Origin of the sequence: Psychrosphaera sp. 1_MG-2023 (assembly GCF_030548245.1) — a bacterium.
GTDB lineage: Bacteria > Pseudomonadota > Gammaproteobacteria > Enterobacterales > Alteromonadaceae > Psychrosphaera > Psychrosphaera algicola.
The window spans coordinates 115,343-173,013 of the sequence record NZ_JAUORW010000008.1; the positions used below are offsets into that span (position 1 = coordinate 115,343).

Here is a 57,671-nt window from a genome sequence, read left to right on the forward strand (position 1 = left end):
TGCGGTTCGCTAAGTTAAAAAACAATAAAAAAGCAAAAGATTACGAAGTTTATTTAAACTCGCCAATCGAAACAGCGCCAAAAGATTTAAAAACAATGATGGTAACGCCAATTAAGTAAAATGGACGCTTTGTTAATGATATTTAGTCGGTGATATATAGGATCATTTAAAGACCGACATATGGCAATGTCATTGCTTTTTTTTGTTAAAAACTTTGTTACAGTTTTGTACGTCAACCACCAGAGTAATAGAGTAAAGTTGCTATCTTTACTAATAACAATGGCAAGTAGTATTGAATTAGGGAGGAGCATGCTAAAACTTATCTTGATTATATTGACCAATACCTTGGTATTTAATGCGTATGCGTTCGAACACAAAAAACCTTTTGATCTATTTACTTACATAGATAAGCCCCCTTTTATTCTCGATCAAGAAAAAGAAATTGGTATGAGTTACGACTTAGCTCGTTCACTAGAAGCTTTTGCCCCAACGTATCATTTTCAGGTGGTTTATGTACCTAAAATTAGAGCACTCAAAATGCTCAACGAAAAAAGCGGTGCTTTGTTGTGGACCAACCCTCTTTGGGTAAACGATCGCAAAAAGTCAAAATATGATTGGATTAGCAATTTAATGCTTGATAGCGAACTCTACATAACCAATGATAAAGATTTAGTCTACAAAGATATTTCATCGCTCAATGGTAAAGTCATTGTTGGTGTCAGAGGGTATGTTTACGTAAATTTTGAAGACGGAGCTAGCCAACATAATTTCACTCGGTTTAATGTTAGACATGAATCCTTGGTCGCGGATATGTTATTAAAAAACCGAGCTGATGTTGGCATCATTGGGTTGCAATCATATTGGTTTATGAAACGAAACAACCCCGATATTTCAAAAAAGACTTTTATATTAAATGGCGACGGTACGCCTTTTTACAGAAGCATTCTTACCTCTAAAGCGAGCCCTGAGCTTAACAATATTATTGTCCGTTGGCTAAGATCTGACCTAGGTAAAAAACAGTGGCAGGCTATTAAAAATAAGTGGTTACATTAATTCAAACTAAGTCTGCCAAATCAGTAATAACTGCAAGCATATCTAATAAAATGCAGACAAGTTCATATTTAATTGTCTCGTCGTTTTAGACATTCCTTAGCTTGTAAATTTAGTTGAACTTAAGCGATATTCAGAGTGTCCTGCCGAGTGCGGAGGAATTACCCTCCACTAACTCCCTTACATTATCCAGATTTTTTACCTGACCTTGATAGTACCGTGGTGTGACTAGCCCCAGTAAAGGTAACAAACAAATCAGTTACATAGACATTATTAACATTGCTACCATCAATAAAACCACCCGATTTTACTTGCTTCAAAATATGGTGTTTCGCTGTCTCGACGCCATTGAGAGTTAACTCTTTTAACGTCAAATTACTCAAAGCCATCGCAATTATTTCTCTTGCGGCCAATGTATCTTCCGCCTGTCCAAATGGTGAATCTACGATAAGATGGATTGTCGCAGTAACCTTATGCGAGGAATCATTATGTGGGTTTATTTCTATATTATTGAAGCTTTCAATAGAGCTCGCATATGACACGCTAGAAACAAACATTAACACCACTAAAAACACTAAATTTTTCATACAAACCCTTGTAAATTAACACCCTATTTAAGTTAAACAAAACGCTGAACTAGTAGAAAAACTCTGTTGGCTAAGGAGTACAAATCGAGGAATGCTGATATTGGCGTATTAAGTTACCTTAAAAACATTCCTTGTTTGAACTCGCTACAACTGATATTCCCTATCGACAGTCACACCTCAATCAGAGGCACACATCTTGTTGTGTGATACTTTAGCGAGTTTGTCGCTATAGTCCAACGGCTTTTTGCAACAAGTTTTGCAAAGTCACGATTTTTAAAACATGGCTGCGCGGAATACCTGATTAAGGATAAAAATCAGCAAAAAAAAAGGTTTTCCAATTTGGAAAACCTTTGATTATCAAAACGAACGTTTTACTTAGTGCGTCTTCTAAACATAAGTAATGGTACTAATAACAAAGATAAAAATGCCATTGAGCCTCCTTTACTGTCTTTTTCTTGTTTAGCGACGGCATACTGGCAGCTATCGTTGCTTTCTGTTGCTTCAGCATCATAGTTAGTTGCTGTTGAGTCCATACAACCTAATACATGTGCCACACCATCAGAAACCACGGTTAACATAAAGGTCGAGTAACCCATGTCTGTAGGATTACTGCTGTCAGCAACTTTCACCATAACTTCAGTTTCACCATACCAGTTGGCTTCTGGGGTTATTGTAACCTTCGAACCAATTTGATGACCATGAACAACCGCGCTAATGTGTTCACCTTCAACTGATATCACGTTAGGGTTAATGTCAGAATCGACATAAGCGACAAGTAAATCAACTGAGCCGTTTTCATCAACTTCTAAGTCATTCATTTGAGGTACCGTTAAGTTACCAACAACTTCAACAGGTGAGATTATAGAAACATCACCCATTCCCGATACATGGCTTTGTAGTTCGATATCAAGCGCTTTGCCCGCTGCAAGTTCAGATACGCGTACTTGGAATGAAACATCAAACTGGCTCGCTTCAGGTCCTGTATAGTCGTAACAAACGGCCATGTTCTCTTGTAATTTAGAGCTCAAGTCGTTGTAAGCATAGTTAACCCCAATCTCTTCACCAAATGGAAAACCAAAGATATCAATTGGGCCGTAATTACCATGTAGACCAACCGAGCCGTAATCACCCACATCTGCGTAATCTAATCCACCGTATGCCATGATAATTTCAAACTGACCTGCACCAAAGCGATTACCATTATGTAGGATTAAATTAAATGTATAGCGGTCGTCACGTTCGCTGTCTGGCACGATATTTTCACCAAACCAACTTGCTTCAATACTTTCCGAGCGTGAATTTAACCACTCAATGATAATATCGTCTTGTTCACTCGCTTCGTCAATGGCATAGGCAACCATCATCCCAGACATTTTCGAAGGATCGCCATAGTCGATATTTAATGGCGTAGATAGTGCTTCAATGACTTGATTAAAGCCTGCGCCTGGTAACGTTTGACCTTTCCACAACACACCAATAAATGGCGCATAAGGGTTCATTAGATAAGGGAACGGTTGACTAACAGCGTGTTGACTTCCTGACCACGCATTATCAAATGAAACAAACCCTTGAGGTGACAAGTAAAGGTTTGAGTATTTACGGTATGACTCATTGTTAAACAAATTAATATGACCGTCTTCGCCCCAAAACTGACTTAACGGTAATTCAAATTGGTTACTAAACTCAGTCCAATCATCATTCCATGAACCAGCCCAATCGATAGAAGACCCACCAACTTCTGGTGTAAATCCATAATTTTCGTAAAGGCCAACAAAACCTCTGTCATTGCTACCATAGTTAGGTACCTGACAAAGTTCATCTTCAACACTTGTTGTAACCTTATAAGAACGAGCCCAATTGGACGAATCAGGTTGTGTCCCGGTTAGTCGAATAACATTGCCATCCATAACTAACCCAGGTGCTAACTCAGGATAATTTACGTTAAGTGAGCCTTCTACCAACGTCACACCTTCTGGTAAAGATAAACTTAGATCAATATCTCTATCCATCCCAGTATTATTCGGTACGACATGGACACTAACGTCTAGCGTTTCACCACCACGAGCGCGGTTTTTATTGGTGATAGTAACGTCATCTGGGCCTCGCTCTAAGCGAAGTGGTACAAAGCCGTATGCATTAGAAACATTATTCGAGCCAATTTCAAATGCGCCGTAAGCTACGTCACCTTCGACTAAATCATCCAAATCCCATGATAGATCTAGGCCAATTTTCGCTTCCGTATTTGCCGCAGGGCCCGTTACGCTCAAGTTATTTTGGTCCATCGGAACTACTGCCGTAGCTATGGAATAAGTATCTTTTAGTAAGTCTGGTGAAAATCCATACCACTCTTCAAAAAACTCAATGTCTTCAACAGCCCAGTCATACATATTGGCAGAGGTATTTGAGTAAACTACCCAATATTGACCGGCATTTGGTTTAGTTAAGCTACAGTAGTTTAATTCGATTTGAGTCGTTGACGAACAAACCCATTCGTTATCAAAATCTGGTAAACCATTACCGTCTGTATCGATACCAATATGAATTGCCAGTGAACCATTAACATTACCGACATTTTCCTGCACACCAGGTCCAGCTTCATGCCCCAACACTTCAACAACAAAACGCGCGGTGTTTTCAGGAATATCAATTAAATCAACTTTGTAATGCTCAGTACTTAGAACTTCATTGCCTTCCCAGTCGGTTGAAGGACCCGAATAGATAGGTTTGTGATTGTTGTCCTGCGGTAACGTAATTTCCGTAACATCCGCTTTCACCGGACCGTGACCAAGATAAGCAATATCACTTGTTACTGGCATTGGTAGGTTGGCAACATGGTATGCACCTTGGTCGCGGTTGACGGTAACATTTACGTTTTCAGGCATACCTTTGCGGTCAAAGTTAATTGATACTGGCCAGTGAGAATCTGGCGTAGTGGCGTTACTAGATGTTAGGTAAACGTTGTTCCATAACTCCAGACCTTCGTAATCACCCGAACCAGTAAGTCGCGTATCATACTGATATTGAACATCTTTAATATCAGCTTTAACAATAATACTTTGTGACTCACCCGCTTTTAAGGTGAATGTCGACGGGTAGAATTCCATTTTGGCGTTTTGTATATTTATTTCGCCTTCATAAAGTGACGTCCAACGGTCATAGACCCAATCGCCCTCGGTAATAGTCCATGTACCATCTTCGGTTGCCGTAACCGTTCTAAGCCACGAACAAACACCACCACGACAATTAGAATCCATTAATTGTGGTAAATTAAGTTGGCGTACATCACCACCTTCCACGGGATTAGCCAATTCAAAGTTTTCAACGGTTTCATCCATTATCAAACCGGCTTTGACTGCGGCCGCAACATCGATACGGCCCGAGCCTGCGCGATGTACGGTTGCCGGTAAACCTTCAGGTGCAATATCTGGTTCAACATTTCTACGAACCGTATTTTGCGACGTCATTTGCAATGCAGACTGCACTTCAGCTGCGGTCCAATCTGGGTTAGCTTGGCGTACTAATGCCATAGCACCAGCCACATGTGGGCTGGCCATCGACGTACCACTGATAACCGTCCAGTCTTGCGACAAAGCTGAGTCAGGGTTTAATGGATGTTCATCCGCGTATGGCGCTAAAATATTAACACCTGGTGCCGAAATATTCGGCGACATGTGATGCTTAAAGGTTGTTGACGGCCCTAAGGAAGAAAAGCCAGCTAGAATATCAGCTGCCGAATCATCTTGGAAAACGTCCACTGAACCTGCGCTAATTGACATTTTGTGGTCTTCACCACCATCATTAATCCAACTAATTATGCTTTCACCGGTTGATCGTCCAACATGCAAACCTGGTAGTGGGAATGTATCGTCGATTAAACCGAGTTCTTGTTCTGTGCCTTCCCAATTATATAAATCGTTATATAAGATAAAACCACCTGCGCCACCAGCCATAACATTGTAAGCTTTAGAAACGCGAGCATTTTCACCTCGTTTACAAATCACGATTTGGTCAGATGTAAATGTGCCTTCCGCAAATGGATTTAGACATAACTCGTCACCGTAATCCACAGCAACAACAGGGGTGCCATTTTCAATTCCAGTTGTGGAATATCCAGCAATACCATCTGGCCAATCAGCGTCTGGATTAACATCTATCCAAGGAACATTAAGACCACCACTTAAGGTCAAAATACTATTATTAACATCAATGACTCGGTCGTGGGTCGACGCCGCAACAACCATAGACCAAGGTGCTGAATGACTCAGGCTAGCAAAGTAAGTGTTGTTATCATCTCCACCGGCATTACCCGCAGAAACTGCGATGGATATACCCGCTTCGCGCGCCGCTAACATCGCAAGTTCAGTAGCGTCTTCCCACGGAAATGGTTCTCCCCCACCTATCGAGAAATTAATAACATCTACGCCATCTTCAATTGCCTGTTCGAGCGCTAATACTAATGCTTCTTCTGGACAGCCCGCTAATTCACATGCTTGGTACGAAATGATATTGGCATGGGGCGCAACACCTGATGTAGATGCAAAAGTATAACCTTTTTCCACCCCATCACCGTCGCCTAACGATGCTGACAATAACGGTACGTTTTCAACGTAATTACCAGCCGCAGTCCCCGCAGTATGAGAGCCATGGCCTTGATAATCTTCACCGGTAGCAGGCGCTAAATCACCATATGTATCGGTAATAACAGGCCACGAATAGACACCAATTAACTTGTCGTTACATTGCACGGTTCCGTCGGCACAATCACCCAAATAAACGCCAGTGCCCAAAGGATTTGTGTGGTCATAACCATCACCACCGATGTCGGCAAACGCCACATGGTCACTATTAATACCGGTATCGATAATACCAACGATGATGCCTTCACCTTTGTAACCAACATCTGTTGACGTTTGACCGGCCCACACTTTATCAGCACCAATAAATTGCGGCCCAGTGTCAGTATGTAACTGCAACATTCTTGAAGGTTGAACAAGTTTAACTTCCTTCATTTCCGCTAGATTTAACGCTTCGTTGTACGTTAGATTTAACGACATGCCGTTTAACGAACTAAAATAATCTGCACGGACTTTGTCGTCACCGCCTTTGGCTCTAACGTTATTAAGTACCAGTTGTTTTTTAGAAGTCAGATACGTTTTGTAGGCTTGTGTGCGGGTTTGCTGGATCTGATCTATTGTTTTAGCATTGGCTGCCGGACTGTTACTTCTTGCCCGTTTCACATTACCTTGCTTAGCCGTTAACTCATTTGCAATCGTACTACGCGCGGTTGCTGGCAAGCCTTTGATATTGCCGGTATAGGTGGCAATTGGTTGATCTTTCAGTTGGATAATGTACGCTCGTTTGCCATCATGAGGTTCTACCTGGGCAAATTTACTTTTAGCAGAGGCATTATTTATTAATTGATTTCTAGCCCCTGGCATTGTTTTAATTCTGTTTAGAGAATTTGGAACTGTGTGATTCCGTTTCTTTATTGTTGTTAAATCGACTTGTTGTATTACCCCATTTGCCGATGTTTTGTTTGATGGCGCTGCATCAACTGATGCTGCTAACCCCAAACCATAAAGCACCGACAAAGCAGTTATTGCTATTTTGCTATTTTTCACATTAACTCCGAAATTTATATACTATTTCTATAATATTTATTGGAATGAGCACCTTGGAGTTGCTCATTCGTTAAGCGGTTATAACGTGAATTTATTTTTAAAAGAGTGCAAAAGTGTACAGATCAATAATTAGCGATACTTTTATAGGGTTGGATTTGATATAAAATTGATAGAACTTATTTAGGTACCATTTTTTTATGAAAACGTTGCTCCACTTTGCCATTAGCTTAACAATGGTTATTTCTCTTGGCTTTTGTGTAAAAGCGGATGAGGAACAACTAAGTGCCAGTATTGCGATTGGTTATGGTTCATATTCTTCGATTATGGCCCACGGAAGCGAGCAAAATTTTTACTTGCTGCCTCGTTGGTCTTATTACCACAACAACTTCTATATTGAGAACCTAGATTTAGGTTATAACTTTGCCGAATTAAATGATTGGTCATTCGATTTAACCAGCAAACAGAGTTTTGATTCACTCTTGTTTCGCGGCGATTCGGTATCAGATGCATTATTAAGAGGGATAATGGCAAACCCCGATCTGCCTCTAAACGCCCCCTTTAATACACCGTTACAAGATTTACTAACACCACAAACTCGTCGTTCAAGCTACCTCGCAGGTGCCAGTGTATTTTGGCATTCTGAGCATTTTCAATTCAAATCAGCGATGCATACTGACATCACTTCGGTTCATAACGGGTATGAGTTTTCCAATGAATTACGAGGGCTATTCCAAACAGAACAATTTTCCATCGCGACGACCGCGGGCATTCGTTATTTAGATAAGAAATACAGCGATTACTATTTTAGTGTAACCCATGCAGACACCACTGGTAGTTATCAATTTTTGCCCGGTGCGAGTTGGCTACCATCCTTTAAACTAGAAACGAGTTGGAAGCTCAATGAGGAACTCCGCATTTTGCTCCATGCGCGCCGAGAGTGGATGCCTTCAAATTTTGACGGCAGTATTCATATCGTTAAACAACATCACGATATTATGTTTATGGGATTAATATGGATGCCGTAGGCAAATTACTTTGTGTATTTATTACCCTCAATAGCCTTAAGTCTTTTAGTGCTGATGCGACTTTCGACGTACTGCCCAGAGTTTGCTTATATCAAACCGATCCCATCTGTAATGTCGATTTGACAATAAGTTGGCGACATAACAAAACCGCCTGCCTAAAAATATCCGGCCATGAACACCAAATCCAATGCGCTAAATCAGTAGAAAACATCCACCTCAGCATCCAACTTTACAGCGACACCACTATTCAATTAGTGGATGCCAAAACAAGCCAACAAGTCGACAGTCACACAATAAAACTACTAAGTGCAGAACGCCCAGCTTTAAAAAAACGTCGGCTAAGCTGGAGTTTGTTTTAATGAAACGTCATATTTTAATTTTAGAAGACGACCTTGAACTCGCTCGTTTGATAAAGGCCTATTTGCAAGACCAGGGGTTTATTGTGACTCACTTTAGTCAGGCCCATACGGCGCTAAAACAATTGCCCGAGCAACAATTTGACATGTTACTTTGCGACATTAATCTGCCGGGCAAAAATGGCTTCGAATTTGTACAAGAAGTCCGCGCAGAGTTTGCCGGCCCTATTTTATTTATGACAGCCCTGACTGACACAAAAAGCCAATTAAAAGGTTATGAGTTAGGGGCTGAGGACTATTTAGTTAAACCGATAAACCCCGAACTATTGCTGGCAAAAATAAATGTGTTTTTCAAATTGGATAGGCAAGTTAAACCCCAGCAAACTTTATTTCAAATGGGTAACCTGACGCTAGATACAAACTCTAAAACAAGTTACTTAAATGGCGAAAAGTTAAATCTAACCTCTGCTGAATTTAGGTTGTTAACCGCTTTACTGGCTCAGTTTGGACACGTAGTCAGTCGCGAATGGTTGTTTCAGCACCATCTTGGTCGTGAATACGACGGTATCGACCGCGCAATGGATGGCAGAGCATCTCGGCTTCGTAAAAAACTGCAATTAATTGACCCGAGCTGGAATGTGATTACCGCCTGGGGTGAAGGATATTACTTGTCAAAGGATGATCACATTGAAGGTCAATAACCCTTTATTACGATTCTATTTCGCTTTAGCTATCACTTTGTTGTTGCTGATATTTAGTGTCGACCAAATTTTTGAATCAGCCCAAAGTGATCAACCGCCAGTAATTGACGCCGCACTTGTGTTGCAAAACGTTCAACAGCTTACAGCTAAAAATCGGCCGATTCGATGCGATGCGCAGTCAAAATCGTCATGTGACGGTGCTTTATTCGTTGAATACCCTGCTGAATACTGGGCCGGCGCATTACCAACAAATGAGCAGCCGCTATTTGAATTGACCGACAGCCAAGGCAAAAGAATGTTATGTCTTACCGACAATAGCGATAAGTTACTTTGCATTAACCGGATAGATTGGCCGGCGTCTGCTGAGTTTACTCTAGACCTTGTTTACTTATTTTACTTTTTGCTGTTCCTTATTCTATTTCTATTCAGTCGGTCATTATTCAACGACATTGAAATTTTACGCAACAGTGCCCTTGATGAGATCAAGTTTGGGAAGTTCCCCAAGTTTAGCCTAAGTTCTCGTTCCTATTTACAACCTCTTGCGGAGTCACTGAGAAACTTAACCACACGGATTGAGCACCTAAATCGCTTTCAGGCGGAAATGGCGGAAACCGTTTGTCATGATATAAAAACGCCCCTTGCTCGGCTGAAATTTATCAACCATATGAGCAAACAAGAAACCCTTGCACAGTCGAAAGGTCAAATTGAAAATAATCTTAACGATATTGAAGCGAATATTTATGATTATCTGCGGCTTGCAAAAAATGAATACCGGGAGCAACCGCTTAATATAACGTCCACCGAATTACTTCGCGAAGTAAAAGCATTAACCGAAGTATTTATTGAAGACAAAGATCGCACTATTCATTTAAACATTGCAGAAGGAATAGTAATTAATGCGGATATAAAACTGCTTGCCCGGGCGATAACGAACTTAGTGAGCAATGCCCTTCGATTCTGCCAACATAATATATGGATAACTGCCAGCGTAGAGCATAAAACGTTATTGTTGGCTGTTGAAGACGATGGTTTAGGATGGGATCAGACATCTTCGAATGACGATATTATTCCGGAACATCACCAAATTGGCCTTGCAGTCGTTCGCCGTGTGACAGAGCAACATGACGGCCAAATGGCAATTTCTAAGTCTGTATACGGCGGTGCGAAAGTGGCACTGCATTTACCAATAGTTATGTCGCAGTAACGATGCTCAATTACTGCGACTATTAACGTCTAAAGAGATAATCAAAGGTAACACTAAGGTCTTTCCTAGTTAGATTGGTGTGACGATATCACCCTCTTCAACATCACCGGCTTCATCAACACATACAATTGGTCCTAACTCAGCTCGTATTTCGTCATAGTGCAATTTTTGTTTATCTTCGAGCTCGCCACTGTCAATCATTTGCAATGTACTTTTAGCAAGTTCTTTCTGGTCTAAATCCAACCCTTCAGAGCGATGTATTGCCTGGATAACCTTTAACAAGCTTAAAGCCACCTTGATATTCCTAGGCGTGAGCCTTAGTGCTTTATGCAATGAATCTAACGCTGGTGCCATTTTCTTGCGCTTGAAAAACTCTACGGCCATGCTATTTAACTGCTTAGGGGTAAAATGAATTTCCGCTTTTTCTTCCGCTTCTTGCTCAACAAATTTATTTGTAACTGCACCGGCTAATGAATCACAGGCAATTTGCTTTTTCACCGCCTCAAGTAACGCTAGGGCTTCTTCTCGCATACCTAGTTCGTGGAAAACTTTTACCTTGTCCAAATTGTCCTCTACTGACATATTTGGTCTAGGCGAAACTTGCATTTCAACTAACCTAAGCGCTTTTTGTTTTTCTTCTCTAGCATTAAATATTCGAGCTCTGGCAACAATCAGTTGCTCTTTAAAATGCCCCGCATCTTCGTAATCGACTTCGAGTTGATGAATGTATTTATCGGCTTTCCCCAATAAATCTAGCGACTCATGCACATCAACTGACGTTGCCAAGTCGATGGCTGAACGGATCACATTTAGAAGTAACTCAGGGGAGTCGTGAACTGACTTTTTAGCAAATTTAGCCATGTTAACCGTTGCGTGGTACTGCTCACGTTGATCATGATTCAGTCGTGCTAAATCCCAAACTTTTTTGTTTCTTGCGATATTTCTCGGCGCTAACTCAGCCGCTTTTTTAATTTCATCGTAGGCTTTTACATAGTCTTCATTGTCAACATAGTATTGCGCTAAAAGATCGTAGGTCGCAAATCGGGTGTCCACTCTGTGGGTCATTGAGTCAAGCAACTGATCAATTTCATCGATCTTATTTTGCTTTAACAACGCATTTACAAAACCGAGGTAGACCCAAGACATTTTATATTTTTGACGTAACTCACGGTAATATTCTTCCGCATCCACAAATTCCATCAACGACAACAAACATTCACCTTTTAGGCGTCTGAGGTTCATGTGGTATTTTTTTAGTTCAGGGTTTTTAATATGTCGTTCAGCGTAATAAATTGCCTTACTAAAATCGCCATTATCAATGCATTCAAAAACATTAAATAACTTACGCTTAACATCCAGAATATAACTCAAGCGAGTCGTTACATTTTTTGCGTTTAGAGGTTTAACCCAAAAATCATCAGGTTGCAATTCAGCGATACTATTAACTAAGGTTTCGTCTGTTTCAGAACTTAAAAATATCAGTACGGTTTGTTTAGTCACAAAGCCTTTAAATTTCATTTCTTCTAAAATATGAAATCCATCTTTATCACTTTTTACATTAAACGCACAGATCACGATATGAAATTGCATTTCGGTACACAGTCTTAAACCATAAAACGCATTTTCGGCACAACGCACATTAACAATACCCATATCATAGAAGGTATGTTTTATAAGGTCGTGAACCAATATATTGTCATCAATAACTAATACATTAAGCTCATTGAAGTTTGTTATTTTGTTTAACCCAATATGTTCCATTTGATCCTACATCTCTTAGTTCCGGACATATTATTGACAATTTCGGTAATCGCCAACGGTACATTAATACTAGTTAATCTACACTCTCATCCATTATTTATGGCCATCACTTGAGCACCTTACGAGGGTTGCTATTTCTAAATTATAGGCTGGTTAGTCAAATTTACAGCTTAGTTTTCTAATTTAGTTAGACTTTTTTGCTCTTGGATGTGCCTGATCATACACTTTGGCTAAATGTTGAAAGTCCAAATGTGTATAAATTTGTGTTGTACTTAAATTTGCGTGACCTAATAATTCTTGCACTGAACGCAGATCGGCACTTGATTCTAAAATATGCGTAGCAAAGGAATGACGTAATTTATGGGGGTGGACCGTATTGGCCATTCCAAGCTTTTGACCCCAATATTTTAATCGCTGTTGAATTTGTCTCGCGCTTAAACGGTTACCCAGCTTACTGATGAAAAGCGCATCGATATTGTGTTTATTTAAGCTTGGTCGTACTTTTATCCAGTCAACAATCGCGTTAATCGCTACGCTGCCAACAGGCACGATTCGTTGTTTGTTGCCTTTACCAGTGACTTTAACCATACATTCTTGCACATCAACATCGACAACGTCTAACCCGGTCAATTCAGCTAAACGTAACCCAGATGAATAAAATAGTTCCATATAAGCTTTGTCGCGAAATTCAATATCTGATTCCGGAATAAACGACAATAAGTGATGCACTTCATCGGTTTCTAAATTTTTAGGTAACGGTCTATCTTGTTTAGGAGAAACCAGCAAGTCGGCTGGATTTATTGCAATCTCGCGCTTTGACACCAAATATTTAAACAAGCCACGAACCGCAGACAAATGAAGTTGGATCGAACTAGCCTTTAATCCTTCTCGTTTAAACTGACCAATCCACTGCTTCAACAACGTATCGTCAATATCTTGCCAGCGAACAAGGTTTTTTTCCGCAGAAAACGTCATTAAACTTATTAATGTATGGCTATAATTGCTAACGGTATGGTCAGAATAAGCGCGTTCAAACTTGAGGTATTGTAAATATCGAGTGGTTAGGTCAACCAACTCTGTGGGGAGCGTGTCTGAGTTTAACTCAATCTTATTCACGTACTAAATGCACAAAGTGCTGACTGAGAAGCCGCGCGAGTTCACGGATAAAAAATGTATCCATGTGTGGTTGGAAATGGTCGTGTTGCTTTGCTGCAAACGCTCCGATACCAAAAATTTGCTCGTCATCTTCAGACTCGTGCACAACTTCTATTAATGCAACCGAGCCAGCGGGTTGATCAAAAACAACGTCCATTAGGTCGGCTTTAAGGCGACCTAAATACGTGCCTTTGGAATTTAATTTAGCTTGTAGGTGCAAGTAAGCTTCGTCTTCAGGTTGCAGCAACCTAAATTGCACTAAATACAAATGCTCTTGGCAGACTTTATTAACCGCCTGTTCTAAATCACTAATCGATTGGCAACCAACCAATGAAATATAGATTTGGCTAATCGCTTTAAAAATAATCTCATTGGCACGGGCATGGCCCATTAATGAGGTTAATTCTTCTTCCATCAGCGTAATTTTATCGCGTTGTACCTCTTGACGTTTTTCCAATAGAGAAATCGCCCCCTTTGCTACATGGGGGATTTTTAACTGAGTCACTAGCTCAGGATGCTGGAGAAAAAAGTCGGGATTTTGCTGTAGGTATTCTTTTACCAATTCAGCATCCAATTCCAACTCGTCAAAATTAGGTGTCAACGCTTTACTCATAAATGTAATTGTCCATCAAAAACATATTCTGCAGGTCCAGTCATCTTGACCGGTGAGTTTTCATCATGCCATCGAATATGTAATGTACCACCTGGTAAATCTACTTGAACTTTACTGTTTAGTAAATCTTGAATTCGCCCGACGACCACAGCGGCACATGCGCCACTGCCGCAAGCCAGTGTTTCACCGGCACCTCGTTCGTAAACACGCAATTTAACGTGGTCACGGGACAGGATCTGCATAAAACCAATATTGGCTTTTTCTGGGAACCGTTCATGGCATTCTAAACGAGCACCGAGATCTTCAACCGAAGCGGTGTCTACGTCATCGACAATTACCACGCAATGCGGGTTACCCATAGAGGCGACACCACACATTACCGTGTCGTTGTTACTGCGAAGCAAATAAGTATTTTCTTGTTGCTGTGCAGTAAATGGCACTTTTTTGGGTTCTAATATCGGACGGCCCATGTTTACAGTAACTTGGTTGTTGTTTTCGAGGTACAACACCATATTGCCAGATTTTGTACTGACCTTAATCGCCGTTTTATTGGTTAGGCCTTTTAAATGCACAAAGCGAGCAAAACAACGAGCGCCGTTTCCACACTGTGACACTTCCGTTCCGTCAGCGTTAAATATTCGATAATGAAAATCTAAGTCTGGGTCATAAGGCGGTTCGACCAACAACAATTGGTCGAAGCCAATACCAAAATTTCTATCGGCTAACTTTTTAATATGATCCGGTGACAAAAACACATTTTGTGTCACGCCATCAACAACCATAAAGTCATTACCTAAGCCGTGCATTTTGGTGAAATTTAACATCATGTTCGATATTCCAAATTACTTATCTAAGACTGATTCACCAGCCCACAATGAACTCAATGTTTCTCGTTGTCGAATAACATGTGTTTGATCACCATCAACCATTAGCTCAATCGCTCTAACTCGAGAGTTATAATTTGAACTCATGGTAAAACCGTAGGCACCAGAAGAACGAATAACAAGGTAATCACCTTCTGCAACCGCTAAATCACGATTTTTCCCCAAAAAGTCACCTGTTTCACAAATAGGGCCAACAATATCGTAATTATTTACTGGACGGTCTAATTGCGCAATAGGTTCGATTTTCTGCCACGCAGAATACAATGCTGGTCGAATAAGATCGTTCATCGCAGCATCTACAATACAAAAGTGTTTGCCTTCGTTTTCTTTCAAAAATTCTACTTTAGTCAATAAAATTCCAGCGTTGGCCATAATCGCACGACCTGGCTCAAACAAAATAGTTAAGTGCTTATGATTCTCTAAACGCGCCATCAATGCTGAAATATATTCACTTGGCTGCGGAGGTTGTTCATTGTCGTATGTCACGCCTAAACCGCCCCCTAAATCTAAGTGCTTAATATCAACACCAAGATCGGCTAGTTGGTCGATTAGTTTTAATAAAATATCAAGAGCATCTAAAAATGGTTCGATCTCAGTAAGTTGAGAACCAATGTGGCAATCGATGCCTTGAACATCTAGATGTTTGTTGTCATTTGCCCAAGGATATATCGATAAGGCTTTTTCTACGCTAATGCCAAACTTGTTTTCTTTTAATCCAGTTGAAATATACGGGTGAGTCCCTGCGTCGACATTTGGGTTAACGCGAATTGACACCGGGGCCACTTTATTTAGTGCCTTTGCAACTTTGGCAATACGATGCAATTCAGGTTCAGACTCAACATTAAAACATTTAATTTCAGCTTCTAAGGCGTACTCGATTTCGGCTTCTGTTTTACCAACACCAGAGAAAACAACCTTGTTCGGGTTGCCACCAGCTTCAATCACACGGGCGAGTTCACCACCAGATACAATGTCAAAACCAGAACCCAATCGTGCCATGACATTAAGTACGGCTAAGTTTGAGTTTGCTTTTACAGCATAACAAATGAGGTGTGGATGATCTTGAATGGCGTTATCAAATGCTTTCCAGTGGCGTTCAATTGTCGCACGTGAATAAACATAGGCAGGTGTGCCAAAATTAGCAACGAGGTGCTGACTAGCGACGTCTTCGGCAAATAATTGACCGTCGCGAAAATTAAAGTAATCCAAAGTTATGTTCCCAAAATAATTATCAAAATATGTGGTTTACACCAAAGTCTATTTATTATCTTTTTTTTGTTGTGTGGGTTCAGACTGTTTTGACGATTGTTCTTCTTTTTGTTTTTCTGTTTGTGTTACTTCAGCTTTTTCTGGTTGGTCAGGTAAATATAACGGCCCTTTAAGGCCACAACCAGACACAGCAACGAGTAAAGTCGTTGTAAACAACATCTTCATTATAAAATATGCAAAAATTTTACGGTAAAAATTAAACGGACGTTTCATGTTTTTACGGTATCTATTATAGTTGCCGCTATAATCTCACTATCAACAACAAATGCAAGTAGGATCTACTATGAATGACTCTGAATATCATCAACTCGCTGACGATTTTTTAATGAAATTACAAGACGCCGTTGATGAAGTCGACTTTGATCTCGATTACGAAAGCGCTGGCGGCATTGTTGAAATCATATTCCCTAACGGCACAAAGATTATCGTGAATAAACAAGCACCACTGCAACAACTATGGGTTGCCACTAAATTTAATGGCCATCACTTTGAATATAAAGATGGTCTGTGGATTGATAATCGAGGCGGGTCTGAACTTTGGGCGCTTATTAGTGATGCAGCAACAAAACAAGCTGGTGAGCCAATTTCGATTGCGCCTTAAGCTAACGGAAAATAAATAGTCACGAAGTAAACGTTATATCGAGTGCCAATATCAGGTTTTATTGGCACCTTTAAATTCCTGCAACATTTGTTTCTAAATATTTTGTTGTTAAACCCCACCTGTTTTCGACCCTTTCTTCACGCATATGGTTAAATATGCATAAAATTCAAAAATCTACTTATCGCTTACGGAATATTTCACTACACTATTAATTGTGCGATTTAATGTAATATTCAATACATTATTTTTTACGCCACTAAAGACATTCAGCATGTTAATTCTAAATCGATTAAAGGGTCAGCCTTATGAAATTTTTTATCCACACTTTAGTTAGCCTTGTTGTATTTTTATCGAGTTTTTCTGCATCTAGTGAAACAATCGCACCATCGGTTAACCGCGCGATTATTACAACCGCCATTGCCGATCGCGAGCCCGTTGATAATTACAACGAGCAAACTTTGCCCTCTGGCACAAACAAAGTATTTTTCTTTACTGAAGTCATGAATCAAGCAGATTCGAACGTCACGCATCGCTGGTTTTTAAATGGCAAATTGGAGGCCGAAGTTAAGCTTAATATTGGTTCTAATCGCTGGCGTACACGTTCAAGTAAAAACTTAGATGCTAATTTTCACTCTGGTAGTTGGGAAGTGATGGTTGTTGCGGCCGACGGAACCATATTAACGACTGAGACTTTTTTATTTGAGCCTTAAGTTTTCAACAAAATGAACAACGACATTTTATTGTCTTTATTTTCAGCGTAAAGTTGATGTATATCAGGCATAAACAATAAGAATACCAGTTAGTCTTTAGCAATAATGTCTTAACTGGTATTCTCTGACTATAACTTTAAGCGATGGTTTCTAAATTAATGACAGCTGTATCTCCTATTCTACGTATCGCTACGCGAGAAAGCGCGTTAGCTATGTGGCAAGCAAATTACGTAAAAGACAAACTTGAACAAGCCCACCCAAATTTGACGGTTAAGTTAGTGCCGATGACAACAAAAGGCGATCAAATTTTGGATACGCCGTTGGCTAAAATAGGTGGCAAAGCACTATTTGTTAAAGAACTCGAAGTGGCCATGTTAGAAGACCGAGCTGATATCGCGGTACATTCGATGAAAGATGTCCCTGTCGACTTCCCAGATGGTCTTATGTTGTACACCATTTGTGAGCGTGAAGACCCACGTGACGCCTTTGTTTCAAATACCGTGACTGACTTTGAAAGTTTGCCGACCGGCGCCGTTGTCGGAACATCGAGTCTGCGTCGTCAGTGCCAAATTAAAGCGCTGCGCCCAGATATTAAAATTAAAGACTTACGCGGCAATGTGAATACTCGTCTAAGAAAGTTAGATGAAGGCGAATACGATGCCATCATTCTTGCCTCAGCAGGCCTCATTCGCTTAGGCATGATTGAACGAATTAAGCAGTATTTACCTGTTGAGTTTATTCTACCGGCCAATGGTCAAGGTGCCGTTGGCATTGAGTGTCGAGTGGACGACACTCAAGTACAACAATGGCTATCTGTACTAGAACACTCTGAAACTCGATTTCGTGTGACCGCAGAACGCGCCATGAACCGAGCGTTGCAAGGTGGTTGCCAAGTACCGATTGGCGCTTATGCTGAAGTCATCGACAACGAACTATTACTTAAAGGTTTAGTGGGCAGCTTAGATGGCGATAGTATCATCGAAGGTGAGATTTCTGGTCCTTGTGCTGACGCAGAAAAACTAGGTGAAATTCTTGCCAATGAACTGTTGGAAAAAGGCGCTGACAAAATTTTAACAGAAGTGTATAAAACGGTTTAAAATGAGCAAATTAACTGACGCAGCTGCGTTACCCAATACACGGTTACTCAATACACGGTTACTCAATACACGTCCGTCGCCTATGGCTGAAGAGCTTTCAGCACTCTGCGAACAAGTGAATGTGGAAACACAAGTTGCGCCAATTATAACGACAGCCCCATTTGCGAAAGAAACACTTGATGTAAGTTTGACGGCGTTATTAAAAAATACCCCTTATCCAGATTTTATTTGGATTTTTGTCAGTCGTACCGCAGTCAGACATTTTGCGACGTATTTACTACAAAACAAAATTGCTTTTATGCCCAAAGGTAAAATAATTGCCGTCGGGCCAGGGAGCCGAGATGAACTGATTGCGGCATTTAGTCACCTTAATGACCAGATCATCTGCCCGGAAGAGTCGAATAGCGAATCGTTAATTTTATTGCCCGAATTAAACGACGATAAAAAAATTAACGCCGCCATACTAAAAGGCAAAGGCGGCCGCGACGTGATTAAACGTCATATAGAAAGTCAACTAGGGGTCGTTACTGAAGTTGATTTATATGAACGTCAAGTCACCAAGCACGCTACAAATGACATAAAAAACTGGCTTACTGCCGACTTTATATTGGCAACAAGTATCGATATCGCCGATGGCATTTTCGAGAACGTTGTGTCAGCTGTAGATAAGGCACAGATATCAACGCTTACCAATAAAAATTGGATTGTCATTAGTCACCGTATCCGTGACCATGTCATAGCGTTAGGTGTTGATAAGAACAAGGTAAAAGTCTCTGAACACACGACTAATCAGTCGATTATTCAGTTGTTAACCCAATGGCAAGGCGAAATTTCGATGAGTAATAAAGATAACAAAACCTCAACAACGCAATCTTCTAGTAAGGAAGCGCCTGCTTTGAATAAAGACAAACAGAAACAAGAAGCCGCGTTGAAAAAACCAGACACGTCGGAAAAATCCGTTGATGAAGCTCAAAATAAAAGCAATGAGGCGTTAAAGAAACTCGAGCAACAAGTACGTGCCGAAAACGAAGCTATCGCTAAAGAAAAAGAAAAAATAGCGGCGAAAGCAACGGCGACAACACCACCTGAAACAGCGACAACCCCTAAAGCAACAGAGTCTAAAACCCAAACCAAATCAAAACCTACCCCGAAAACCGAACATAAAACGGCGCAAACTGAGCCTACGCCAAAACAAACGACGAAACCTCACAATACGTCAAAAGAGTCCAATTCAAGATTAAGTAAAACAGCGGTTTTTGCCTTATTGCTCAGTTTTGTTGCAATCGGAGCCATTGGTTTTGTCTGGTGGCAGGGCCAAATGTGGCTTAAAACGCAAAGTCAGGTCGAAACGTTAAACCAACAAGCGGTTAATAATAATGTCGCAGAAATCAAAAACCTTAAATCGCAAATCAGTCAATTAAGTGGTCAACTTAATAGCCAACTGAAAGTCCAACAAAGTCAGGATAAATCGATTGCGAATAATGTTAAAACGTTAACCAATCGAGTAAAAGAATTAGGCCAAAGCCAACCGAACGAATGGTTAGCCTCTGAAGCCTTATACTTAGTTAACCTAGCTGAGCGAAAAATCATTATCGATCAGGATGTCGACACTGCCCTAATGTTGCTAGCAAATGCCAATAATCGACTGGCTGCAATGAATGACCCAAGTGTTTTTCCACTTCGTCAAAGCATCAGTGAAGATGTTGCAAAACTCCATGGCGCTAAACAACCAGACCGAGACAGTTTATATTTAAGCCTGTCTGGTATTCTCGACCAAGTGAATACCTTAAAGTTCTCACATATATATATCCCAACAGCAACGGCGATCGAACCAGACTCGGCTGTGTCTGATGAAATTCAAGATTGGCAGGCCAACTTAAAAACCAGTTTTAATCGATTTATGACAAACTTTGTCACGATTAAGCATCGAGAACTTGCCATAGAACCGCAAATTCCGGCTCAGCAACAATGGTTTATTAGAGCAAATATTACACGCCAGTTGTTAATAGCACAGCAAAATATTTTGTTGCAAAACAACGCACTATATAACGATGGTATTGTACGGAGTCTATCTTGGATGCAGCAATATTTTGACCTAAACGACCCACAGGTGGTTGCAACTATCAATACCTTAAGCGAATTGCAAAACCGCAACATCGAACTCAACTTGCCAACTAAATTGGGCAGTCAGTCTGAATTAACGAATTATGTCTCGCGCCAACAATCGCGCATGTCTGGGCAATAGGTTATAGCTATGATGAAATTTACTAAGCAAATCGTAGCGCTTTTAATTATTGGACTGTTTCTAATATTTGCGCCGAATATTAAAGGCGACCAAGGCTACGTGTTAATTGCGATAGGCAACTACACAATCGAAGGCAGTATTGTCGAATTTGGCGCTACTATTGTCATGTTTGTTGTTGCGTTATGGATGGTGGTTTGGCTATTAAAGCTGGTTTATACCACATTGATTTTGCCTACTTTGTGGTGGCAGTCACGTCAAAATAAAAATCAGGCAAATTACCTCCAAGCCGGAATTGACTACATGACGTTGGGCCAATGGCAGCAAGCAATTAATCAATTTGCCAAAGTAAAACGCACCGAACGATTGGAATCTGCAAATAAACTTACGGGCGTATGCCGTGCTCAATTAAATGAGTCAGATACTTTACTGCTGACCGACGACATAGCAAAAGATACTAAATTAACTACCCCATTTGCGACCTTAGCCGGACTTATGAAAGCGCACAAATATGAAGATGCGAATCTGCTAGTGCAAAGCCTAAAATTGCCTATTGCCAAACAACCACTGCCTTTTCAACAATTATGTTTAAGCGTGTATGCTCAAAACTTTAACTGGAATGAAGTGGCTAGCCATTTACCTCGTCTAAATAAACTGGCTAAAAAACACAGTGACGTTAACGCCTTTGATGAATTACAGCAGCTTAATCAAACCATGTTCTACAAAGCATTTACGCGCTATATCTCTGCGTTTTCCATTAATCAACTTCAGACGGTTTGGACCGGTTGGCACAAAGCGATTAGGTCAGATAGAGCATTACAAACGTCTTACATCTTAGCGTTGTCAGAACAACAACAGAGCCAACTTATTGAACCGATATTATTGGAAAACGATTTATTGAAGCAACAGGATTGGTTGCTAGAAGTGCTCCGACATATATTCAAAAATACGACGTTTGTGTCAATGGATCTGCTGTTTTCGCAAATACAGAAACACATCACCAAGCAACCGGATAATAAAACACTATTAACTATTTATGCTTATCTAGCTGCCGGACAAAAAGATTTTCAGCTGGCAAAACAAGCCCTCGAACAAGTTGTTTATTCCAATAACAACTTGGTAGACAAGCGTTTATACGCCATGGTTCTAGCTGAGTTAGGTGAATTACGCTACAGTGTAGATGTCTTTAAGTCTATTACGTGACTTTTTAAATACGTTTCCAGGAGACGCGATTGACAGCTGAATTAATAGGACAACTTACTTTTATCATCGTAATTTTATGCAGCAGTATCATATCCGCTGCATTTATGATGTTTAGTCCTGTTGCCGAATCGACTAATGCTAAAATAGTGACTCGCTATTTCTCGTTATTTTTTTTCCTTACTTGTTTTGCTTTTTGTTTTTATTTATTCCGGCCATTTATTCCTGAACTTTTATCAATTTTAATCGCTAATTTGTTCTTTCTAGGCAATTTATATGCTTTAAAATTTGGGTTACGTTGGCGAATTAGTCAGTATCATCATATCCACCAATGTCCCAAAGCAATAACACACATCTCTATTTTTGTAGTGTCTCAAGTCGGCTTATACCTTTTTTTAGACGACAGCCAGCTCGCACGTTCTACAAATCACGCTTTAAATTCTATCTACATTTTGGCAACATCGCTCACCATTATTTGGCACGATAAAACACGCCCACCCACTTTTGGTGAGAAGTCGTTAAAAATTGCCGTCTATTTTGCCATCATGTGTTTTGTTACGGTTCCAATCGCCTATGTTTATATTCCAAACAACTACCAGTACATGAGCGTATTGCTATTACTACAGGTGTTATCCGTATTAATGATGATGGGCGGATTACAATCTTTGCTTATGTCAGACACGATTAATCAGCACTATGAATTATCAATCCGCGACCCGCTTACGGGGATCTATAACCGCAGGTACTTTTTCGATAAAGTTAAAGACTGCCATATGGATTTTGACAAAGAACCGCATTCTATCATCATGTGCGACATCGACTTTTTTAAACGCATTAATGATAATTATGGTCATGATATTGGTGATTTGGTTATTGTCGAGATTGCGACCCTTATCACTCGACATACCGGAGAATTGGGTATTGCCGCCAGATTTGGCGGGGAAGAATTTACGATTTTATTGCACAACCATGGCCTAAAGAAAGGCCTCGATTTTGCAGAAGAATTGCGGCATTTAGTGCGCGCAATCCGCGTTAACACTCACAAGGGACAAATTAGGGTTACGGCAAGTTTTGGTGTCGCGGAAGTTTGGGATATTCCGGATATCGACTTAACCATTAAACTTGCCGATCAAGCTTTACTCGCTGCGAAGGCAAATGGCAGAAACCAAGTATGTGCTGGTTAAGCTTCTGGTTCTGCAACTGCCATTTTTATTGTTTGAGTTGGGAATGCAAACTCTGCCCCATGACTTTCAACAATGCCCGCAATATCTAGCAATAGTGTTTCTTTATGTTGATGAAACGTAACCCAGTCAATCGTTTTGGTCATACAGTAAACCAAAATATTAAGCGACGAAGTACCAAAGCCATTAAAATTAACAATGATCACTTGGTCCTGAGCAATTAAATCAGATCCGCTAATATAGTTCCGAATTGCATCCACAATATCATGCACTTGTTCGACATCATCATAGCGAACACCTATTGTTTCATTGATCCTACGGTGCGTCATTCTCGACGGATTTTGCACTGTAATGTTATTAAACATTGCATTTGGGACATATAAAGGCCGTCTATCAAATGTTTTAATCCGAGTGATCCGCCAGCCAATATACTCGACCGTGCCTTCAATTTCGCGGTCAGGGCTTCGGATCCAATCGCCCACTTTAAACGGTTTGTCTAAGTACAACATCACACCACCAAACCAATTTGATACCAAGTCCTTTGATGCAAAAGCTAAGGCTGCGCCTGAGACACTACCAACTGCAATTAAACCCCGAGGGTCGAGACCTAGCAGATCAAACGCGACAATCATGCAGATCACCGCAAGGAGCAAACGAAATATCTTCGCAATTCCAATTACTGCCGTTGCGTCAAGCATTGTCGGTTCTGTTTCGTTTAATGTTTCACTTTCAATAGTATTAACGACTCGGAAGCCATACCAACTTAAATGCAAGACCGCGAGTAATTGCACAATTGGGTATTTATCAAACTCAAAATAATCACCACCGAGCACGTTGAACAAATCAATTAAGTGCCAGGTCGACAGCAAAATAAGGAAAAACTTCGCGGGTAAATACAATGCATAAACACTGGCATTGAGGAGAGATTGTTTACTTCTATTAATTAATCGTCCTTTAAAAGTACGCAGAATAAGTAACGAAACAATGGACGTGAATAAGGCAAAAAACTGTTGGAAATAATAATTATTTGGATCAAGTAGTTCTCGCATCCATTCCATAAAAGAAAACCTTAATTTGAAATTACAACTGAATGGCAGTAGGTTAAACCAAATTTGATGAGAAACCAAAATCTGTATGACAAAAAACACCATTTCAGCCCAAACCGAAAACGAAGCGATGACAATTGCCAAAGCGACACAAAAACCAAATCAAACCAAAGAGCAAACTAAGTTGATTGCTAAAGGCATCGAAAAAGGCATCGCCGAGTACAAAAAGAGACATAAAGCCAAATCACGAGATTTAGACAAAAAGCGAAAGAAACTAGAAACCAAAATACAATCTGAACACCCTCAGCCTAATGACGACAATGTGGTCACCAATCGTCCAAACCACAATTATTTGATTATTAATCTAATATTAGCCGTCAGTCTAATTATAAATGTCCTACAATTTATAAACATCATCTAGTTCAATCAGTCATTGAATAAAGTCGATTTTTGAAAAATCGACATTTGTATTTTATAACTTGCGGAGACCCAATGAAATTATTTGCGGTTTTGTTGTTATTTATTGGGAATAGTTTTGCAGAAGGATTTCATTTTTCATCCATTAATTTTTTGACCGAGCAAGAAGTTGGTCGCATTGTTTTACCCCAAATATATTCAGAGCTTGGTATCGTCATTAGCATTACACCGCTGCCGGCTCAACGTGCCCAGCTCTCAGCAACTTCTGGCGTTAGTGATGGCGAAATAATGAGGATATTCAGTTATGGTATTGAAAACCCAACCACAATAAGAGTACCAACGCCTTATTACTACCTTGAGACCACAGCCTTTGTGCATAAAGACAAAGATATCGTAATTGAGAACAAAGACCATCTAGAAAAATACTTTGTCGCAAAAGTTCGTGGAGTAAAACATACAAACAGAATTACTGAGGGCCACTCTCAGGTGATAGACATGAACTCAACCATTGAGATAATGCGCATGGTTGATTCAGGCCGCGTTGACGTTGCATTAACCAATACCATTGATGGTTTAATGGCACTTAAAGAACTTGGTTTAAAAAACGTAATCGCTATTAAAAAACCGTTAGCGACTTTCGATTTGTATCATTACATCCATCTTGACCACAAACATCTTGTTCCAATTGTTGACGCAAAAATCATTGAAATGACAAAAGATGGAAAACTCGCAAAAATTGTTAATGCCGCTGAGCAAAAAACGTTATTGTCTAAATATCAAACCAATGAATAACTCGATCAAAAAACCAGTATTGGCCTCCCTTTAGGCCACCAAAGAGAGACACAATGCACCGACCTATTTTGCAACTCAGATTTATTTTTCTTTTTGCCGTTTTTAGTAGCTGCGTTGTCAAAGCAAGTGAACTAAACCATAACCTAGGAACAGGATTACAGTATTCCGGTTTAATTGGCTATCAAATCTCACTACAGAAAGAGCAGCATCTTTTGCGAGGTGCGGTTGGTTTAATAGGCGCTAGCGCAGGCTATGATTATTTGCTTAACAGTAATTGGTCAATCGGGGCGACATATACAGCTACCATACGATCGGTTTATTCTCTAAATATTAACTACTACCCACAAAGTTTAACTGATGGTTTCCGAGTTGGACTAGATTTGGGCCATATGCCGGATACTGATGGCGACGGTTTTTTTAGCACCGATGGCGCCAAAAATGTAATTTGGTTAAGTGCAGGATGCGCTTTTTAGACCAGTGTATATCCGTTAAGGTTGGCATCTAGTATTTACAAAATGCACAATTGGTAAAGTCTAGAACAACATCGATGTATTGAATTGGCGTATAAAAAAGGTCACAGTATCGGCTTAAAATCAATCTGCTCACTGGAGTGAACGTATGTTGGCCAAAACCTGTAAAGCCACATTTGGACTTTTGTTTTTTATTTTCTGCTCAGCGGCAATAAGCCAAGAAAACGAATATTCAGTTCCGCAGTCAGACTTAGTCTATTTAGAAACCACCGAAGGTTTAGTGATCATTCAACTATTGCCACAGGTATCACCAAAACATGTTGAACAGTTTAAGCAACTTGTCAGCAGCCAATGGTACAACGGCCTCCCTTTTTACCGAGTCATTGAAGGCTTTGTTGCTCAAGCCGGTGAAGGTGAAGGCGAATGGAATAATGTAAAAGGAAAACCCTCTAAATTTAAACTGCCATTAAAGGCCGAGTTTACCCAGCCAGTCTCAGATAGCTTTACCTTAATCCAAAGCCCCGATCTATTGGCTCCACAAACGGGCTTTATTAATTCAGTTCCCGCTGGCCGTGATCTTACAACTAATGAACAGTGGTTTTTGCACTGCTCCGGCACAGTGGCGATGGCAAGAGGCAACGGTGCTGATAGTGCCAGTTCTGAGTTTTATATCGTCATAGGGCACGCTCCGCGTCATCTCGACCGTAATATGTCGGTGTTTGGTCGAGTTGTTTTCGGTATGGACGTTGTACAACGACTGCCCCGAGGAGATAAGCTCAAGGGGGGCATAATTGATAGCGACCTACCAAAAGGAATGATTAACAGTGCGCACATTGGCGATACATTAACTACAAACAAGCAATATACCGTTAAAGTACAAATGGTCGAATCGGCTGCATTTCAACAACGAATCGACTCGTCTAAAAACCGGACCCATGAGTTTTATGTGTACCCTGGGAATGGAAATATCGATGTTTGTTATTACCAGCCAAGTGTTAACGCGACACCTACGGCGAATAACCTTATAAAATAGTGCCAAATTGGCACGGTTTTATGGGGTTATATTTGATTGAAGTGATACATTTACTTGTGGTCGCGTTCATTCACTCTTATCATGACCAGCATACCCTTATTTACCGTGTTGAGTTACGCGGTAATTTGAGTTCATTACAAATGAGATCACATGAAAATAATTGCTAGAAATTTATCCCGTTCAACAACCGAAGAGCAGCTTACTGAAGCTTTCACCCAGTTTGCTGAATTAGAATACTGTACATTGGTATTGGACAAAGTCACCGGTAAATCCAAGGGATTTGGGTTTGTTGAAATTAATGACGACAAAAAAGCCCTTTTAGCCATAGTTAAGTTAAACGGCACAAAGCTAGACGGCAAAGTAATCCGAGTAAAAAAAGCTGAAGATCAATAAACACTAAGGCTTAGTTAAACACCTCGCTGTTGTCTAAAGACGGCACCAAAAAACTGCTAGCCGCTTGTATTTATTGACGTGGCTATCAGTTTTAATTTTTCTATCGCGGGTAATTCAGAAACGTCCCTTAGTATCAAAGCCGAACACCAGTGACAAAACTACAATTTGGGAAAAATCGATATTGGTCGACTGGCTTTAACTCTACTATTTGGATTTTACTGACCTTATCAACTTCAATTTTTTGTTCAATTTCAAAATAGAACCACCATTGCTCATTCAGCGAAGTGAGCTCTAGATACGGGTAACTTCTTACCTTCCAGTAGCCATTTAGGTGATCTGTTTTACTCTCTTTGTTTTCAGCAAACATCATCGTATAACGGTTGTCACCTTTAAGACTAATTTTCACCGACTCATTACAGTTACGACTTTGGTAATCATCGGCTAAATCTTGAGTCGCGACTTTATTGGCCGTTTTAACGCCGTCTGGCAATAAGTACAAACCAACGCTATTTTTGGTATACCAATGATTTCCTGCAACAAGTGCCTGCGTTTGTTGGATAGGCCAGCCAATCTCAGTAAGTGTTTTAGTCAACAATGAGACACTTTTGTCATCTTGAATAAATAAAGAATATAACACTGCAGACTGTTCTATGTCCTCGGGAAAAGCATGTCTATTTTTAACGACAGTAAAGTTGGCGTCCTCTAATGCTTTGGTTATTTTTGAGACATCTGTGGTGGGTAAATATCGGGTGTAAAAATGAACTTTAGTGCTCGTACAACCAGTCAAATAGAGGCAAAATAAAATACTCATTATGAACCGCATTTTATACCTCCCTAATATACTTTCCCTCTTAAATATTCTGCTTAAGAGCTTGAGTTCGATAAGCCATTAACCACTGACAATAGCAAATTCAGGTAGCTAATATAAGATATAAAACAAATCCTATTGTCATAAACAATGGTTAGAGTAATCTTCTGTTTTCTTTAAATATAATATTTTCAGGGCAATGTAATGACTTGGGTTTTATTTACGTTACTAGCGGTTGTTATGCAAACATGGCGCAACGCCTTGCAAAGCAAACTGAGTGCACATGTACACACGTCTGGCGTGACTTTGTCGCGCTTTTTGTTTGCGCCACCTATCGTCGCGATTTACCTATACGGTTTGTATTTGTACCAGCCAATGGCGATACCTGAATTTAATACCCGCTTTATTATTTATGCCTGTATTGCGGCGGCCACCCAAATTGCAGCGACGGCTTTTATGGTTATCTTGTTTAAGCAAAAAAACTTTGCGGTTGGCGCCGGATTGGCAAAAAGTGAAGCGCTTGTGGCTGGCGTTTTAGGTGTGTTGTTTTTTGGTAGCAATTTGTCATTGTTAGGTTGGCTTGGGATTTTTATCGGGTCTATAGCCATTTTTGTTTTAAGTAGTGCCGGTAAAAAAGGGTCGTTAAGCCCTAAAACCTTGATGATTGGACTTGCCTGCGGCACTTGTTTCGCCCTTACCTCTTTGCTAGCAAGAGAAGCAAGCCATTTACTTGATGTGCCATTTCATGTCGGCGCGGCGTGGTCTTTATTGTGGGTTTTGTGTATTCAAACTTTAGCGCTAACATTTTATATTTTTAAACAACAACCACAGGTTTTAGCTGAATTAAGTCAACATAAAATCATGACAATCGCCACCAGTATAACAAGTTGTATTGGCTCTATCGGTTGGTTTACGGCAATGGCATTACAGCACGTGGCCTTAGTTAAAACATTGGGCCAAACCGAAGTGTTATTTACGATTATGATCTCGGTATGGTGGTTGAAAAAGCCAGTACAACGTTATGAAATTATTGGTTTATTGTTAATTGCAGTGGCGGCAATACTTGTGATGTGGAGTTAATTTTGAAGAACGAATAAAACAAAAAAGGCAACGTAATACCGATTAGTATAATACGTTGCCTTCGCTAAAGAACGGCGACTTAAAAATTACGCCTTAGCGTTTCTAGCTTGTTCTTTTTTTTGCAGTTTTAGCGCTTTTCTAGCTTCAATAACGTCTTTGGCTTCTGAGCCAATATGTTCTTCGCCACGTTGTTTCGCCAGTTCCATTTGCTTTTGACGCTCCGCAAATCGTTCACGCTGTTCATCTGTAACTTTGTCGATGCAATGTGGGCATGAAATACCGACAGTATAGTGCTCTGATTGTTTTTCTTCTTCGGTGATCGGCATACGACACGCATGACACTGGTCATATTCGCCTTTTTCTAAATCATGATTTACCGTTACACGATTGTCAAAAACAAAACACTCACCTTGCCATTTGGTCTCTTCTTTTGGCACGTCTTCAAGGTATTTTAAGATACCGCCTTCAAGATGGTAAACTTCTTCGAAGCCTTGCTCTTTTAGATAGGCTGTAGATTTTTCGCAGCGAATGCCACCAGTACAAAACATTGCAACTTTTTTATGTTGTTTCGGATCAAGATTTTTTTCGACATATTCAGGAAATTCGCGAAACGTTTCAGTGTTAGGATTTACCGCTCCTTCAAATGTACCAATTTGCACTTCATAGTCATTACGAGTGTCAACCAATACCACTTCTGGGTCACTTATTAACGCATTCCAATCTTTGGGTTTAACATAGGTGCCAACCACTTCTCTAGGGTCAATACCTTCAACCCCCATTGTCACGATTTCTTTTTTAAGCTTAACTTTGCAGCGATAAAATGGCATTTCATCGTCGAAGCTTTCTTTGGTCGAAATATCAACTAAACGAGGATCCTGACGAAGCCAAGTTAATAACGCGTCTATTCCTTCACGATGACCGGCTACCGTACCGTTAATCCCCTCTTCAGCTAACAACAAAGTACCTTTGATACCGTTAGCTTCCATTGTATTTTGTAATGGCTGACGGAGTTCTTGAAAATTTTCTAAGCGCACAAACTTATACATTGCGCACACTACTACTTGTGACATGTCGATTCCTCTTGCCCCCCGGAACGTAAAACCGGAGCATATGGATAATTTTGGAGCGCGATTATACCCAATAATTAACAAAAAAAAAGCCAAGCTGACTAAATTTCAATCAGATGCCTCGGTACGGCACCAAAACATTGATCTCGCTCAATATGATTTAGATCACTCCTCGCGATTAAGGGTTCATCCGTTTATCGTTGCCCAGTAGATTTAGCTTCGGTTTTAACGTCAGGTCCCGACATATGTTCCAAAACGTGATACAGATAAATGATAAACAAAGCCAACAAACCACACCCCAAAAAGAGTATCGGTCCGCCGAAATAATCTAAAATGATACCACCGCCTAACGGTGCAAAGGCAAAGCCAAAATCATAAAACGATGCTGCACCAAAGTACGCACCTCTTAAATGCGCGGGCGCAATCCGGTCGATATGAACGTTCATCGTTGGGAACAAAATCGCTTCCGCTAGACTCATAATAATCACCGCTGCAATCCAGCCCCAAAACATAGTGACCGGGTTTAACGCAAACCAAAGTTGCGATATGGCTAATAACAACAAGCCGATTTGTACTCGCCTTATGAGACTTTGTTTAGACATCATTTTAAGCAAAATAAATTGGCACGTTATGATCACCATCGCATTGGTAAATATCATTGACGATACCAACTCCAATAAATCGGTTACTTTTTCACGGGTTAAGTATTGTATTAATGAACTGTCCATTTGGCCGTAAATAAACATGCACAACACGTTCGCCAAGATTAAATATTGCAGCAGTTTGTCTTGTCCTAAGATCCGTAAAACATATTTTAATCCGCTTTTTGGTTTATCATTTTTAGACTCATTATTAGTTACTGTTTGTCGCGTATCGAACTGAACCTGAACCATATCTTCAATGGGATCTAACGTGTCGATTTTGGCTTGGCGGTCAAAATGACGGAAGCCCAAAAACAATAAAACGAGCAAAAATCCAAACGCATAAGTTGTGAAATAAAAGCTCGACTGTTGACCTGTTAACCCCAGCCAAACACCGACAATTGGACCAATAGCACAGCCAACATTTACGGCAAAATACAATGACTGCATGGCCAGCTCTCTGACGCCTGAATCACCAATAACATCGCCAATTAACGCCGAGGTAAGCGGACGCCAAAGTGCGGTGGCTATGGAACACAACGTAATAACAATTACAAAGCCATTTACTGTATTTGCTTCAGCTAAAAGACTAAAGGAAATGATATACAACACGCCCGTGGCATACATCATAGGCCGTCGACCTATTCGGTCTGATAAACTGCTGACTACAAAACTGACTAAGACCGAGACTACCGCTGCTGAGGACAAGATAAGCCCGATTCTAGTAGCCGAAAGCTGAAACTTTTCAAAAAGTATCACCGCCAAAAACGGCCAAACCATATAAAAGCTGCCACGGGTGATAAAAGACCCAAATAGTAATATCCACATTAACAACGGAAATCGTTTAACAGTTTTAAACGATACGGACTGAGTCATAAACATTCCTAATAAAAGTGGAGCTTATTACCGAGAAATAAAAGCATATAAATTTAAGAGAAGTAAGTCGAAGTATTAAACAGATAACGAGTTAAGTATCGACAGGACGTATTAATACTAAGTCGTAGAATTATTAACCGTCCTGTTTGAACAACGCGGATAAATTATTTAATTGGCTTTTCCCAGAACATCGCTTTGCCCATTTTGGGGTCAAGCTCATATCCAGTAAAACCGTATTTTAGATAAGCATTTTTGGCAACCTCATTGCCTTCCAATACTTCTAGGGTAATTTTGCATGCGCCACGCTCTTTCGCCACTTGTTCTATCATTGCGATCATTTTCTGACTTAGGCCTAATCCCCTATAGCCATCATTAACCCCCATATCATGGATATTGACAATAGGTTTGCATTTGAAAGTTGAAAACGTCTGGAAACAATTTCCCAACCCTGCAATTTTACCGTCAACAAAAGCCAAAACGGTAAACGCATTTGGCGTGGATTGTAGGCCAGCTATCAAATTTGCCTGAGCAAATTCTGATAATGCTTGGCCGCCACCCATAGGGTCTTTGGCGTACATATTTAAGGCCAAAACAACTGCAGAAGCGTCCTCAGCGTCGTCGTAATTTGCTAATCTAATATCAATATTCACATTTATTGCCTTTTATCCCACAGTGGAACATTTTGTTAATTAGTTGATGGTTTAGATATTAATGCTTTTACTTGCTCTAACAACTGTTCACCCGTTGGTCGGGTGGTATGGTCGGTTGAAACGTAATACCAGGCCACTTCCGACTCCGAAAGCGTCGGTGCCTGTTTAATCAAAAATACCGCAGGATGCGGCAACCCTTCTTCTGAATTAATGCCGTATTGTTTTGTGACCTGCAGGTCAGTGTCCATCAAAAAAGTATAATCTTGGCCAAATTTGCGTTGCGTATTTTGAGCAGCACTTTGTTGATCTGGCGAAACCGCGACTAACTTAACATTATATTGTTTCAGCTGTGGCAGTACTGGCTGAATCGTACTGAATTGATCAATACAATACGGGCACCAATCTCCACGGTAAAAAACCAAAAGCACATGTTGGTCGGTTAGTATATCAGCTAGACTTAATTTTCCCCCTGAAGCACTCGGTAAATTAAACCCAATTGGAGATTGACCTTTTTGAATATTAAAACCGGCAAGATCGGAGTAGTGCCCCGCCAAATTTTGATTGTTCGCAGGACTAATTGAGCATGCTACTGTGACAAATAACAAGGTTACGATTGAAAGTAGTTGAACAAGTTGCTGTTTCATTTCAGTTCCTAATTTATGCCACACTGTAATTTATGGCACACTTTAATTTATGGCACACCGTAATGATAATAAGAACCAACTTTTACTGATTTTATTGCAGATGAAAAGACTAAATCGCGTTATTGTTCTATTTTGCTTTAACGCGACTCACTTGCTTCTATTAACGTAATAATATTGTATTTTGCTTTAAGAATATGATCCCGCAAATATTCACAAGCCGCGTTAATTCGTTTTTCAGCACAAAGTACCAATAATTTTTTATGCTCAATTTGTGACGACTTGTCCCCGCCCGCTAACGTCAAGTGCATTCGAATATAGCGCAGCGAGTTTTTAATCAGGACGTCCGCAAGCTCAAATGTATGGGGCCGGTCTGCGCGGCTATATAGAATATTATGAAATCGATAGTTGAGTTCGCCTAGTGTTGTACCGTGATCTTGGCACTCGGCCATTTTATCCATGAGTTCTTGCGCATAGGCAATATCGTCATCTGTTAGATTGGGAATTGAATAAGACAATAATTCGGTTTCAAGTAAACAACGTAATTCAAATACTTCATCAACTTGTTTTGCAGACATATCGGCTGCCGTTGCTCCTTTATGCGGTTCGAAATTAACTAGGCCTTCCGCTTCTAGTTGCAACAACGCTTCTCTAACCGGGATCCGACTAACATTAAGTTCTTCAGCTAATGCCGCTTGACGTAAAGGTTCTCCGGCTTTAATTTCGCCCTGCAAAATTCGCTCTCTAATTGCCTCTGCAACAAGCTGGGTACGAGTTTTATGTACTATAGCCATATGTGTCCTTTTATATTGCGTGTTTAAATCCGCTTTCCAACTCACATGGTGTTACATGACCGATGAACACTAGAAAGCGAAATTAATTATACAAGCTAAAGGCTGACGGTCTAAGGATTCAATTGTTACAATTTGCTATAAATAAAAATAAAATGCTTTGCTCATTCTTTAGACTGAATCGGACTAGATTAACTCAATTGGCAATAACTTTGCTGGGTAAACGGTCTGACATTACTCAATTAAGTTTTCCACCAATTTGTCGGTAAGCGTTTTAAGTAATAAAACCTCTTCTCTCGACATATTGGAAACCTGACACATTAATTTTTCAGGAATACCACTCGCTTCTTGCTGCAATTGCCAGCCCTTGTCAGATAATTGAACATGTTTAATTCTTTTATCCAGTTCCGACGGCACAATATTGATAAGATTTTTGGCTGATAACTTTTTTAAAATCAGCGATAAAGCGCCGCCATCGATATGAGTCTTGGCCTTAACTTGTTTCACTTCAACATTGTCTTCTTCCCATAATGCCATTAATACAACATACTGAGGATAGGTGAGCCCAAGCTCATCTAAAAGTGGGCGATACGCCCTTGTTATCGCATTAGATGCGACGTAATAACGATGACAGATTTGGTTAGATAATTTTAGCTGTTCCATAATTCCAAATTTATTTTGTACACAAACAAATTGATTTTAGCAGATTACCCTAGTATTATAATTTGCATACAAACTAATAACTGAGGAAACAAAATGTTTGAACAATACACACAGGTTTTATTTGTCGTCACATCCTTACTTGCCATGATGGTTCTGCAAGCCTTAATTGCGACAGGAGCTCATAGAAAACAAACTGAATATGTGCCAGGAATTGTCAGCGCAGAACTTGATCATTTTTCCTTTGTATTCCGCAGTAATCGTACTTTTCTTAATTCACTGGAAAACGTGCCTTTGTTTGTACTTTCAGTTTTAGTTGCATGCTTAGTTGGTGTAAATGCTGAACACTTATTAACAGTAACCGTGATATTTTTTGTTGCTCGTTTGGTTCATATGGTGTTGTTTTATGCTATCGCGACCAATAAAAACCCAAGCCCTCGCAGTTACTTTTATATGATTGGTTTATTTGCCCAGTTGTACTTGATAGGCGTTATCTATGCGTCATTTTAACTGCTAAAAACCGTAATTTGATAAAACCAAGACATAAAAAAACCGTAATTAATATTACGGTTTTTTTGTAAATCGTGTATTAACCAATATGTTAAATAAAGGCAAAAGCGTCAGCGTATAAGTGCTCTAAAACAGCGCCATGTTTGACAAAATCTTCACGAGCAATTCCCGCCATTTTAAAAGGCCCGGCTAAATAAACATCAAATGCTTCTAGGCTCGCAAAGTCAGCCATAACCGCTTGGTGAACATAACCCGTTTTCCCCTGCCATTCCGCCGTAGCTTCTTCAATTACCGGGACATAAGTAAAATTAGGGTTTTGTTTTGCCCAAATCTTCATTTCGTCACTGGCATAAAGACTCTCTTCATCCTTTGCGCCCCAGTAAAAAGTGACATTACGCTCCGGATAATGATTTTTAATATGTTCTGCAATCGAACGGGCATACGAAAAACCAGTTCCACCCGCCATTAAAATAATTGGTCTAACGCTTTTCTCTTGATAAAACGCGTTACCGAGCCCAATTTCAAGCGTCACAACATCATTGTTCGCCATGTGATCCAAAGCACCGCGCGGATAAGCGTCATCAGGTCCCGCACCTATATGCAATTCGATATGTTGGTCATCTGGGCAACTGGCAATCGAAAAAATCCGCTTGTCTTCGTCCGACAAAACAATTTGCAGATATTGACCAGCAAGGTAACTTGGCTTTGTTAAAGGCTGTAGTTTCACTACATTTACAAAATCGGTCACGGCTGTTATTGAAATCACTTCTGCCTGAATCGTTTGAGCACTAACAACTTGCATTAAATCTTTACTCTTTTATTTAATAAATGGATGGTGCAATACCATGTCCGTTAATGGATACCCGATACAACTATAGGTATATTTTTGTGGGTTGTCTGGATCTGTGCCCATCGTTAACGATAAGGACTCTGGATCACGGTCGCCATAACTGACTTCCCCACTTAATGTTTTACAAACACATGCTGTACACACGCCTTGTCTGCAACGATATGGAAATTCGATGGAATTTCGTTCTGCAGCTTCTAAAATCGTTTCGCCTACGGCAACGTCAAACTCAATATTGTTTGGCTGAATGGTTACTTTAGTCATTTATTTATCTCCATCCGGCAGAGGAATGTTTAGGTCATCCCAAATAGCATCAATTCGTGTTTTTACAGCTTCATCCATCACAATGGGAATACCCCATTCGCGGTCGGTTTCACCCTGCCATTTGTTTGTGGCATCAAGGCCCATTTTAGAGCCTAAGCCAGAAACCGGTGAGGCAAAGTCCAAATAGTCGATTGGGGTATTTTCAATTAATACGGTATCTCTAGCCGGATCCATGCGGGTCGTTATTGCCCACATAACATCTTCCCAGTTTCTTGCGTTAATGTCGTCATCACACACAATAACAAACTTAGTATACATAAATTGGCGTAGGAAAGACCAAACGCCCATCATCACGCGTTTGGCATGACCTGGATACTGCTTTTTCATGGTAACGACCGCTATACGGTATGAACAGCCTTCTGGCGGTAAATAAAAATCAACAATTTCAGGGAATTGCTTTTGGATAATCGGCACAAAAACTTCGTTTAATGCCACTCCCAAAATAGCTGGTTCGTCTGGTGGACGACCGGTATAAGTGCTGTGGTAAATCGGGTCTTTACGGTGAGTAATATGCGTTACCGTAAATACTGGGAAGTCATCAACTTCATTATAGTAACCAGTATGGTCACCATACGGTCCTTCTGGCGCCATCTCATTTGGGTCAATATACCCTTCTAGTACGAATTCCGCAGAGGCCGGAACTTGTAGATCATTAGAAATACATTTTGTCACTTCAGTTTTGCTACCACGCAATAAGCCAGCAAAACCATATTCAGACAGAGTGTCAGGAACCGGCGTTACTGCGCCTAATATCGTTGCAGGGTCGGCACCTAATGCTACCGACACTGGGTAATTCTCGCCTGGATTAGCCTTTTTAAATTCGAGAAAATCTAATGCGCCGCCACGGTGCGACAACCAACGCATAATCAGTTTATTTGGCCCCAATAACTGTTGACGATATATCCCCAAGTTTTGTCTTGGTTTATTAGGACCCTTAGTGACGGTTAATCCCCATGTCACCAGTGGCGCGACATCACCAGGCCAACAATGTTGGATTGGCAACTGGGTCAAATCTACGTCGTCACCTTCAATAATAACTTGCTGACAAGGTGCTTTTTTCACTTCTTTTGGCGCTAAATTTAACACTTGTTTAAAAATAGGTAATTTTGAAAATGCATCTTTAAGACCCGCCGGCGGCTCCGGTTCTTTCAAAAATGCTAACGTTTCACCGACACCACGTAATGCCGATACATCTTCTTGTCCCATACCCAGAGCAACACGTTTTGGTGTACCAAACAAATTCACTAGGACGGGAATGCTTGAGCCTTTTGGATTTTCAAACAAAATGGCAGGACCTTTGGCACGCAAAGTACGGTCGGCTATTTCGGTCATCTCAAGATAAGTATCAACTTCAGTGGTGACGCGAACCAATTCGCCTTTCTCTTCCAAAAGTGCAATAAAATCGCGTAGATCTTTGTATTTCATTTCAGGGTACCAACAGATAAAGAAGTGTTTTTATTGCTTTGAAACTAAAAATAAACCCCAATCTAAGTTGGGGTTTATTATCAATCAACTAACTAAATTGATCGGATGGTTAGTTGCCTTTTTGGCGCTTCATTGAATCGAAAAACTCTTCATTCGTTTTGGTCAACGAAAGCTTGTCGATCAAAAATTCCATCGCTTCAATTTCTTGCATCGGATGAACAATTTTGCGCAGGATCCACATTTTTTGTAGTTCATCTGCCGATGTCATCAACTCTTCACGACGCGTACCACTGCGGTTAAAGTCGATAGCAGGGAATACACGGCGCTCAGCAATCTTACGATTTAGATGTAACTCCATGTTACCCGTACCTTTAAATTCTTCGTAGATAACTTCATCCATCTTAGAACCGGTATCTACTAACGCAGTTGCGATAATCGTTAAACTACCACCTTCTTCTACGTTACGAGCAGCACCAAAGAAACGTTTTGGTTTGTGCAGAGCATTTGCGTCAACACCACCTGTCAGTACTTTACCTGACGAAGGGATTACGGTGTTGTATGCACGAGCCAAACGCGTTATTGAGTCAAGTAAGATAACAACATCTTTTTTGTGCTCAACTAATCGCTTCGCTTTTTCAATTACCATTTCAGCAACTTGTACGTGACGACTCGCTGGTTCGTCAAACGTCGATGCAATAACTTCACCTTTTACTAGGCGTTGCATTTCGGTTACTTCTTCTGGACGTTCATCAATAAGTAGAACCATTAACGTCGCTTCAGGGTGGTTAGCGGCAATTGAAGTTGCAATATTTTGCATCAACATTGTTTTACCCGCTTTAGGTGGTGCAACGATCAATCCACGTTGTCCACGACCAATTGGTGAAGCCAAATCTAAAACTCGAGCTGTAATATCTTCAGTCGATCCATTGCCGCGTTCCATAGTAAAACGGTCAGTTGCGTGCAGAGGAGTAAGGTTTTCGAAAAGAATTTTATTGCGGGAGATTTCTGGTTTGTCGTGATTGACTTGTTCAATTTTTAATAGTGCGAAATAACGTTCAGAGTCCTTCGGAGGGCGAATTAAGCCTGAAATGGAGTCCCCTGTTCGCAAATTGAATCGTCTAATTTGACTAGGAGAGACGTAAATATCGTCTGGGCCTGCCAAATAAGAGGAATCGGCACTGCGTAAAAATCCAAATCCGTCTTGTAATATTTCTAAAACACCATCACCGTAAATGGATTCTCCACTCTTGGCGTGTTTTTTTAGGATGGAAAATATGATGTCTTGTTTGCGTAGACGAGCCATATTTTCTAAGCCCATCGATTCCGACAGCTTAACTAACTCGTTAATCGGCTTATTTTTTAATTCACTTAAATGCATATAGGATGTCTTTATATTTGATATGAGCTATCTGAAGTTATTGTTTGTTTAGAGTAACTAGGCGTGCGGGGTTTGCACAAACTGTTAAGTAAGTTAGCAGTATTTTTAACCAGCGTAAAGCTAACAGAGCCAAATCTTAATATAAAATCGTTTTTTTTTCTATTTTTTTCTATTTAACCGACATTACACCGTAAAAACATACATTATTACTTTTCGATGTCGACCGAACGCACAATATTGGGTAGAGTCCCTTTAAAGTATTTATTCTATTTCAGGGTATCGGTAAAAATGGCAAACGAAGGGTTAAATTGGCAACGTGCAGTAATAAAAGTTGGTAGTGCACTCATTGCTCCCGATGGCAAACAAGTTAGTGGCCAATATGTATTACCCATTGCAAAATTTATCAACGAACTAAAAGCGCTTGGTAAAGAAGTGGTTTTAGTCTCTTCCGGTTCTGTGGCAGCAGGTCGTGGTTTAATTAATAGCCATGAACAAGGCACCACGATTGCAGAAAAACAAGCGATGGCTGCGGTAGGTCAAGCAAAAATGATGGCCAATTGGCAACATCACTTTAACTTCCCCTGTGGCCAGCTTTTAATTACCCAGGGCGATTTAAAAGACCGCCGTCGTTACGTTAATATCAAAAATACAGTACGTGAATTATTGGCGAATCAAGTATTGCCAATCATCAATGAAAACGACACTGTGGCGACAGCCGAGATAAAAGTAGGCGATAACGACAATCTTGCGGCTTTAGTTGCGCTCGTTTGTGAAGCCGATGCACTATTTATATGTAGTGACATCGATGGCCTATTTGATGCAGATCCAAATCGTTTTCCAAATGCCAAACTGATCCCAGAAGTCAATCAGATTACCCCTGAGATATATAAATTAGCCGGCGGTACAAAAAATAAAATCGCAACAGGTGGCATGAAGACTAAACTTCAGGCAGCTGAAAAAGCCACAAGTAACGGCGTAAATACATTTATTATTAACGGTAAAAAAAGTAGCGTATTTAATGATATTTTAGAAAACAAATCGGTAGGGACTTGGTTTAAACCGCTAGCACTAAAAGATAGTGCAAAAAAACAATGGTTAAGACACACGTTAAAAGCGGCAGGTTCACTGCAAATTGACGACGGCGCCGCAAATGCTCTACTCACGTTAGGTGCGTCACTTCTGGCAAAAGGCATTACTGCTGTACACGGAGAGTTTGCTCGAGGTGAAGCCATAGATATACTAGCAAACAATAAAGTGATTGCCCGTGGTTTAAGCCAATATTCTAGTGCCGAGTTACTTCAAATTTCCGGCCTAGAAAGCAAAAATTTTGAAACTATCTTAGGTTTCAAACACAAAAATGAGGTCGTTCATCGTGATGACCTTGTGTTATTCAAGGACTAATTATGACTTTTTCTATACAACAAATGGCAAAAGACGCAAAAGCTGCGTCGGTACAAGTTGCCAATTTATCGACTCAGACAAAAAATGATGCACTGCTTAGCATTGCGCGTCATTTACGTTCAAATACACCAGCAATTATTGAAGCAAACAAACTGGATTTAATCGACGCCGAAAAAAATGGCTTAGCTGCGGCTATGATTGACCGTTTAATGTTAGATGCAGCTCGTATCGACAGCATAGCAGCCGCGGTAGAACATATTGTCTCGTTGCCAGACCCTGTTGGCATGATCACAAAAAACGATGTGCGCCCAAATGGCATTAAAATCGCTAAACAACGTATACCATTAGGTGTTATTGCAATGGTATACGAAAGTCGTCCAAACGTTACCGTTGACGCCGCCGTATTATGTTTTAAAGCAGGTAATGCGGTTGTATTACGTGGCGGTAAAGAAGCGATTAACAGCAATAAAGCTTTAGCTGAATGTATCCATCAAGCCTTTGTCGAACATAACATCGAGCCTGCTGCAGTTAGTTTAGTACCAAATCCTGACCGCGAGATCATGAACGAAATGTTAACGTTATCGGACACTATCGATTTGGTCATTCCGCGTGGTGGTGAAGGTCTAATTCGATTTGTGACTAAAACCAGTCAAATTCCAGTGATCCAACACTTTAAAGGGGTGTGTCATTTATACATCGACAACCAAGCTAATTTAGACAAAGGATTAGCAATATTATTAAACGGTAAAGTTCAGCGTCCTGGTGTATGTAATTCATTAGAAACTTTACTTGTCCATAAAGATGTAGCTGCAACGTTTTTACCACAAGTGGCCACGGAATTTGCCAAAGCTGGTGTAAAAGTTCATGCCTGCGATAAGTCACTTCCATATTTCGAAAATGCCGACCTAGCTACCGATTTGGATTACGACGCGGAATACTTGGCACTTGAAATTGCTATCCGTGTTGTCGACGACTTTGAACAAGCCGTACTGCACATTCAACGTTTTAGCTCAGGTCACACTGAAGTTATCATTAGCCAAGACATTTCAAAAACCCAAGAGTTTGTTCGCCGTATTAACTCTGCAGTTGTAATGGTTAATGCCTCGTCACGATTCTCAGATGGCGGAGAATTAGGACTAGGTGCTGAGATTGGTATTTCCACCAGCAAATTGCATGCGTACGGTCCAATGGGACTAGAGTCGCTAACAACGGAAAAATTTGTTGTAACCGGCGATGGTCAGATCCGAGGGTAGTTGTTAGTCAAATAGTTCTAATTATAACTATTTTTGTAATAGCCAATAAACGGAGTGCCTTTAATGAGGTTCTCCGTTTTTTTATGGCATTAATTTACTAAATGGCGCTATTAGTTATTATTAGCAATACTAGTTTCACAAAACTTTTGAGGTAATGGCCATGTCAAAAATGATCTTTATAAATCTACCAGTTACTGACCTGCCAACATCCGTCGCGTTTTATCTATCCCTTGGCTTTACAAATAATCAAAATTTTACGGATGAAACTGCCGCTTGCATGGTTTGGAGTGATGCAATAAATGTGATGTTACTCACACATCCTAAATGGCAAACATTTACAAATCGTCCAATTCCACCGTCAAATTCAAGTGAGGTTATGTTGGCGTTATCTTTTGATTCACGAGAAGCCGTTGACCAATTTAAAGATGCCGCTATGGAAAATGGTGGCACCTTAGATATTAACCCACCTCAGGATCTAGGTTTTATGTACAATCGAAATATTGCCGATCCAGATGGTCATGTTTGGGAAGCATTCTGGATGGATCCGGCTTCCATACCAGGCAATTAATAATTCAGTTCCGATCTTCTTCGAAGTCGGGGATAATTTCATAATTTGTTTTTAATCGGTTAGTTAATTCAGAACAAAAAACGTCATCCTAAAAGAGCCACAGCGATATTTGGGATCTCCAACCAAGTGCAGAGGAATTGACAAAATCAGCAACACTGACCTCATTGGTTTTACCATTGGTTTGGACTTCATTGGTTTCGGAGGACGTTCGTCATTTGCATTCCATTGTGAGAACAGGACTTATATTAATGCCTGTTTTAACTTTTCTGGTTCAATTGGCTTAGCTAAAAATTCGTCCATTCCCGCGTCAAAACAGGACTGTTGATCTTCAACTAACACATTGGCCGTTAACGCCACTATTTTTTTCGATTTGTAATTTATCAGTTTGCGGATTTCTCGAGTCGCTGTTAAGCCATCCATTATTGGCATTTGCATATCCATTAAAATAATATCAAATTCAAACTCATGACAAAGTTGCACTGCAATTGCGCCATTATCGGCTATTTTAATATCTTTGAACCCAAACCCTTTTAACATGGCATTTAGCACCGTTTGGTTAATTTTATTGTCCTCTACTATCAAAATACGCTTTGCAGGATCAATTACGATCTTTTTGTTTTCATTTTCAAGCTTATGGGTTTGACCCGTGCTAATTGGTAATAATAAAGAAAATGAAAACTTGGAGCCTTTACCAATCATACTTTCTACTTTGAGGGGCGCGCCCATTAACGTCAACAAACGATTTGAAATCGTCAATCCTAAACCCGTTCCACCGAATCTGCGCGTTATCGACGTATCTCCCTGCGAGAAAGCATCAAACAGTTTTTTGATGACTTTATGTTCAATGCCAATTCCTGTGTCGACGACGGCTATATTCAAACTGACATTTTTATCCGTCAAATTATCCACCGCGATTCGCAAAGTTACGGTGCCATGTTCAGTAAATTTGACGGCATTGCTTAACAAATTAATGAGTACCTGCTTTAAGCGGGTCACATCCCCAACAACATTTATTAAAGCGAGTTCTGGCACAGACGTAATATGGAACTCAATATTTTTCTCAGCAACTAATGGCTCAAACATGTGGCGCAGTTCGACGATAACGTCGTTAAACTTAAATGGTTTTTGCTCTAACAGCACTTTGCCAGACTCTATCTTACTGATATCCAAAATGTCATTAAGTACCACCATAAGGCCTTGTCCAGATGATTCAATAACACCAACCATTTCACCTTGCTGCGGTGACAGTGTCGTTTTTCCGAGCAAATTAACCATTCCCAAAATGCCATTCATTGGCGTTCTGATTTCATGGCTCATATTGGCTAAAAATTCGGTTTTTATTTTGCTGGTTTTTTCAGCCTCACGTTTGGCTTTTAACAAATCTTGGTTCATTTTTTTAAATTCACTGGCCGCTTTAGCTAATAAACCTATTTCGTCTTTACGTTCTGTATCTGATATTTTGGGGGAGAAATCGCCAGTCAAAAATGACTTAAATGCATAAGTTAAACGCTTAATTGCAGCGGTAATATGCAACTGAAAGAATAACGCGAATCCCAAGAACAAAATCAATCCAACGGCGATAGAAGCTTTAATAATAACCTCAGTAATTTCTACAGCTTCCGCACCTGACTTTTTGATCGCACTTAACAACCCCAAGGATTGGGTTTTTAATAACTTTGCTTGATTAGTAAATTCAACGGCGTCACCTGCCATTACAACATTAATCAGCCCTAGAAAGTTTCTGTTGGCTTGAACGCTTTTAGCAAAGAGGGTTTGATATCTGTTGGTTAATGCTAACAAGGATGCAAAGTGAACCTCCGAATTCGCTTCGCTTGTTTGAGCTAATTCTGTGAGCTTCTGATTCAGTTGACCTATAGACTGATTAACAACGCTACGTTGTTTAAACTGTTTTTTATTAAAAAATAGTGTTGAACTGCGTTCCATTTGCAACCAAAGGTTATGCGCGACGAGCGCCTCAAAAAGTAACTTTTGATTGTTATTCACTTTCGCTATTTGGTTAAATGCTTTTACGCCCTGTTGGAACACTTCCGGTAGTTCAATGTCGATATAATTACTTTTAGTTTGATACAGCTGAACCAAAACCCCCAAGTTTTCACCATAGCGAACCACCAACGTTTTCATATTTTGAATGGTATTGAGTAACTCGTCGTTTTCTGTTTGTCTTCGGACCTCCTCCAATCGACTTTTGATACTGTCATGAGTTGTCATCATCTTAGCAAATATCGTGGTACTTCCACCCTGTCCAAACACTGTGACGTCACGTTGTAATTCAACAATGTCCTTGTTGATTTCGAGTACAATAATTGAATTATTTGATATCTGTAAAATTCGTTCTACTGAATATTGAACAGCGCTAATTTTATTTGTTAGCACTCTGTAGTTTGCTAATAACGTTAATATTATTAAAAATAATAACACCCCGATTTTTAAGGCTATGGTATTTTGTAATTTAACAATCATATAGGTATTTACGCATTTAGAAGCTCAAACCAACGATCTAAACTATAATCATAATTGTCCATTACCGTATTCCACACCGCGATATTTGAAAAACGCTTAACGTAACTTCCGCCATCTCTTATCTCACCAGCTTCGACTGAAACACGACCATCCGTTCCTTTTAATTGCGTGTTAGACTGTTTTCCGTCATACCAGTAATCCCATTCGTTTCGGTGCATCAAGGACCGACTCCGTTCTGGATTTGAGATGTAATACCCTTGTCTTGCGATAAACGCACCAGGGTAACCAGATAGCCACCAATTCATATAATCATACGCGGCATCTTTAACATGGCCGTTGGTCATTGCCGATAGACACATAACCCCATGCCACGCTCGGTACCCTTCTTTAGGAGAAGCATAACGCACAGGAACCCCTTGGCCACGACATGCACTCACAGCAGGAGAAAACATACTCTGAATATGCACACGCTTGTTCGCCATAAACTCCACTGACTGAGGTACAGAGGTCCAAAAGCCAGCAAACTGCCCGTTACGTTTTTTCTCTAGTAATATGCTAAACAAGGTGTCTATTTCATCGATCGTCATGTTTGCGATATCACCAAACTTCATCAATCCTTTAGCTTGAGCCGCTAAGGCAGCGTCAAATATTCCTATGGTCGGCGCATTAACCAATGCGACGCGTCCTCGGTTGGCGTCATCGAGTAACCATCCCCAAGATTCAGTTTTATAAGCTTCTTCAGGTTTTATAAAATTTGTGTTGTAACCAAACGAATCGACATTGTGGACATAGGGCATAAAGCTAACTTTTGAACTTGCGGCTTTACCTAAAGAGCCGTCTTGCTGCACATAAAGCAGTTTATTTGGGGAATCACCAGCACCGTATTTTGCTGAGGGAACGATTTTCCCTGTTTTTGTTAATGGGTTAATCTCATTCCAGTATTTTAAGCGTTCGATTTCTATTGGCTGAATCGAACCTGCATGCCATAACACGTTGATTGAGTCTGACCATTGTTCATATAAATCAAAAGAATGAGGCGCAGCCGCCGCTTTTTGCAGTACCGCAGCACTGCCCATTGCGGTGAACTCTAGATTAATCCCTAACTCTCGCATCGCCTGTTGTCGTAGCTCTTCTTGCAAGGTGACATGAGTGCCCAACACCCTTAACGTAACAGGCTTAGAACGGGAAAAAACATATGGTGCGTTTAAGATAAGTGCAGCACTTGTTGATGTCGCTGCAACGTTTTTTATAAATTTCCGGCGAGATTGATTTGTCGGCACTCTCGTTCCCAGTTTGTTGTATTAACTGAAGTATAGACAGTGAATTTCAACTTATCGTTTTTTTATAAGAATATATGAAATGTTTATTACAGATGACGAGCTTCCTTTTCCTTCAAGTCGCTATTATTTATGGGAGTCTCTTAAGCTAGCAATATTTTTTATAACATTTAACCCCTTTTCTAATGACCAAACGTTTTATTAATAAGGTTATTCATTTGGTGCCAACTGACCTTTTAAATTAATGACAATGTGAGGAAATACAGATGAACCAAGCCACAACTAAAATTGCCCCAGAAATAAAGAGTATAGGTAAATTTACTGCCTTTACTTTACTCGGCGCGACGGCATGTTTTGCCCTTTTTGTTTTGATGGGAAAGTTAATAGAAAACGATAACCTTTCTTTTGCGGAACCCAGTGAAACATTTATAACTGAATTACTCGCGGTGCAAGAAGAAAAACCGACAATAGTAAAACCAAATGTTTTACCGCCACCGCCTATAGCAAAAGCGCCGCCCCCACCACCGCCAATTCCAGTGGATACGACCAGCGAAAATTTGTTGGCTATGAATACAAACTTTGGTATCAAGATCCCCCCTACCCAACTTGGCCCTATTGTGTTTGAAGGTCGCCAGGACAACTCCGCAACGCCAATTGTCAGGGTACAACCAAGATACCCAATTAAAGCAGCGCGGGATGGCATCGAAGGATGGGTTAGTTTGTCATTTAGCATAGATGCCGTAGGTCGTGTTATCGATATTGCTGTTATAGAGTCCCAACCTGCAAGGGTCTTTGACAACGAAGCTAAAAAAGCGTTAAAAAGGTGGAAGTACAAACCACAGATTAAAAACGGTAAAGCAATCACGTTGCAAAACCAACAGATAATGCTCGAGTTTAATTTGGGCCAAAGCTAAGTTATTACAACTTCAAGCCGCGATAGACTAGCCGTTTTAGCTAACAAAAAACGGTTAGTAAACGCCGAAGTTAAGGATGTTGATGAATATTACGATCGGATTGAAGAACTGGCTTAATATTGCCGAATCAAACGAAAATCTCATGTTGAAATATGCGGACTCAGGCGAATTAAAATACATAAAAGAAATCGTAAAACGACTCGAAAAAGATCTTTACCATTACTTGTTTAGCCAAGTAGGCCCTGAACTAGCCTCCGATGTCTGCCAAATGGCATGGGAAAAAGTCATTAAAAATAGACGCTCATTTTCTGACACAGGCACAGTAAAAAGTTGGTTGTTTAAAATTGCCCGAAGCGCACTTATTGACGAATTACGAAAACAACAGCGATGGCAAGTTGAAGAGTTTGACGAATCAAATATAAATGACCATTCAACACCATCCAAAGCTCAATTTGATGTTATGAATGAAATAGAACAACAACAGCGTTTTGACGCGGCCTTTAATGAATTACCTTTTCTCCAAAGAGAAGCGTTTATTTTGCAGCAAGAGGGGTTTAGATTGAGAGAAATTGCTCAAATTACACATTGCGAAATGGAGACAGTTAAAAGTCGCTTACGTTATGCTAAACAAACACTAACCACCCTCATTGGCGAAACACGAGAGGGGGAGTAATTATGTCAAACAAACACACAGAAACTCGATTACAAGAATGTTACGAAAATCGAAAAAAAAACGTAATTCCACCGCCTAATTTGCAGGAAGCCATATTGGCAAATGCTAAACAAACAAAACCCTCTATTTGGAAATGGGTGAGCTGGCAGTACGCCATGGGCATATTTGTCGCCGTTATTATATTTGGTTGGAACAAAAACGACGCCCCACTACAGACTAATGAGCAGTATTCCGTTGTAGCTACTTATAATACGGACCATACAACAACCTATTACCACGATGTAACGTTTTTAAGTGCCGACCAAAACGATGTTAAAAACATTAAAGAAAATGCACATTACCAGCAATACCTTGCCGCCATCGAATCATTAAAAGATAAACGTAAGTTGCCCGGTATCGTAAAAAGCATAGACAATGAAATTGTCATCCAAGTATGTGATGTTGGTGTATTTCAGCTGTCGCGAGAAATGGTTAATCACCTTCTTCATGCACCAAGCCATAGTCAGATGGTTGCTGGCAAAGCGGTTTATCTTATGGCGGATGAAAATGGATTTATTACCGCTATTGAAAACCGAGATTCGCTTCAACAATGCCCGTCATAATCATCAATTAAATATGTCATTCGACAGCGGCTGACAGTCTCAGCTTTTAGGCTTAGGTCAACATGCCGCTGTCAAAATGTATGCCTAGACCGGCAGTAAATAACCAACAGCCCCATAAACTGTGCTCTAGAGTCACAAGTAAAGTTGAACGACTGTGCATATAAGTATAAGCAAAGACCAATCCTGCAAAAAATGACCCCACAACAGCTATCCAGTTGGCAAACATTAAATGTGCTAATGCAAAGCTGAATGCACTTAACCAGGCTCGTAAATTTTTACTTTTGAATATATGTTTATATCGATGAAATAGGTAAGTTCTGAAAATTACTTCCTGTGGCCATGCGGATAAAACCGGATATAAAAATAGCAGGGCAATCCACATTAGGGTTTGCTCTAACGGCAGTGAGAATAGCCACTGGGGCGTAAACCACCAACTCGCTAACGTGATAACAAACGCCGCCAGTAAAAAGGTCTTCATGACATTAGGCAGAAATTCTCGCAGTTTTTCTAAGTTCCATAACCTGAAGCGCTTAAAACGCGGGTCTGTTACCAGTGACAACAAACACCAAAGTAAAATTGTGATCAGACACAATAATAAATAGGGTGCTACTGTATGCCTTAAAAAATAAACGACGATGGGTAAAACGATAAACAACAAAACAAACTCAACAAACATTACTGGCTTGTAATAAGCCTTGGTCAAACTAACCACCGAGTTCTCCACACAAAACAACTAATAAATATAAGCTTAAGCTAAATATCTAGATAAACTTCGATTCACAAAAATTTAATATAAGTGGTGATAAATGGTGGGGCGACAGGCTAAATTTAATATTCTCAACCGCATTTAGAATCTACTGCTATATTTTTAATATAGGTTTCGCATTTTATAATCCAAATTTGGGTGTCGTTTTTGAAAATAACAAAAAGTCAGCTCTACATCCTTTCTTTTACCTTGCTCTTGGTCGGGATGGGACTTAATGCCAAGACAAACATAAAGTACATGGCGCAGCTTGATACAGAGGCACAAAATACAAGTTATAGCGTTAGGATGTTAGAAGAAGTCTGCCTTGTCATTAATCGCGATTTCGGCGGTTGTAAATTGGAGCCGGTGTCGGTCCCAATGTTACAGCGAAGGCAGCTTAAAAGTTTGACTCAAAAAAAGCTCGATATTGTTTGGACGGTAACCACCGCCGAGCGTGAAAAAAATTATCGACCGATACGCATTCCCTTAATGAAAGGGTTTATCGGGTACCGAATTGCCACAACGAACACCAACACCAAACATCATTTTACTCAGCCGGAAAACCTGCCAGCCATAAAAAGCCTTTTAGCCGCCCAGGGCCACGATTGGCCAGATTCAACAATCCTAAGGAACAATGGCTTTAACGTGTTTGAAACCACACTGCTAGATCAAATATACCAAAATGTTGGGCGCAGTATTTATGACTACACGTTAAGAGGCGTGCTTGAAACCTATTCAGACTTATCAAATGTAAAGGGGAAAAACCTCCACGTAGATGAAAATTTGTTATTTAGATACCGCTCTGCCATTTACTATTTTGTTCGGGCTGAAGATGAGACATTAGCAAATAAAATACAACAAGCGCTTTTGGTACTGATCAAAAACGGCACCTTTGACAAGATATTTTATGAGTTTAATGACCACCAAAAAATTATTAACGATGCCAACCTAGAGCAACGCCACATAATCGAATTGCAAAACGACGTTGACTTTTCTTTGATCCCGTCAGGCTTTAAACCTTGGTATGACATAAAACCGAGCTAACAATTGTAGTTTTGTTTGCGTTAACTAATCGCGATAAAGGTTACAAAATAAAAAAAACAGAATAACACAGCGCATTATTTAGGTTTTTCTTCAAGGGGTAGAGCTAACTCAAGAGCAAAACTTCACTAAATCAAGATGCGAAGATTAACCCAACGTACATAATTTTTAACCTAGTATCTGTCTCAAGACTTTATTTGCTTTCTGTTCGTTCATTCTGCTAAGCATTTACATAATTATGAAGAACTTTCAAAGCATGTTGTTGAATTAGGCTTTAGGGATACGCTTCAACAGCAATTTACCAATCATTTTCCAAACTAGCGACAGTCAACTTTTGGCTAGCTGATTGAGTATCCAATGATCACTCGCTTAATGTAAACAACATTAATCTGCACCTGTAGTGGAATCGTGCGGTTTAAACTTTAGATTGATTTGTATATCTATTGTACTGTTGTTGTTAATCCATTATTGTTAATTTATAAAAAATAATGAGCATCACGGATGACTTTTTTTACTGAATTAAAACGCCGAAATGTATTTAAGGTTGCCAGTGTTTATTTAGTAACCTGCTGGATTATCCTGCAAATTGTTGCGGTGATTTCACCCGCTTTACACTTGCCTATTTTATTCAGCACCATTACCACGGTTATTCTGACGATTGCCTTTCCTTTTGTATGCATTTTTGCCTGGGCATTTGAACTCACCCCTGAAGGGCTTAAACGCACTCATGAGGTTGATATCGACGAGTCTATTGGTGAGCAAACCGGCAATAAAATCAATTACCTGTTAGCAGGCGCATTGGTGCTGGCCTTAGCATTTATCGCCTATGAAAAACTATTTACCTCCAATGCTGATGTTAGTTTAGAACGTTCTATCGCAGTATTACCATTTGAAGATATGAGCCCGGATAAATCCCAAGGTTATTTTGGTGATGGCATTGCCGAAGAAATTCTTAATTCTTTGGCGCGGTTAAATCAGTTAGTGGTGATTGCCCGTACCTCGTCATTTAATTTTAAAGACAGTAACACCGATATTCGTGAAATAGGCCAAAAACTCAATGTTAACTATGTGCTAGAAGGTAGCGTACGCAAAGATAGAGACAAGGTCCGAATAACTGCTCAGTTGATTGAAGTCACCAGTGGTGCGCATATTTGGTCACAAACCTATGATCGCGAATTAACCAGTATCTTTGCCCTGCAAGATGAACTGACTTTTGCCATTACCCAAGCACTCAAACTAAATCTGTTACCCGAGCAAGTGGAACATGAAGCCGGTATGACCACCAATCCACAGGCCTATGAGTTGTTTATTCAGGGGCGGGAGCTCGCCTATCAGCGCAGTTCGGAATCATTAAAACAAGCTGCTGACATATTACAACAAGCTATAAAACTAGATGAGCAATTTTATTTGGCCAAGGCACAACTCTACATGGTGTATAGCTTTGCTGATAATTATGGTGGCTTTATAGAGTCTTTGCGTCAGGCAGAAAAAGAACGTTTGTTTTGGGAACTAATGATTGCACCTGATTTTCCACTTAAAACGCTGGTAATAGCAACACAGGCTTCGGACAGCGGTAACTTAGCAATAAGTGTCAAGCTTTATCAACAAGCTTATGAAAAAGCCCCTAATGACCCGCTAATTCAAAATGTGAGTACTTTAGCGTTGGATAATATTCTAGATGGCATCAAGCGAAGGGAGAAAATACTAAAAACCAATCCACAAAGTCAGATAAATATCACCAACTTAGTGTTTTTGTATCTAGTAACGGAACAGCCAGATAAAGCTCAAGCAATGTTATCAACAATGGAAAAGCTATTTCCCGAAAACACACAAAACTTCTTACCCAATATTTATTATAGCTACGCCTACCAACAAGATATTGAAGCGACCTTAGCGCTTATTAATGACTACCGTAGCGAACCCAGTGCAGACTATAGAAGGGCAAAATCCGCAATCAATATACTGGCCGGCAATATCGATACTGCGCTGGATTATATTGACGAAGAATTACGCCAGTCCCCTGAATATGCAGAACAATTTATTAACGCCTTATTATTACTACTGGATTTAGATACGCGCGGAAAACTAAACGAACAACAGCAACAGCGTTATCAACAATTACCGATTAGTGAGTCTACCCAAACTGAAATACTGGTATTTTATAAGCTGCTGTTGGGCGACGAAACTTTGTATGAACAACAACAGCAGTTGACAGGGTTAAGCGCAGAGGAGTTTATCCAACGCGTTGATCTTAATCAGACAGAGCCTTATGACTATGCTGCCATTAAAAAACGTAAAGGCGACGACAGTTATGTTCAAGTACTGAAAACTAGTCTTGCTTATAGCTCTTCTCAATGCCAACAAACACAAAATAAGGTCGGTTGGTTCTGTGCAGGGATTATGGATTTCATTGGCGATATTTCTGAGCAACAAACCCAGAATATGTTTAAGCGCCAACCAATGCTGGATACATACTTGATAGGGATTGAAAAATTTATCTTAACTGCGCCCGTTTATTATGGTTTGAGCCAACACCCTGAGTTTGAGCCGCTTGCTAATGCATTTTTGGATCGTACCTTCAGAAAATGGAACCCGGATTTAGTGGCAGAGAAAGTTACTGCATCACCAACAAAGTAAAGTGAGGGACACATGGCATGTTGCTGAATTAAAACGCTGCAATGTATAAAAGCCTTTCGAATTAACTTCTATTACTTCACGGCAAAATGGATGGTAATACGCAGATTTAAATTCTGGTGAAAAAACAGAAAAAAACCTGAATAACACAGTGCATTATTCAGGTTTTTCTTTAAGGGTTAGGTCTAACCCAACTGCAAAGCTTCACCAAATCGATATGAGCAGATTAACGCAAATTAACGCAAAGTAACGTACTCTTCAGCTGAGGTAGGGTGAATTGCAACGCAAGCATCAAAATCGGCCTTTGTCGCGCCCATTTTTATTGCTACAGCAAAGCCCTGTAAAATCTCATCCATACCGAGTCCAATACCGTGTAGACCAACAACTTTTTCGTCGTCACCGGCACAAACAAGTTTCATTTTGGTCATTTGTCTGTGTTCCGTAACCGCGGTATACATAGCGGCAAAACTTGAGTTATATACTTTAACGTTTTCTTCCCCGTATTGAGCAACCGCTTCAGGTTCAGTCAGCCCCATAGTCCCAATTGCAGGGTGACTAAATACCACAGTTGGAACTAAGGAATAATCCATCACGACATCGGTAATGCCGTTAAATAATCGTTCAGCCAATATACGGCCAGATTTAACAGCAATTGGTGTTAACTCAATCTTACCGATAATATCGCCTAGGGCGTAAATACCCGGAACATTAGTTTCATGATGTTCGTTTACTGGAACGTAACCACGAGAATCAACCTCTACACCGGCTTTTTCGATATTAATGCCATCTGTAGAAGGCGTGCGGCCGATTGCCCAAATAACACAATCGGTTTCTACGCTTGTGCCATTTTCAAAATGTAACACCAGTGAACCGTCAGCGGCTTTTTCAACACGACTTGGTGTACTGTTTGTTAACAGTTTCAAATTGTCCTGTGCCATTATTTCAACTAAGGTCTCTGATAACATCGGGTCAAATGTTCTTAATGGCGCATGTTTTCGAACCGCTAACTGAGTTTCTGTACCTAAACTTTGCAATACACCAGCAAGTTCTACTGCAATGTATCCAGCGCCTACAACGACAGCACGTTTTGGCTGTTCATCTAAAGCAAAAAATCCGTTTGAATCTATACCTAATTCAGCCCCTTCTATTTTAGGCCAAGTTGGTCGTCCGCCTGTGGCAATCGTAATATGGTCAGCGGTATATTGCTTGCCATCTACTTCGACTGTTTTAGCATCTACAAATTTTGCAAAACCATTAATTACCGTAATACCGTTTGAATCTAAAACGCGATCGTATGAACCATGGATACGTTTAATATAAGCTTCACGAGACGCTACTAGTTTGCTCCAATCAAATTTATTAACGGTGACATCAAATCCGTAATCAGGACTATATTTATGGATCGCTTCTGCAACTTGAGCCCCAAACCACATCGCCTTTTTAGGAACACAACCAACGTTGACGCATGTGCCGCCCATTGCTTTTGCTTCGATTAGCGCCACTTTAGCACCGCGCATCGCTGCACGATTTGCCGATGCAATACCACCACTACCGCCGCCAATGGCGATATAGTCAAAATGCGTTGTCATAAATTTATTTCCAATTGAATCTAATTATCATAAGGATATGGCCTACTCGCCAGAAAACCAAATCGAATTTAACGATTCGGGCAATCGCCTTCGTGTTAGTTATATATTCTCGAAAAAAATGCGCTAAAAATTAGCAATATGTGAACAAACAACACTCAGCTAGTACAGAATTTACAAAAACTAGACCTTGTAAAGTTACTTTCAAGGTACTATCTAACTTAATTAATATCACAAGAATAGCCACGCGTTTAATCCGCGACTAATTTAGGTAGCCAATATGTCTGACTCATCAAACCCACTTTTATCCAATTTTGATCTGCCACCGTTTTCTCAAATCCAGCCTCAACATATTAAGCCTGCGGTAGAGTCATTGCTAGATAGCTGCAAAAAGTCCATCGAACAGGTTGTTCAACTTCCGACTCAAACTTGGCAAACACTAGTGGTCGATATTGACAAAGTAAGCGACCAATTTGGTCGCGCTTGGTCACCAATTTCTCATATTAACTCGGTATTAAGCTCGGACGAATGGCGCGAAGCCTATGAATCTTGTTTACCTATTATAAGTGAATACTCAACTTGGGTAGGTCAACACAAGGGGTTGTTTGACGCCTATTACGCCTATTCTCAATCAGACGAATTTGCCAAATTAAGTACCCCCCAGAAAAAAGTTATTACCAATGCCCTGCGAGACTTTAAATTATCGGGTATCGACTTGCCGGAAGACAAACAAAAACGCTACGGTGAAATCCAAGCAAAAATGTCAGAGTTGAGCTCAACTTTTAGCAATAATGTATTGGATGCTACTCAAGCATTTCAAAAAGTCATTACCGACGAAGTCGAATTAGCAGGACTACCTGACTCTGCAATTGCCGCGGCAAAACAAATGGCTGAAGTAAAAGAAATAGACGGTTGGCTGTTTACCCTCGACTTCCCAAGTTATCTGCCGGTTATGACCTATTCTGAAAACGCAGAGCTTCGAAAAGAAATGTCTATCGCATTTTCAACTCGAGCTTCTGACCAAGGGCCATTTGCAGGACAATACGACAACTCTGAAATTATTGATGAGTTGATGGCACTTCGCCATGAGTTGGCGCAACTACTCGGCTTTGAGTCATTTGCAGAGAGTTCGTTGGCAACAAAAATGGCAGAAAATACGCAACAAGTATTAGGATTTTTAAGCCAACTTGCTGAAAAATCACTGCCGCAAGCAAAGCAAGAAGTTGAAGAATTACGCCAATTTGCTCAAAGTGAGTTTGGTGTGAGCGAACTGAATCCTTGGGATTATGCGTTTTATAGTGAAAAATTAAAGCAAGCTAAATACGCAATTTCAGACGAAGCGTTACGCCCGTACTTCCCAGAAAGTAAAGTACTCGATGGGTTGTTTACCGTTGTAAATCGCCTATTTGGGGTTACAGTAACTGAAGTTAAAACCGGCATTGATAAATGGCATAAAGACGTTAAATATTTTGATATCGTTGATAAAAACCAGAAATACCGTGGCAGTTTCTATCTAGATTTATACGCAAGAGAAAAAAAGCGCGGTGGTGCTTGGATGGACGATTGTCGCGGACGAGTATTATGGTCTGAAGATCAGCTCCAAAACCCTGTAGCGTATTTAACTTGTAACTTTAATCAACCTATCGGTGACAACGCCGCGTTGTTTACCCACGATGAAGTCGTTACTTTATTCCACGAATTTGGCCACGGTATTCATCACATGTTAACTCAGGTTGACGAAGCCTCTGTGTCTGGTATTAATGGCGTAGCCTGGGATGCGGTTGAATTACCAAGTCAGTTTTTAGAAAACTGGTGCTGGGAAGAAGACGCACTGGCATTTATTTCAGGCCACTTCGAAACAGGTGAACCATTGCCAAAAGACATGTTAGACAAAATGCTTGCGGCGAAGAACTTTCAATCAGCGATGCAAATGGCGAGACAATTAGAGTTCAGCTTATTCGATTTCCGAATCCACGCTGAATACGACCCAGCTAAAGGTTCACAAATTCAGGCTATTTTGGACGATGTCAGACAGCAGGTTGCCGTCGTTCAACCACCTGCTTATAACCGCTTTCAACATGGATTTGGGCATATATTTGCAGGCGGTTATGCAGCTGGATATTATTCTTACAAGTGGGCAGAAGTTTTATCAGCAGATGCATTTTCTAAATTTGAAGAAGACGGGATCTTTAATTCCGATACCGGCAATAGCTTTTTAACCAATATTCTGGAAAAAGGCGGCAGTGCGGAACCTATGGAATTATTTAAAGCATTTAGAGGTCGCGAACCTGAAATTGATGCATTATTACGACACTGTGGCATTGCCGCATAAGCATGATTTGACTTTATTTGGACGATTTTAATGTCAGAATTTTTAAAAAAACTTGAGCCCTTTGACCGGATATTAGCCCGCGCTATTGAACGAAAAGGCTCTAAAGAGATAGTAATGGATATGGCCGGCGACATATTTGACGCCGACGAAATAGCCAGTCTTTCTGACGACAGATGGTTAGCCGCATTTACTAAACAAGTTTTTCAAAGTGGTTTTGTATGGCGAGTTGTTGAGCAAAAATGGTCCGGCTTTGAAGAAGTCTTTTTTAATTTTGATATTGAAAAAATGCTGATGATGTCCGACGAAATGTGGGAACAAAAATGCAAAGACGAACGCATAATCCGTAATGGTAACAAGGTTATGACCATTAAGGCCAACGCCCAAATGATTTATGAAGTAAGCGCTGAACACGGCTCATTTGGTAAATTTATTGCAAATTGGCCCTGCGACGACATTATTGGTTTGTGGCAATTTTTGAAAAAACACGGCGCTCGACTTGGTGGAAACACAGGCCCTTATGCATTAAGGTTTATGGGCAAAGATGGATTTCTAATTAGTAGAGACAATGAAGCCTATTTTCGAGCTTATAAATTAGTTGATGGCGGGATCTCAAGCAAAAAAAGCCAAACCGTAATTCAACAATGTTTTAACGCCTGGCACGAGTCCACCGGTCTAACGTACAAGCAACTGAGTCGAATATTGTCTTTTTCCGTGGGCGACAATTTTGTTGGCATTGAAGCGGGAACTAACACCATTGACTGAGCAAACTCAACAATCTTCTTTACCATTTTATAATTGGCGCTCAGCGCCACTGCAACTCATCGAACTTGCAGAAACGTTTGGCTGGCAAATGGTTAACAAGGCCCCGCAAAACGGTTCGGTTTATGGCTTGTTTGAAGACAATAAATTTTGTTTAACTAAAGACGGAAAAACCCTAATCAATGTGGACTTTACGGGTGGCGCCACCGCTCATCGTCATAAATTCGGGGGTGGTAAAAATCAAGCTATCGCCAAAGCGGCCGGATTAAATAAAGGCGCAACGCCTAACGTTTTAGATG

General features: G+C 40.3%; 54 protein-coding genes (2 of these 54 running past the window's edge). 30 read left to right on the forward strand and 24 right to left on the reverse strand.

Annotation, left to right across the window (positions count from 1 at the left end; genetic code table 11):
- On the forward strand, window positions 1-119 hold the 3' end of the coding sequence (locus tag Q4575_RS09540) for an SRPBCC family protein (protein WP_215962537.1). The gene continues 829 nt to the left of window position 1, outside the view; only the last 119 of its 948 coding nucleotides appear in the window; its start codon lies beyond the left edge, outside the window; the stop codon is at window positions 117-119.
- Window positions 120-309: 190 nt separating this feature from the next.
- On the forward strand, window positions 310-1,053 hold the full coding sequence (locus tag Q4575_RS09545) for an ABC transporter substrate-binding protein (protein WP_303522612.1): 744 nt from the start codon (window positions 310-312) through the stop codon (window positions 1,051-1,053).
- A gap of 182 nt (window positions 1,054-1,235) precedes the next feature.
- On the opposite strand, the gene Q4575_RS09550 is transcribed toward Q4575_RS09545, so the two are convergent.
- Together Q4575_RS09550 and Q4575_RS09555 are read right to left on the reverse strand one after the other, a co-directional pair.
- Window positions 1,236-1,637 carry a hypothetical protein gene (locus tag Q4575_RS09550; protein ID WP_215962539.1) on the reverse strand — a complete coding sequence of 134 codons (402 nt, stop codon included), beginning with the start codon at window positions 1,635-1,637 and terminating at the stop codon, window positions 1,236-1,238.
- 371 nt (window positions 1,638-2,008) lie between these two features.
- Window positions 2,009-7,258 (reverse strand): S8 family serine peptidase, encoded by a 5,250-nt coding sequence (locus tag Q4575_RS09555; protein WP_303522614.1) that lies wholly within the window; start codon window positions 7,256-7,258, stop codon window positions 2,009-2,011.
- Between the two features lie 197 nt (window positions 7,259-7,455).
- Here Q4575_RS09555 and Q4575_RS09560 point away from each other — a divergent pair, with 197 nt between their 5' ends.
- From Q4575_RS09560 to Q4575_RS09575, 4 genes are read left to right on the forward strand one after another with little or no spacing between them, the layout of a single operon-like run.
- On the forward strand, window positions 7,456-8,283 hold the full coding sequence (locus tag Q4575_RS09560; RefSeq protein ID WP_303522616.1) for a MipA/OmpV family protein: 828 nt from the start codon (window positions 7,456-7,458) through the stop codon (window positions 8,281-8,283).
- Window positions 8,271-8,642: a DUF3019 domain-containing protein gene (locus tag Q4575_RS09565; RefSeq protein ID WP_215962542.1), complete on the forward strand. Its 372-nt coding sequence runs from the start codon at window positions 8,271-8,273 to the stop codon at window positions 8,640-8,642. Before Q4575_RS09560 ends, Q4575_RS09565 begins: the two co-directional genes overlap by 13 nt.
- Window positions 8,642-9,340, forward strand: coding sequence for a response regulator transcription factor (locus tag Q4575_RS09570; RefSeq protein WP_303522618.1), 699 nt, complete (start codon window positions 8,642-8,644; stop codon window positions 9,338-9,340). Before Q4575_RS09565 ends, Q4575_RS09570 begins: the two co-directional genes overlap by 1 nt.
- Window positions 9,327-10,544: a sensor histidine kinase KdpD gene (locus Q4575_RS09575; RefSeq protein ID WP_215962544.1), complete on the forward strand. Its 1,218-nt coding sequence runs from the start codon at window positions 9,327-9,329 to the stop codon at window positions 10,542-10,544. Before Q4575_RS09570 ends, Q4575_RS09575 begins: the two co-directional genes overlap by 14 nt.
- Before the next feature lie 69 nt (window positions 10,545-10,613).
- Here the strand turns inward: Q4575_RS09575 and Q4575_RS09580 are convergent, their stop codons facing one another.
- The 6 genes from Q4575_RS09580 to Q4575_RS09605 all read right to left on the reverse strand — a co-directional run bounded on the left by Q4575_RS09580 (window position 10,614) and on the right by Q4575_RS09605 (window position 16,439).
- Window positions 10,614-12,305: a response regulator gene (locus Q4575_RS09580; protein WP_215962545.1), complete on the reverse strand. Its 1,692-nt coding sequence runs from the start codon at window positions 12,303-12,305 to the stop codon at window positions 10,614-10,616.
- A 183-nt stretch (window positions 12,306-12,488) separates the two neighbouring features.
- Window positions 12,489-13,421, reverse strand: coding sequence for a tyrosine recombinase XerC (gene xerC / locus Q4575_RS09585; protein ID WP_303522621.1), 933 nt, complete (start codon window positions 13,419-13,421; stop codon window positions 12,489-12,491).
- Window positions 13,414-14,073 (reverse strand): DUF484 family protein, encoded by a 660-nt coding sequence (locus Q4575_RS09590; RefSeq protein WP_215962546.1) that lies wholly within the window; start codon window positions 14,071-14,073, stop codon window positions 13,414-13,416. The genes xerC and Q4575_RS09590 overlap by 8 nt, the downstream gene beginning before the upstream one ends.
- Complete coding sequence (dapF, locus tag Q4575_RS09595; protein ID WP_215962547.1) at window positions 14,070-14,900, reverse strand: diaminopimelate epimerase; 831 nt, start codon at window positions 14,898-14,900, stop codon at window positions 14,070-14,072. Before dapF ends, Q4575_RS09590 begins: the two co-directional genes overlap by 4 nt.
- Window positions 14,901-14,915: 15 nt before the next feature.
- Window positions 14,916-16,166, reverse strand: a complete 1,251-nt coding sequence (lysA, locus tag Q4575_RS09600; protein WP_215962548.1) for a diaminopimelate decarboxylase — start codon at window positions 16,164-16,166, stop codon at window positions 14,916-14,918.
- 48 nt (window positions 16,167-16,214) lie between these two features.
- Complete coding sequence (locus Q4575_RS09605; protein ID WP_252736790.1) at window positions 16,215-16,439, reverse strand: lipoprotein; 225 nt, start codon at window positions 16,437-16,439, stop codon at window positions 16,215-16,217.
- A 70-nt stretch (window positions 16,440-16,509) separates the two neighbouring features.
- Here Q4575_RS09605 and cyaY point away from each other — a divergent pair, with 70 nt between their 5' ends.
- The 6 genes from cyaY to Q4575_RS09635 all read left to right on the forward strand — a co-directional run bounded on the left by cyaY (window position 16,510) and on the right by Q4575_RS09635 (window position 23,260).
- On the forward strand, window positions 16,510-16,827 hold the full coding sequence (gene cyaY, locus Q4575_RS09610; protein WP_215962549.1) for an iron donor protein CyaY: 318 nt from the start codon (window positions 16,510-16,512) through the stop codon (window positions 16,825-16,827).
- A gap of 305 nt (window positions 16,828-17,132) precedes the next feature.
- Window positions 17,133-17,537: a DUF2914 domain-containing protein gene (locus Q4575_RS09615; RefSeq protein WP_215962550.1), complete on the forward strand. Its 405-nt coding sequence runs from the start codon at window positions 17,133-17,135 to the stop codon at window positions 17,535-17,537.
- Between the two features lie 158 nt (window positions 17,538-17,695).
- Window positions 17,696-18,634: a hydroxymethylbilane synthase gene (hemC, locus tag Q4575_RS09620; protein WP_215962551.1), complete on the forward strand. Its 939-nt coding sequence runs from the start codon at window positions 17,696-17,698 to the stop codon at window positions 18,632-18,634.
- Window position 18,635: 1 nt separating this feature from the next.
- Window positions 18,636-20,879: a uroporphyrinogen-III C-methyltransferase gene (locus tag Q4575_RS09625; protein ID WP_303522627.1), complete on the forward strand. Its 2,244-nt coding sequence runs from the start codon at window positions 18,636-18,638 to the stop codon at window positions 20,877-20,879.
- A 9-nt stretch (window positions 20,880-20,888) separates the two neighbouring features.
- On the forward strand, window positions 20,889-22,079 hold the full coding sequence (locus tag Q4575_RS09630; RefSeq protein WP_303522628.1) for a heme biosynthesis HemY N-terminal domain-containing protein: 1,191 nt from the start codon (window positions 20,889-20,891) through the stop codon (window positions 22,077-22,079).
- Between the two features lie 29 nt (window positions 22,080-22,108).
- A complete protein-coding gene (locus Q4575_RS09635; protein WP_303522630.1) occupies window positions 22,109-23,260 on the forward strand; it encodes a GGDEF domain-containing protein in 1,152 nt (383 codons plus the stop codon).
- Here Q4575_RS09635 and Q4575_RS09640 read toward each other — a convergent pair.
- Window positions 23,257-24,315 (reverse strand): mechanosensitive ion channel family protein, encoded by a 1,059-nt coding sequence (locus Q4575_RS09640; RefSeq protein WP_303522632.1) that lies wholly within the window; start codon window positions 24,313-24,315, stop codon window positions 23,257-23,259. The two genes, Q4575_RS09635 and Q4575_RS09640, sit on opposite strands and share 4 nt — an antisense overlap.
- 76 nt (window positions 24,316-24,391) lie before the next feature.
- On the opposite strand from Q4575_RS09640, the gene Q4575_RS09645 reads away from it, so the two are divergent.
- The 5 genes from Q4575_RS09645 to Q4575_RS09665 all read left to right on the forward strand — a co-directional run bounded on the left by Q4575_RS09645 (window position 24,392) and on the right by Q4575_RS09665 (window position 27,408).
- Complete coding sequence (locus Q4575_RS09645) at window positions 24,392-24,724, forward strand: DUF2956 domain-containing protein (RefSeq protein ID WP_215962556.1); 333 nt, start codon at window positions 24,392-24,394, stop codon at window positions 24,722-24,724.
- Between the two features lie 71 nt (window positions 24,725-24,795).
- Window positions 24,796-25,512: an ABC transporter substrate-binding protein gene (locus tag Q4575_RS09650; RefSeq protein ID WP_303522634.1), complete on the forward strand. Its 717-nt coding sequence runs from the start codon at window positions 24,796-24,798 to the stop codon at window positions 25,510-25,512.
- A 53-nt stretch (window positions 25,513-25,565) separates the two neighbouring features.
- Complete coding sequence (locus Q4575_RS09655) at window positions 25,566-25,985, forward strand: hypothetical protein (RefSeq protein WP_303522636.1); 420 nt, start codon at window positions 25,566-25,568, stop codon at window positions 25,983-25,985.
- A 145-nt stretch (window positions 25,986-26,130) separates the two neighbouring features.
- Window positions 26,131-27,015 carry a peptidylprolyl isomerase gene (locus Q4575_RS09660; RefSeq protein ID WP_303522638.1) on the forward strand — a complete coding sequence of 295 codons (885 nt, stop codon included), beginning with the start codon at window positions 26,131-26,133 and terminating at the stop codon, window positions 27,013-27,015.
- A 150-nt stretch (window positions 27,016-27,165) separates the two neighbouring features.
- The gene (locus Q4575_RS09665) at window positions 27,166-27,408 is read left to right on the forward strand and encodes an RNA-binding protein (RefSeq protein WP_215962560.1); all 243 of its coding nucleotides are present in this window, start codon (window positions 27,166-27,168) and stop codon (window positions 27,406-27,408) included.
- A 133-nt stretch (window positions 27,409-27,541) separates the two neighbouring features.
- Here Q4575_RS09665 and Q4575_RS09670 read toward each other — a convergent pair whose 3' ends face one another.
- The gene (locus Q4575_RS09670; RefSeq protein WP_303522640.1) at window positions 27,542-28,231 is read right to left on the reverse strand and encodes a hypothetical protein; all 690 of its coding nucleotides are present in this window, start codon (window positions 28,229-28,231) and stop codon (window positions 27,542-27,544) included.
- 189 nt (window positions 28,232-28,420) lie between these two features.
- Between Q4575_RS09670 and Q4575_RS09675 the strand changes: the two genes are divergently transcribed.
- Window positions 28,421-29,296 carry a DMT family transporter gene (locus tag Q4575_RS09675; RefSeq protein WP_303522643.1) on the forward strand — a complete coding sequence of 292 codons (876 nt, stop codon included), beginning with the start codon at window positions 28,421-28,423 and terminating at the stop codon, window positions 29,294-29,296.
- Between the two features lie 86 nt (window positions 29,297-29,382).
- On the opposite strand, the gene Q4575_RS09680 is transcribed toward Q4575_RS09675, so the two are convergent.
- From Q4575_RS09680 to Q4575_RS09705, 6 genes are all read right to left on the reverse strand, one after another.
- A complete protein-coding gene (locus Q4575_RS09680; protein WP_303522645.1) occupies window positions 29,383-30,366 on the reverse strand; it encodes a rhodanese-related sulfurtransferase in 984 nt (327 codons plus the stop codon).
- Window positions 30,367-30,557: 191 nt separating this feature from the next.
- Entirely contained in the window at window positions 30,558-31,880 is a 1,323-nt protein-coding gene (locus Q4575_RS09685; protein ID WP_303522647.1) for an MFS transporter, read from the reverse strand.
- A gap of 164 nt (window positions 31,881-32,044) precedes the next feature.
- Entirely contained in the window at window positions 32,045-32,530 is a 486-nt protein-coding gene (locus Q4575_RS09690) for a GNAT family N-acetyltransferase (protein ID WP_272181531.1), read from the reverse strand.
- A gap of 35 nt (window positions 32,531-32,565) precedes the next feature.
- Window positions 32,566-33,174 (reverse strand): peroxiredoxin, encoded by a 609-nt coding sequence (locus Q4575_RS09695; RefSeq protein ID WP_215962565.1) that lies wholly within the window; start codon window positions 33,172-33,174, stop codon window positions 32,566-32,568.
- A 137-nt stretch (window positions 33,175-33,311) separates the two neighbouring features.
- The gene (locus Q4575_RS09700) at window positions 33,312-33,965 is read right to left on the reverse strand and encodes a GntR family transcriptional regulator (protein ID WP_215962566.1); all 654 of its coding nucleotides are present in this window, start codon (window positions 33,963-33,965) and stop codon (window positions 33,312-33,314) included.
- Between the two features lie 231 nt (window positions 33,966-34,196).
- Window positions 34,197-34,625 (reverse strand): MarR family transcriptional regulator, encoded by a 429-nt coding sequence (locus Q4575_RS09705; protein ID WP_334313401.1) that lies wholly within the window; start codon window positions 34,623-34,625, stop codon window positions 34,197-34,199.
- Between the two features lie 93 nt (window positions 34,626-34,718).
- On the opposite strand from Q4575_RS09705, the gene Q4575_RS09710 reads away from it, so the two are divergent.
- Complete coding sequence (locus tag Q4575_RS09710) at window positions 34,719-35,132, forward strand: MAPEG family protein (protein WP_215962567.1); 414 nt, start codon at window positions 34,719-34,721, stop codon at window positions 35,130-35,132.
- Window positions 35,133-35,223: 91 nt separating this feature from the next.
- Here the strand turns inward: Q4575_RS09710 and fre are convergent, their stop codons facing one another.
- The 4 genes from fre to rho all read right to left on the reverse strand — a co-directional run bounded on the left by fre (window position 35,224) and on the right by rho (window position 39,106).
- A complete protein-coding gene (fre, locus tag Q4575_RS09715) occupies window positions 35,224-35,934 on the reverse strand; it encodes an NAD(P)H-flavin reductase (protein WP_303522652.1) in 711 nt (236 codons plus the stop codon).
- 15 nt (window positions 35,935-35,949) lie between these two features.
- A complete protein-coding gene (locus Q4575_RS09720; RefSeq protein ID WP_215962569.1) occupies window positions 35,950-36,243 on the reverse strand; it encodes a 2Fe-2S iron-sulfur cluster-binding protein in 294 nt (97 codons plus the stop codon).
- A complete protein-coding gene (gene ubiD / locus Q4575_RS09725) occupies window positions 36,244-37,728 on the reverse strand; it encodes a 4-hydroxy-3-polyprenylbenzoate decarboxylase (protein ID WP_215962570.1) in 1,485 nt (494 codons plus the stop codon).
- Window positions 37,729-37,837: 109 nt separating this feature from the next.
- The gene (gene rho, locus Q4575_RS09730) at window positions 37,838-39,106 is read right to left on the reverse strand and encodes a transcription termination factor Rho (RefSeq protein WP_215962571.1); all 1,269 of its coding nucleotides are present in this window, start codon (window positions 39,104-39,106) and stop codon (window positions 37,838-37,840) included.
- Window positions 39,107-39,394: 288 nt separating this feature from the next.
- Between rho and proB the strand changes: the two genes are divergently transcribed.
- From proB to Q4575_RS09745, 3 genes are all read left to right on the forward strand, one after another.
- Entirely contained in the window at window positions 39,395-40,507 is a 1,113-nt protein-coding gene (proB, locus tag Q4575_RS09735) for a glutamate 5-kinase (RefSeq protein ID WP_215962572.1), read from the forward strand.
- 2 nt (window positions 40,508-40,509) lie between these two features.
- Window positions 40,510-41,760 (forward strand): glutamate-5-semialdehyde dehydrogenase, encoded by a 1,251-nt coding sequence (locus tag Q4575_RS09740; RefSeq protein ID WP_303522656.1) that lies wholly within the window; start codon window positions 40,510-40,512, stop codon window positions 41,758-41,760.
- A gap of 160 nt (window positions 41,761-41,920) precedes the next feature.
- On the forward strand, window positions 41,921-42,328 hold the full coding sequence (locus Q4575_RS09745) for a VOC family protein (RefSeq protein ID WP_303522657.1): 408 nt from the start codon (window positions 41,921-41,923) through the stop codon (window positions 42,326-42,328).
- A gap of 240 nt (window positions 42,329-42,568) precedes the next feature.
- Here Q4575_RS09745 and Q4575_RS09750 read toward each other — a convergent pair whose 3' ends face one another.
- Both Q4575_RS09750 and Q4575_RS09755 read right to left on the reverse strand, forming a co-directional pair.
- Window positions 42,569-44,722 (reverse strand): response regulator, encoded by a 2,154-nt coding sequence (locus Q4575_RS09750; protein ID WP_303522659.1) that lies wholly within the window; start codon window positions 44,720-44,722, stop codon window positions 42,569-42,571.
- 95 nt (window positions 44,723-44,817) lie between these two features.
- Window positions 44,818-46,089: a PotD/PotF family extracellular solute-binding protein gene (locus Q4575_RS09755; protein ID WP_303522661.1), complete on the reverse strand. Its 1,272-nt coding sequence runs from the start codon at window positions 46,087-46,089 to the stop codon at window positions 44,818-44,820.
- A gap of 263 nt (window positions 46,090-46,352) precedes the next feature.
- Between Q4575_RS09755 and Q4575_RS09760 the strand changes: the two genes are divergently transcribed.
- From Q4575_RS09760 to Q4575_RS09770, 3 genes are all read left to right on the forward strand, one after another.
- Complete coding sequence (locus Q4575_RS09760; protein WP_252736792.1) at window positions 46,353-47,000, forward strand: energy transducer TonB; 648 nt, start codon at window positions 46,353-46,355, stop codon at window positions 46,998-47,000.
- Between the two features lie 82 nt (window positions 47,001-47,082).
- On the forward strand, window positions 47,083-47,673 hold the full coding sequence (locus Q4575_RS09765; protein WP_215962577.1) for a sigma-70 family RNA polymerase sigma factor: 591 nt from the start codon (window positions 47,083-47,085) through the stop codon (window positions 47,671-47,673).
- A 2-nt stretch (window positions 47,674-47,675) separates the two neighbouring features.
- Window positions 47,676-48,275, forward strand: coding sequence for a hypothetical protein (locus Q4575_RS09770; protein WP_303522664.1), 600 nt, complete (start codon window positions 47,676-47,678; stop codon window positions 48,273-48,275).
- Between the two features lie 52 nt (window positions 48,276-48,327).
- Here Q4575_RS09770 and Q4575_RS09775 read toward each other — a convergent pair whose 3' ends face one another.
- Window positions 48,328-48,987: a CPBP family intramembrane glutamic endopeptidase gene (locus tag Q4575_RS09775; protein ID WP_303522666.1), complete on the reverse strand. Its 660-nt coding sequence runs from the start codon at window positions 48,985-48,987 to the stop codon at window positions 48,328-48,330.
- Window positions 48,988-49,188: 201 nt separating this feature from the next.
- Here Q4575_RS09775 and Q4575_RS09780 point away from each other — a divergent pair, with 201 nt between their 5' ends.
- Complete coding sequence (locus tag Q4575_RS09780; protein ID WP_303522668.1) at window positions 49,189-50,064, forward strand: transporter substrate-binding domain-containing protein; 876 nt, start codon at window positions 49,189-49,191, stop codon at window positions 50,062-50,064.
- Window positions 50,065-50,562: 498 nt separating this feature from the next.
- On the forward strand, window positions 50,563-52,698 hold the full coding sequence (locus Q4575_RS09785) for a FlgO family outer membrane protein (protein ID WP_303522670.1): 2,136 nt from the start codon (window positions 50,563-50,565) through the stop codon (window positions 52,696-52,698).
- Between the two features lie 233 nt (window positions 52,699-52,931).
- Here the strand turns inward: Q4575_RS09785 and gorA are convergent, their stop codons facing one another.
- Window positions 52,932-54,284 (reverse strand): glutathione-disulfide reductase, encoded by a 1,353-nt coding sequence (gene gorA, locus Q4575_RS09790; protein WP_303522672.1) that lies wholly within the window; start codon window positions 54,282-54,284, stop codon window positions 52,932-52,934.
- Between the two features lie 277 nt (window positions 54,285-54,561).
- Here gorA and prlC point away from each other — a divergent pair, with 277 nt between their 5' ends.
- The 3 genes from prlC to Q4575_RS09805 all read left to right on the forward strand — a co-directional run.
- Window positions 54,562-56,613 (forward strand): oligopeptidase A, encoded by a 2,052-nt coding sequence (prlC, locus tag Q4575_RS09795; protein WP_303522674.1) that lies wholly within the window; start codon window positions 54,562-54,564, stop codon window positions 56,611-56,613.
- 30 nt (window positions 56,614-56,643) lie between these two features.
- Window positions 56,644-57,375, forward strand: coding sequence for a DNA-3-methyladenine glycosylase I (locus Q4575_RS09800; RefSeq protein WP_215962584.1), 732 nt, complete (start codon window positions 56,644-56,646; stop codon window positions 57,373-57,375).
- Window positions 57,376-57,463: 88 nt separating this feature from the next.
- A protein-coding gene (locus tag Q4575_RS09805) for a class I SAM-dependent methyltransferase (RefSeq protein WP_303522742.1) crosses the window boundary here: on the forward strand, window positions 57,464-57,671 show its beginning. 479 nt of this gene lie beyond the right edge of the window; the window shows 208 of its 687 coding nt (coding positions 1-208); the start codon lies at window positions 57,464-57,466; its stop codon lies beyond the right edge, outside the window.

Coding starts and splice junctions, on each gene's coding strand:
- Q4575_RS09545 (WP_303522612.1), top strand. CDS start 310: ATGCTAAAACTTATCTTGATTATATTGACCAATACCTTGGTATTTAAT.
- Q4575_RS09550 (WP_215962539.1), bottom strand. CDS start 1,637: ATGAAAAATTTAGTGTTTTTAGTGGTGTTAATGTTTGTTTCTAGCGTG.
- Q4575_RS09560 (WP_303522616.1), top strand. CDS start 7,456: ATGAAAACGTTGCTCCACTTTGCCATTAGCTTAACAATGGTTATTTCT.
- Q4575_RS09565 (WP_215962542.1), top strand. CDS start 8,271: ATGGATGCCGTAGGCAAATTACTTTGTGTATTTATTACCCTCAATAGC.
- Q4575_RS09570 (WP_303522618.1), top strand. CDS start 8,642: ATGAAACGTCATATTTTAATTTTAGAAGACGACCTTGAACTCGCTCGT.
- Q4575_RS09580 (WP_215962545.1), bottom strand. CDS start 12,305: ATGGAACATATTGGGTTAAACAAAATAACAAACTTCAATGAGCTTAAT.
- Q4575_RS09590 (WP_215962546.1), bottom strand. CDS start 14,073: ATGAGTAAAGCGTTGACACCTAATTTTGACGAGTTGGAATTGGATGCT.
- dapF (WP_215962547.1), bottom strand. CDS start 14,900: ATGATGTTAAATTTCACCAAAATGCACGGCTTAGGTAATGACTTTATG.
- Q4575_RS09605 (WP_252736790.1), bottom strand. CDS start 16,439: ATGAAACGTCCGTTTAATTTTTACCGTAAAATTTTTGCATATTTTATA.
- cyaY (WP_215962549.1), top strand. CDS start 16,510: ATGAATGACTCTGAATATCATCAACTCGCTGACGATTTTTTAATGAAA.
- Q4575_RS09615 (WP_215962550.1), top strand. CDS start 17,133: ATGAAATTTTTTATCCACACTTTAGTTAGCCTTGTTGTATTTTTATCG.
- hemC (WP_215962551.1), top strand. CDS start 17,696: ATGACAGCTGTATCTCCTATTCTACGTATCGCTACGCGAGAAAGCGCG.
- Q4575_RS09625 (WP_303522627.1), top strand. CDS start 18,636: ATGAGCAAATTAACTGACGCAGCTGCGTTACCCAATACACGGTTACTC.
- Q4575_RS09630 (WP_303522628.1), top strand. CDS start 20,889: ATGATGAAATTTACTAAGCAAATCGTAGCGCTTTTAATTATTGGACTG.
- Q4575_RS09640 (WP_303522632.1), bottom strand. CDS start 24,315: ATGGAATGGATGCGAGAACTACTTGATCCAAATAATTATTATTTCCAA.
- Q4575_RS09645 (WP_215962556.1), top strand. CDS start 24,392: ATGACAAAAAACACCATTTCAGCCCAAACCGAAAACGAAGCGATGACA.
- Q4575_RS09650 (WP_303522634.1), top strand. CDS start 24,796: ATGAAATTATTTGCGGTTTTGTTGTTATTTATTGGGAATAGTTTTGCA.
- Q4575_RS09655 (WP_303522636.1), top strand. CDS start 25,566: ATGCACCGACCTATTTTGCAACTCAGATTTATTTTTCTTTTTGCCGTT.
- Q4575_RS09660 (WP_303522638.1), top strand. CDS start 26,131: ATGTTGGCCAAAACCTGTAAAGCCACATTTGGACTTTTGTTTTTTATT.
- Q4575_RS09665 (WP_215962560.1), top strand. CDS start 27,166: ATGAAAATAATTGCTAGAAATTTATCCCGTTCAACAACCGAAGAGCAG.
- Q4575_RS09670 (WP_303522640.1), bottom strand. CDS start 28,231: ATGCGGTTCATAATGAGTATTTTATTTTGCCTCTATTTGACTGGTTGT.
- Q4575_RS09675 (WP_303522643.1), top strand. CDS start 28,421: ATGACTTGGGTTTTATTTACGTTACTAGCGGTTGTTATGCAAACATGG.
- Q4575_RS09680 (WP_303522645.1), bottom strand. CDS start 30,366: ATGTCACAAGTAGTAGTGTGCGCAATGTATAAGTTTGTGCGCTTAGAA.
- Q4575_RS09685 (WP_303522647.1), bottom strand. CDS start 31,880: ATGACTCAGTCCGTATCGTTTAAAACTGTTAAACGATTTCCGTTGTTA.
- Q4575_RS09695 (WP_215962565.1), bottom strand. CDS start 33,174: ATGAAACAGCAACTTGTTCAACTACTTTCAATCGTAACCTTGTTATTT.
- Q4575_RS09700 (WP_215962566.1), bottom strand. CDS start 33,965: ATGGCTATAGTACATAAAACTCGTACCCAGCTTGTTGCAGAGGCAATT.
- Q4575_RS09705 (WP_334313401.1), bottom strand. CDS start 34,625: ATGGAACAGCTAAAATTATCTAACCAAATCTGTCATCGTTATTACGTC.
- Q4575_RS09710 (WP_215962567.1), top strand. CDS start 34,719: ATGTTTGAACAATACACACAGGTTTTATTTGTCGTCACATCCTTACTT.
- fre (WP_303522652.1), bottom strand. CDS start 35,934: ATGCAAGTTGTTAGTGCTCAAACGATTCAGGCAGAAGTGATTTCAATA.
- Q4575_RS09720 (WP_215962569.1), bottom strand. CDS start 36,243: ATGACTAAAGTAACCATTCAGCCAAACAATATTGAGTTTGACGTTGCC.
- ubiD (WP_215962570.1), bottom strand. CDS start 37,728: ATGAAATACAAAGATCTACGCGATTTTATTGCACTTTTGGAAGAGAAA.
- rho (WP_215962571.1), bottom strand. CDS start 39,106: ATGCATTTAAGTGAATTAAAAAATAAGCCGATTAACGAGTTAGTTAAG.
- proB (WP_215962572.1), top strand. CDS start 39,395: ATGGCAAACGAAGGGTTAAATTGGCAACGTGCAGTAATAAAAGTTGGT.
- Q4575_RS09740 (WP_303522656.1), top strand. CDS start 40,510: ATGACTTTTTCTATACAACAAATGGCAAAAGACGCAAAAGCTGCGTCG.
- Q4575_RS09745 (WP_303522657.1), top strand. CDS start 41,921: ATGTCAAAAATGATCTTTATAAATCTACCAGTTACTGACCTGCCAACA.
- Q4575_RS09760 (WP_252736792.1), top strand. CDS start 46,353: ATGAACCAAGCCACAACTAAAATTGCCCCAGAAATAAAGAGTATAGGT.
- Q4575_RS09765 (WP_215962577.1), top strand. CDS start 47,083: ATGAATATTACGATCGGATTGAAGAACTGGCTTAATATTGCCGAATCA.
- Q4575_RS09770 (WP_303522664.1), top strand. CDS start 47,676: ATGTCAAACAAACACACAGAAACTCGATTACAAGAATGTTACGAAAAT.
- Q4575_RS09785 (WP_303522670.1), top strand. CDS start 50,563: ATGACTTTTTTTACTGAATTAAAACGCCGAAATGTATTTAAGGTTGCC.
- gorA (WP_303522672.1), bottom strand. CDS start 54,284: ATGACAACGCATTTTGACTATATCGCCATTGGCGGCGGTAGTGGTGGT.
- prlC (WP_303522674.1), top strand. CDS start 54,562: ATGTCTGACTCATCAAACCCACTTTTATCCAATTTTGATCTGCCACCG.
- Q4575_RS09800 (WP_215962584.1), top strand. CDS start 56,644: ATGTCAGAATTTTTAAAAAAACTTGAGCCCTTTGACCGGATATTAGCC.